Source organism: Anabaena sp. CCY 9910, from assembly GCF_963920875.1.
GTDB lineage: Bacteria > Cyanobacteriota > Cyanobacteriia > Cyanobacteriales > Nostocaceae > Trichormus > Trichormus variabilis.
Genome location: NZ_CAWUDJ010000019.1, coordinates 57,672 through 115,342 on the forward strand (window position 1 = coordinate 57,672; position 57,671 = coordinate 115,342).

Here is a 57,671-nt window from a genome sequence, read left to right on the forward strand (position 1 = left end):
GTAGAGGAAACAACTAATAATTAAGTCAAGATATTATATCAATACTGTTCTTCTCCTAACCCCTACACCCCTATACCCCTATACCCCTACTCTCTTGAAAATGACTGATTTAAAACCAACTTTGTTTATTCACTAAATAAGTATTGACGAATTCCTCAGGGGTTTTGTTTAAGTAGATCATGCCTTCAATTAATCCCACCAATTGCATAATTAATAAAGTAATTCCGTAGGAAAAAGAACCACCAACTAAGGTGATCACTAACATGATGAAACCTTCGGCAGCATAGCCCAAAATAAATTTGTGAATACCAAAGCCACCAAAAATAATGCCACAGTAACCAGCTAGTAATTGTTTGTTGGTTTGAGTAGGATTAAGATTTGCCATAGGTAGGTTACTCCTAAAAAATAGTATAAAATTGCAGTTTTTATTGTATTGATTTTTCAAAAATATATTCACCCAGTAAACATATTTTTACCTAGTTATTAGTTGGATTTTTTACTATGTTGCCAGACAATAGTCATTTGCCATGAACATAGGTGACATCTTGATCACATAAGACATCGCCTGGTTTTATAGTGTTCCTAACATAGCTAGATATAATGCTAATTACATAAACTAAAACATAAGTATTACAGTATTTTGAGAAAAATTAATCTTTCGAGAGAATTAATTCACATTAGTCAGTGAAAATGCTTGTAATATATCACTTTCTACAAGTACATCAGTGTTATCTCCGGATTTTTTGGAGACTGTTACAAGTAAGAGGATAATCTCTCATAGAAATTACCTTTGTTTGGTATAGTAGGAAATCAATGATTCAGCTAAAATTAAGCAATCTATAGAAATCAGATTTGATTATTGAAATGATCTAAGTATCTGTAGGTTGGGCAATGCCCACCCTACTTAAATTTCAAAAATCAAATAGTATTCCTGTAGCTACTGATGGGGAGAGATATAACTTAGGTCTTTATTTAGTTGTCAGCTGCTGTAGGGTCAGGTGAGGATTGAATGGGTAAGTTATTGAATAACTATGTCTATTTATCCAGATGATACTCAAATTTCACCCAGAGTTTTGTAATCTATTTAACAATATTCGTCGCAATAGTTTTGTTGGGTCATGTAGGGTACGTCACTGAGATAGAATCTAACTATACTCAGACATTATTCATCCTGACGCACCCAAGCAAACCATCTTATTGCGGATAACTAATTACTACTACCTAAGAGAAACAGGCTGAGTAGTGTGCCACTATTCCAGAGACTATGGAGAAGTATAGGAGCTAGGAGGTTGCGCGATCGCGTGTATACTACCCCTAAAACGATTCCTAAGGCAGTGAGTGGCAGAATTTCCGAAAAACTAAGGTGGGCGACGGCAAACAATACGGCACTGGCGATGATTGCTCCCCAAACGGGTACGTAACGAGTCAAGGAAGGTAATAAGAACCCGCGAAACAGTACTTCTTCAAATAGAGGGGCGGCGATCGCAGCTGTCACGTAAAATATACCCAATGCTGTAAAGTCTTGGCTTTCCAGTGCCAGTTGTAATAGAGGATTGCTACCACCTTGTCCTTGCCATAGCTGTTGATTAATCAAAGACACAATCACAACTATTGGTAAAGCTGCACAATAACCACCTAGTCCCCAGAGAAACCAATTATCTCGCAGGCGGAAACGAAACCAATATTGGGGTAACGGGAAAAAACGTTTAATCGAGAAATATAAAACTGACAACGCGCCTGATGCTACTAATAGATAACTGATGAGGACGGAAACGGCTTGTAGTCTTACATTAACTATGGGGCGAGGTATGGGGAGTAGCACCAACAAGGAAGGAACAAAAATTTGCCCCATGAAGAAAAAGCCCACAACAAAAACCGAGAGAATTGTTTCTACATCCCAAGGTGTTGACCAAGCTAACTCAGCATTCTGACTCAATAAGGCTTCTTTTCCCTTGATCAAGCGTTGAGCAATTAAGAAAATTAACAGTATCGTTCCTACTAACGCTGCTAGGCTAGGAACAGTGGCGATCGCCGCTAATTTAAATACAGCTTGAGCTGCTGCCTCTTGTTGTGTTGATTGAACTTCTTTTAAAGCATCTTGTCGTTGCTGGAGTTGGTAAAGCTGAATCAAAGCTGTGGAGCGAAACCAGCCTTCTAGATTATGCTGGATTAACTGTTGAGCGTCGGGAAAAAGTCGTGGGGGATCACTCCACAGTCCACTCAACACCGCCGCAGTTTGCTCAATTTCTTTGGTGAGTTCTGGAGTGTCTGAAGGCTTTTGTAATTCGTTCCAAGTTTTGATGGCTGTTGGTATCTGTCCTTGCTTTGCTTGCAAAATTCCCAGTTTTAAGTCTAATTCAGCCGCAAATTTTTGCAGTTCCTGGAGAGACTTCTGTAATTGCTTTTCTTTGTCATTACGAGAAGTATTTGTGGTGGGAGGAACATCTGGTAAGGGTTTAGGCGGTGCAGGATTTTGGGATGAAGAGCGCAGTTGTGCAAGTTGGTTTTGAGTTTTCGTCAAATTAGTTTGCACTGATTGACGGGTTTTTTCATATTCCTTGGTAGCGTTTTCCAGGGGTTTTTCCCCCAAAATTGCTTCTTGAATTACTTGGGGACTATCATCGTTGCTATCCTCTGGTTTCCAAGCTTGTGCTTGCAGGGCAATATTGGTTTGGTATAGTTCCAAACGACTTTGAAACTGTGGTTCTTGCAAACTACCAAATAAAGACGAAGCCGCTAAAAAAGCTGCTATCGGCGTGAGTACAAAAAATAAAACCAACCGCTTGATAGTCATCTATCCCCCTTTGACAAACCAGTAGGGAGCTTACTCCCCTTAGGAATTATCTTAACCCGCTATAAGACCCCAAGTGTAGCAATAGCGGAACCTGGGGATGGATAGCGATTAAAAACGAAACACCCCTGGAACAAAATCGAGCGTAGCGAGATAAGTGCCAGGGGTAGTTGAGTTTTTAATAGTAAATATGGTAGTCTACTTGATAGTAATTCTGTCAACGCATGATAGTCTACGAAGCAAAAGCAGAAGCAACAAAAGAGCATTTTCTCAAAATAAATGAAGCTTTGAGAACTGCTCTTTTTGTGCGTAATTCTTGCTTGCGCTATTGGATAGATGGTCATGCAAAGACTGGTTATGATTTAAATAAATATACCAAAGTTCTGTCAGATAATCCTAAATTTCCTTGGGTATCAAAGCTAAACTCAACAGCAAGACAGGCAATGGCAGAACGCACCTGGGTAGCAATTACACGATTTTTTGATAACTGTAAGAATAAGTTTCCTCTTAAGAAGGGATTTCCTCGTTTTCGCAAACTCCAAACCAGAGCATCTGTTGAATACAAGCAAAGTGGTTGGTCACTTTCAGAGTGTCGCAACTACATCACATTTACAGATAAGTTCGGTATTGGAACGATGAAATTAAGGGGAACTCGTGATTTGAATTACTATCAGGTGAAACAGATCAAACGAGTTAGAATAGTGCGTCGTTCAGATGGAATATACATCCAATTCTGTATCGACCATGAACGCAAAGAGCAACTGCAACCAACAGGTAAATCTCTTGCTCTAGACTTGGGACTTAACCATTTCTATACCGATAGTGATGGTAACAAAGTTGAGAATCCCCGTTTCTTACGCAAATCCGAGAAGGTACTAAAAAAGGCACAACGCAGATTATCTCGTTGTGCCAAAGGTTCTCAGAATCGTGCTAAAGCAAGAAATAGATTGGGTAGGAAACACCTGAAATTACAACGCCAGCGTAAAGATTGGTGCGTCAGGAAAGCACTGAGCGTAATTAAGTCGGCAGACTTTGTCGCGTATGAAAATTTGCAGGTGCGGAATATGTTGAAGAATCACAAACTAGCGAAAAGCATTTCTGATGCCAGTTGGAGTATCTTCACTCAATGGTTGGAGTATTTCGGTAAGGTATATGGACGAGTAGTGGTTGCCGTGTCACCTGCGTACACGAGTATTGATTGCTCAAATTGTGGCCATCAAGTTCACAAAACTCTTAGTACCAGAACTCACGGTTGTCCTAATTGCTCATACACCGCTTGTCGTGACTTCAATGCCAGTATCAATATCCTCAATCAAGGATTAGAACTGTTTAAAAATACCGATGGACAGTCGGGAATTCAGTACGCCTCTGGAGAGATTGACCTCTGCTTGGAGAAGGTAACTTCTAAGAGTAAGTCAACTCCGCGAAAGAGGAAAATCCAATAGTGATATTGGAATCCCCGCACAAAACGTAGTGGCTTGCGGGCAGGATGTCAACGCAAGAAAAAGTAATAGGTGGATAGATTCGATCAAGAAGATTGGTATTGATTGACAAAAACCATCTCAAAATTTGCCTAAAACTTTGGGATCTAAAACGATTTGGGAACCAGACTGATTGACATGATAAACCCAAGATTGATTCCTCACTCGCACTACCACTTCCCAGCCTTGGACTGGTCGATATTCTTTGGTGCAGATTTCCCCAAAGTTGAACTCACAGGGGTTCCCAAAGGTTCTGCGTGTGACTTTGGTAATTTCTATGTTCCGTCTGGGTACACGAGAACGTTTAGCAGCATCAGTGAGAATATTATTAGCGATCGCTCGCGGTAGTTGGCTATTTTCGCCTACATTGGCTTTAGGATCAAGGACTATTTGGGAACCAGATTGATTGACGTGATAAATCCAAGATTGATTCCCCACTCGCACCAATACTTCCCAGCCTTGGACTGGTCGATATTCTTTGGTGCAGATTTCCCCAAAGTTAAACTCACAGGGATTCCCAAAGGTTCTGCGTGTGGATTGAGTGATTCTTAAATTAGTGATTCTGATTCCAGAACGTCGGGAAGCATCATTGAGTACTGCTTTAGCGATGTGACGAGGTAGACGATTCTGAGGATTTTGAGATAGTTCTATCGATTCTGTTGCTGGTGTAGCTGTAGCCCTATAGTCACTGGCTAAACCGAGTCCAGAAGATAGCAGGCTGGTTAACGCCAGAGTCAAAACTAACTTTTTAGCGAACTGATGATGTCTATTCATTAAAACCTCCGGAGATGATTCTTGCTTTGACTAGTTTCTAACTATTAGTCTGTTCATCATGTTCAACTACTTCCGATTTATCTGTTAAGGGTTTGACAACCCGTGCGATCGCTTCCTGCACAAATGCTTTAATAAACTCATCCCGCCGATTCATTTGGAACTGCTTCTGTACTACCTCGGTCATCCCACCATCGCCCCAATCTTGGTCATGACGAAAATATTCAATGAAACTTTTACCTGCAATGCGGGTTAAATAAGCGGCTGTTACCCCTTGAATGGCTTTGCCAATGACGAAGGTGGCTACATTTAGTTGTAGAGCTGTGGTGAGTAGTTGAATTGCTCCTTTGACGATACCTAAACTAGCAATCGTCTTGGCTAAAGAAAGGGCTAATTCTCGTCCCCGTTCCATGTTCAATTCACAACCATAGACTCTACCAATTTCCACCACCATTTGGGCATTTACAGCCGCAGTTGCCAGTAAATCTACTACAGGTAGAGGCGTAACTGATACTACACCCGCCCCAATCCACTGAAAACGCTCAACAATTTTATCAGCTTGGCGGCGACGTTGTGCGTCGATGAGTTTGCGGGCTTCTTCTCCTAAACGCAGAGATTGTAAAAGAATATTATCCGCTACCAAATCCTCACCCTCAGCCCGTAAAATCGCCGCCATCCGCCGCAGTAAGGGGACTATATCTGGTTCTGGTTGGAATGGTTCCCCTGTTTCTAATTGTGCCGCTTCGGGGTTAGCGGCGATCGCTACGACATCATTTGTAGCAATAAATCCCAGCACCCGTTGGCGTAACCGTGCCAAAATTGCCTCTTTATCTTCATCTGTATACAAGTCGGTTTTGTTGAGAACTAGGAGCGATCGCTTGCCAATTTCTGCTAAACTTTTCAAAGGCTCATATTCTGAGCGTCGTAAGTCATTATCCACTACAAATAATAGTAAGTCTGCCTCTGTCGCCAATGCCCTGGCTAGTTGTTCCCGTTCTGTTCCCGCCACCCCAGCTTCTAAAATCCCTGGCGTATCTGTAATTAAAATCTTCCTTTCCAACCCTTTCAACCGCAAACAGTAAGTCTCCCCTACTTGGGTTGTCCCCATTGGTGCATCTACCTTGCCTACCATTCGTCCCATAATTGCATTGACTAAGGAAGTTTTGCCAGCACTCCCTGTCCCAAACACCACTACTTGGATTTCACCCCGCGCTAAGTTGGCTTCAATCTCTTTGGAACGACTTAATAACGCTTGGCGCGCTACTTCATCTTGAATTTGCGACACCTGTTGCCGCACCGCCTGTAATGTAGTAGAAGCCGCATCAGATTTAGCAGCTGGGATTTGCGCTGCTGTTACGCGCCTACGGTTGCGGCGAGAACGCTGTTCACCAGCCTGCAACACCATCACATAATAAACAAAAGCCGCAACTAAGCAGCCAATGAGGATAATTAGCAGTAATAACAGCAAATTCCCCAGTAATGGCGAATATGATAATTGCCAGTAAAGGCGTGAAAGGGAATCAATCAGCCACAGGGCGAGTCCCAATATGACGATTAAACCAACAATCAGCGTGACTATGCGCGACAGAGGCATGGGTGAGGGCGGTAAAGATTAAATAGGCAGATGCTTCTGATCTTATAAGATTAGTTAAGACTGATAGATCCTTCTCGCTAGAGATCCAGTTCAGTTAAGAGAATAGTAGGTTGGGTGGAGCGATAGCGAAACCCAACAAAGTCTTGAGAATGTTGGGTTCCGTTCCTCCACCCAACCTACACCAGTCTAAGTTGTTGCCTTAACTGAACTATACTTAATTTTTGAAATATACGTAGGCTCATGGTTTTGGTGGGCAATGCCCACTACAAATACTAGAGATCCAGTCCAATTACCCATTACCCATCTTCTTTATAGGTGAGGACTTCAAAGCAGCTTCAGATTACCATTACAAATTATTCTTCAACCAGTTTCTAAAATTACGCATCGACATCTTTCAGCAACATTTGTTGTCCTGGCTTGACTATGATTTGTTGTAGCTTTATAGAGAATTGGTATGAAACAGAAAAATCAGTTTTTGGTCGTTAGTTTTTCTCCTCTACACCCCTAAATCTCTACTATAGGATTCATAATTTATTTCCGAAATGTTCTTCTGGTGGGCAATGCCCACCCTACAGATACTTAAATTTTTTATATCTACCAATTTTTACTTAATAGAGATTCAAATTCAGCTTGCAAAGCCGTAATATCTGCCAATCTAGCTACGAGTATGTTCTCATTACCACCATCAGTTAATCTGGTTTTCCAGTAACGAATACTTTCGGAATTGTTCATCCAAAACTGCACTACAGTCTCTAACACTTGCTCGGTGTTCCAACCCCATTTTAATGGCACTGGCTCTACTGTTTCTATCAATGCGTCAAGTGTACATTTATGGCTACCTAAATATTCTATGCCTTGGTGATTTGATTGTTCTTGAATTTGCTGTTGGTGACTAAAAAATTGCCAAACAGGAGATACACCAACAATATCAAAAGTATATTTCATGCTAGTATTCCCAATGGTTAGTTAGTTTTACGTAACGTACACATTTTGAAAATTAATTATGTGGGCAAAATCACCTATATTTCGTCTATAAATACAGTAATTTTTGCCTATATATCCAGATTAAAATTGTCTTTTATGATTAGCACTCTCTAGGTTTGAGTGCTAAAAAATATGCTATTATTTGGGGTGTTATTAAATAGTTTCAGGCATAAATTTAGAGGAGCATTTTATTTTTAATAATTATTTAACTTTGCCATTCACAGATGGTAAAGGTGAATTAGCCGCCTTGGTTGCTGCTGGTTTGTGGGCGATCGCTTCTGTACTGTATGGGATTGTGGGGCAAAGGATTGCGCCGCTACAGCTAAACTTGATTAAAGGCATTGTGGCGATCGCCTTTCTTTCCCTGACTATTTGGTTAACTGGCGAATCCTTGCCTATCTCTGACCACACCCAGATTTTGCTCCTATGCTTGAGTGGTGTTGTTGGTATTGCTTTGGGGGATACGGCTTTTCTAGCTGCAATCAATCATTTAGGGGCGCGTCGTGTGTTACTTATCGGCACTTTAGCCCCTCCCATGACAGCGATCGCCGCAAATCTTGTCCTCCAAGAACAGTTAAATTTCCGCGCTTGGTGTGGAATTTTACTGACTATTATGGGGGTGGCTTGGGTAGTTACAGAACGGGTTCCCGATACAGGAGGTAGGAGAATAGAGGATAGTCTTTTGATGCGGGGTCTTGGCTTTGCTTTACTCGCTGCAATGACTAATGCCGCCGGTACAGTCATCTCTCGTGCCGCATTTGCTACTGGTAACATTACACCTCTGTGGGCGGCTTTACTGCGATTATCTGCGGCTGAGTTAATTTTGGTGGTAGGGATATGGTTGAGCCACAAGCGACAAATGTCATTCTATGCTTACAGAGAATCGTGGCGAGTTATATTGATTAGTTGCTTCGCTTCCTTTTGCGGCACATATTTAGGAATTTGGCTACAACAAACAGCTATTAAACTCACAGCTGCGGGAGTTGCTTCCACTCTGATGCAAACTAGTCCACTATTTGTTATCCCCCTATCCTTATGTCTCGGTGAAAAAGTGAGTTGGCGATCGCTCGCCGGGGTAATCATTGCGATCGCAGGTATTGGATTATTGTTTTATCTCAAGTAACTTCACCTACCAATAATTTGCGGCTGCCAAACTCTGATAGTTTTATCTTTAGCGCTACTTACTAAGATTTGCTTTGCAGGGTTGGTGGTGATCGCTAAAATCCAGTCAGAATGTCCAGATAGGGTTTCAAGTAATTTCCCCGTTTGCATATTCCAGATTTTGAGCTTGTTGTCGAGGCTGCCACTGACAAGGGTTTGTTCTGCAATTCCCAAATTCAGAGTTACTACTCGTGAAGTATGCCCCAGCAGAGTATGGAGCAATTTACCTGTGGGCATCTGCCAAATCTTAATGGTTTGATCCCAACTGCTACTAACGAGCATCTTACCATCGCGGCTGAAAACTAACGCTCTTACTGCGTCTTGATGTTCGGCGATCGTGCGGAGGCATTCCCCTGTATATAAGTTCCAAATTTTGATGTTTTTATCAATGCCACCAGTAGCGAAAGTCTCCCCGTCAGGACTCATCGCCACAGAGAAAACCCGACCTTGATGTCCCTTAATTGTGCGGAGGAGTTGTCCTGTGGGAAAGTTCCAAATTTGGATACTACCATTTTCGTGAACGGTGACCAGTGTTTGTCCGTCGCGGCTGATAGCCAGTGACCAAATACCACCAGCACGAGAACTCATTGTTCTTTTTAACTTGAATGTCTGGAGATTCCAGATTTTAATTGTCTTGTCTGCACTCCCACTGATTAAAGTCTGGTCATCTGGGGTGAGAGCGATCGCCCGTACTGTATCGGTATGTCCTTGTAGTGTGGTTGTAACCTTTGCTGTCTCTATATTCCAAACTTTAATAGTTTGATCTTCACTAGCACTCATCAAAGTTTGTCCATCCTTGGTGAGTGCAACAGACCAAACCGAATCCGTATGACCAAATAATGTTTTAGTCAGGGTAGTACTTTGCTGGTCTACAGGGGGACTTGGCGTGGGGATAGGTTCGGTAACTTTTTGGACAGTCCCAGCAAAAGGGGCAACTTTGAGAAAATAATTCAAGGTGAGTAGAGAAACAACAGTTGCTATTGTCCCCAGCATTAAAGTCAACTTTCCAGGGAAGGGGAAAACAGCTTTTTGGTTATCTGTGAGATGAGTTTTAGCTGCCAGCATCTGGTGATCATCTTCCGCTATCCTGACCGCCAGAGGTAGTTCCTGCTGGATGATGGCTTGATTAGGGGTTGTAGGGGTGTCTAGTAGACGTATTTTCTGTTTACTAACGATCAGTAAATTTCGATCAGCTATGGAAGTATCTTTTATTTCATCCTGGGACGCACAGACAAATAAATTGAGCAATTCTTCCTGCTTGAGGGTAATTTGGCTTTCCTCAATCACCTGTCTGGGAATTTTTACCCCAGCACGAGTAGGCTGGTAACTCCATAAGTTTTGAGTTACCAAGCTTTCTAAAGAAACTGGGAGATTTTGCCTGTCTATGATGGTTAATGGCCCAGTACATAGACAAATAAAAATGTTTTCGAGTTGGCTGGGGTGTAGTTTGCCAGGTAAATAGTAACAAAGAAAATATGGAACATCACTGCGACCAAAATCATCCAGCCCATCGTTGTATAACCAACCAAACAAGTTATCCTCTGAAGTTACCTGAAGTAAGTATGCAGCTCTATATCCTGCACTGGGTGGATTATAAGCATCCCAATACTGGTAAACCACCTTTTCTAAGAAGGCTTGCTGAATTTCCGGAGGAACTTCTTTACTCGCCACGGTTCTCAATCCCGCGATAGCAAAGCTGGTGTATACAAGTTGACCTAAATTTAAAGGGGTCATACTACGAGGGCGGGGGAAAGAGAATCTGATCTTGTATTAAATGTGGGAACTGGGGGATTGTATCAAATTAATATTGTTTAATTGGGTTTTTTGGTTGTTCGATGGTTGGTGCTTGTTGGGGAATAGATGTTAATGACTTGAAGGATAGAAAAAGTGATGCGATCGCCCCTAGTAAAATAGCACTTACCAAAGATACAAGTAAAACGTCCTTGGAACTTTTTGGTCGTGGTATCCGTGCAGTAAATGACTGCTGGCTCGGTTCATCTGTCAAATCTTCTTGTGGTGGATAAATTTCCACATCGTTGAGATTTGATAATAACCACAGTAAGGGACTAGCTGCACCTTGAGCTTTGAGACTGGAAACACCATCTAGAGAAACAATAGGAATAGCGGAATAAAATTTTTGATAGGTGGCCTTGAGCGAATCAAGATAGCTAATTAGAGGTTGTAGATGCTGATCAATTTGTAGCAGGGTAGATGGGTTGAGTTCGAGCAGATCACACTTAGTCAAAATCAAAGCGAAGGCGTACTTAATATTATACTTGTAAACTACAGAGGCGATCGCTGCTACTTGGTTGTAAATATCCTCCAGTAAGCGGGGGTAATTTTGATCATTAATCAGAGCATGGGCATTAATGAATACACAGCAGCCACTAGAAGTGAGGATCATTTCCTGAAAGTCAGGATTATGAATATTACAGGACTCACCAGGAATATCCCACCAACGAAAGTTGCACACTGTTTCCACATTTGAACGAATTTGACGCTTCAAACTAAAGTTAAAATTAGTAATCTTAATTGTGGCAGGTGGGTAGAGATTGGTACGAGCAACATGATTTTTAATATTTTCCAGATTTGCTTGTACTTCGCTATCTTGGCAATCGAACCACAACTTCTGAGGAGTATTTGTTTGACTATCAGGACTTAATTCTGTATAGCTGCCAGCCAGGAAAACTGTTTTGCCGACTCCTCGTTGACCAATACTTAAAAGACTAAATGTTTTGGGGGTAGTTGCAGTCGCTAAGTTCATAATAATCACCATCACTGTAATAATTATTCAATATTTTGTTGTGATCTAGAAATTCTAGATAATTTGCAACATTAAAAAACTGCTACATACATAATTTTCGGAAAAACAGTCATAAAATAGGAAATATAAACAAATACAAAAATATATCACTCTCTAGATTTGGTAATTAATTAATAACTACAACTCACGTTAATATCCGACAATTATTCAGCAGAAAATCAAGTTCTTTTGCAACTGTTAAGGGATTTTTACCTTGGAATACAGCAGCGATTACAGCTTCATGAGGATTTCTTCCTGTACATTTGACGGCGGCTATAGCATCTTGATTTGCAAATCCTCTACCACAAACCAACCACGCAGCTAACACATGGCCAGTACGTCCAATGCCTCCAGAACAGTGAACAACAACTCTTTCTTTGAGTTTGTCTGCTTCTATTAAAAATGGCAGTATTTTCTCTGTAAGAGTTGCTAAATCAGCTAAGTGAAAATCGGCAATTGCTGCCCAACAAACTTGTTGATTGCCAAATTCTTGTTGATATGTGCTTAAAAGATGGGAGTAACCAGCTAGTTGTTCATTAGATAGAAGACAACATACTCGTTTTATATTTTGCTGCCGCATAAACTCTATCCAATTGTATACTTCTTGGTCTGAGTAACCAGGACGAGCAGCACCAAATACAATTGTCTCTTGTTCGCAAGCAGGAGCAAATTTGTACATTCAAGCTATTTACCAACTGTCTGAAAGTAGATAGATGCTAGAGTAGTGTACTATTTTTAAATAAAAGTTTTCATATAGTTTGTAATTATTTTGCAATTCGTAGTCAGCATTATTAACTACACACTACGAATTACCCATTACGAATCACACACACCATGTTCTTTAAATTATGCCTGGAAACGTTGACAACCGTCCTTAGCTGCTGTTTCTCTGTAGGAAGGACGGTAATCGGCAAAGAAGGGATGGAGCGCATGAGTAACTGGACATCTGGTACTTTAGCTGCGTAATTTTTTAGCCCAAGTTTGTATTATTATCTAGATTTTTATTTTGTAAACTGCTGAGATTGCGACTAGCGACATCAGCGCTAATTCCCCAGAGAATTAATCCTAAATAGTCGGAGAAAGGTCTAGCACCAAAAGTGAGTCCGTTGTCTACATAAAGCGAACCTATACCCACCAAAGACAAACCAACTAGTAGCGTTAGGGATAAAAAAGGCTGCACAAGCCAAAATGTAGCTCCGATGCGTATGTCATCAGACACCCCAGAAAGTAATATTAGGAAATCTTGACAGCGAATTTTCCATTCCGGTTGGTTACTCGGTATTGGGGAAACTGCATCAGCTTGAATTAAAAACCTTTGTACTGAATCGGCTAGTTCTAGCAGTGAGAAAGCTTCATTGTGCAGGAAATATTTATCTAATTGCCGTTTTTGATTGAGGTTGGCTAAACCCTTCATTACTTCCTGCATACACTTTTGAGCAACAGCATCATTCCTTTGTGCTAAAAGTGAACGAGTTTTAATAATATTTTTATGCACCTCATGAGCCATTTTATTGAGGCTGTCTTCTTCCCGCATCTCTAGTATTTGGTTTTCTATTTGTCTCAGCTTGTTTAAGGCTTCCAATCTGGCTTCAATGGCATCTATTTCTGCTAAGGCCTTATCTATCTTCTCCCATCGAATTAATTGTCCCACCCATTCAACCATGTTGTTGAGTATGTCTTGGTCTTCGCTATGTTCTGCTTCTTGTCTAATTCTGGCTTTGAGGCGGTAAACTGCCTTAATAGCTCTGGTAATGTCGCTACCAGATTCCTGCATATATTTGAATAATCGACCCAAAATTACGCCAAATATTAACACCATTAGGGGTAAAATTGGCCCAGAACGCATCCTCAAATCTACTGGTATGGCTAACCTTTGTGTTTGTCCTGAGAGGGTGAAGTAAATAGTCCCTGTGTAACGATCTGGGGGGATGATGGAACGATTTAAATTTAATGGTAAAGTAACTATGCGATCGCCTGGTAAATTCACAGATCCTTGAGGTAAACTCAAAGCTGTCTCAGTTAATTGATATCCTGTCTGTTCACCTCTGAGAATGACTCTAGCATCAATAATAGTTACAGGCCCTTGACTAGGATTATCAAATTGGAGTTGCCACTGGTTTAAAAATGCACTGGCTGGTAGTAATCCTTTAGCAAGCAAGCAGTCAAAAAAACCGAGAAGACCATCACAGTTGACTAGGTGTAGTTGAATTTGTTCTGTACCACCCAAGGGAATGAGAGTCGGTCTAGCTTTAGCAATTACTTGAAGAGAAATATTTTGTATTTGCGGCTGAGTTTGATTTGGTAGCAATACTTGGAGAGTTCCTTCATAAGTTCCGGGTAAACGAACATCGGTGACTTTCAGTTGGAAATCTTGAGGAATACCGACAGAAAGTTTTGTTTCACCTACTACGGTTACTTGGTGGCGGTTAATAATTTCGTTGCCTTCTTTTCGCCGCAAATCTGAGGCTAAAAAGACGAATTTCTCAATATTTTCTCCCTGAGCCGTTAATCTTAAGTTACCAACTAAAGCACTTTCTTCACCTAACCAACCAGTAATATGTATAGATTTATCACTAGAATCTACCAATATATTAGGTGCAGCTTTTGCTGGAACAGTATGAGTAATGACCATAACACACAGCAACAGAGATATTATTCGGTATTTCATGAGCAATTCTCAAGATTCAGAAGCAGATGAAGCGGATTGATATCAATAGGAATTACGCATGAAAAACGATTATGTAAATTAGGGAAAATTAATTCACAATCCCCTGTGAGTAAGCTTGCGCCTGCATAGTCAAGGCAAGCGCGACAAAATCCGAAATTGTTACCGCAGCGTACCGGATGCAGGAAAAAGAGTAAGGTATGTGGGGCTTTAACTCCTCTTGTAGAGAGGCTACCACCAAACCACAGGGTGGGAGATAAAGGACGTAATTATCAAATCCCTCTTCCTGCCCTATGATGCCCCTGGCCTTCTATCTTTAATCATACAACCAAGTATTTGAAGAAAAATCATCATTGGTTTCTACCTGTTGTGTTGGGTAATTTTCAGGTAGCCGATGTGATTTTCGATAATGTACTGGTTTATAGCTTTCTTTCTCTTGTCTTTGTTTTTCTAGCAGTTCTTTTTCTAGCAGTTCTTTCTCTTGTCTTTGTTTTTCTAACTGTTGTCTCTCCAACTGCTCTTTTTCTTGTGCAGAAGCCAAAGATTTCTGTTCTTCTATAAGCTGGGAGTTAGCTTCTGCCAGTTGTAGGGCAGTTTTTTTGGTTTCGTCTAGTTCCTTAGTGAGTTTTTTAACTGAAGATTTTTGTTCAGATAAAGCTGATTGCAAATCATCTATTTTTTGCTGTAGCGATTTTTCCTGTTGTTCAGATTTTTTTAAACTGGCTTGTAATTCTTTGATAGTAGCTTCTAAATCTGCTTTAGTAGGAGTGCTACGTTTAGCAGCAGTTGCTTCTAGAGGCTGTTCTGATTCTTCTGGGGTAGTAGAAGTTTCTTCCACCACTTCTTGCGCTGTCACTTCTATGGCAGTTTCGCCAGCAGATGGTGTAAATTTTTGGGCTTCCTCTTGGATTAAGTCGGAGAGATTCTGTTTTCTAGGCATTATTTCCTCCAGTCACGCTGTAATTCTTCCGCCACTCGATGGTAGTCTGATTCCGCTTCTCTAGCATTTTTGCCTCGCCATTGGTCAATAGCTACACCGTCCAAGGCTGCTCTTTCATGGGCTTTATATATCCGAATAAAAGCCTTACAAACGGGAATTCCTAACCTTTGGAGAGTATTTTGTGCTTCTATTGCTTCATTTATACTCCGAGTGTCAACCTTTGTAAGTAGCACCCGATGGGGAACCCCGGACGGAACTACAGCCGCTTTGACTGTCTCAATTAATACAGCCAAATCCATTGCTGATGGAGGTGTAGGTAAAACTAGATAGTCTGCGATCGCTACTACTGTAGCTAATGCTTCCGAGTGTAGCGCAGGTGGCGTATCTACTACTACTAAATCGTAACCTTTTATTGTTTGCAACTGCCCTAAGAGTTGGGGATTGGTTTCTTGGGATAAATCAAACCCCATGCCATTTTGATTTCGGCCAAACCACCAACTGGCAGAACCTTGTATGTCTGTATCGATGAGAATAACTTTTTTTTTCTTCGCCAACTGAGCAGCTAAGTTGATGGCGGTAGTCGTTTTACCGACTCCCCCTTTACCGTTGAGAATAGTGATGATTTTTGGCACTGCTTACTTCCGACCCTGCCATACTTGAATATACCGCTTTGTGTGACCTGACAAATTCAAAATCCTAAATTAATAAATTCAGATTTTACAACTTTTCCCGACGCTAACCTCCATGCCTCTTGCGCCAACGTCAACTATTAACACCTCCTGTTTATGGTGAAAGGATGCGCGCTTATGGTCAAACTATCCGTGAAATAACTCAACAGTAATTATAGGTAAGGATGTACTCACAACGCGTAGGGAAGGAGTGCATGAGTTGGAAGCATCAAATCCTGAAATTCATACTTCTATTCATCAATACTCTAAGGGAACACAAAAAAATCAATTATTCCCAATTCATTGTCAGTAAGGTGCGTCAGTATGAATAAGTTCTTAGTACAGATAGGTTTTCTCACACTGGCGCACCCTTGTATATTTTTTATCTGGAAGTCCCTAATTTCTTCTTAAAAATCTGTTAGTGCTAACAAATACTACGATTAGCAGCAGTGTTTGTATTTGCCAAGGTGCTAGGACTAGGCTCACAATCAAACTCAGCACCGTAAATGTACTAATAATATAAGCTACTTCATCTTGGCATTTTTGGGATATGTAGCCAGTTGCTAAACCAGCCACCAAGGGAACCAAAAAAAACATGGGCATTTTTACTTACCTTCCCACATAAATGTAAACTTTTACTAAAGCTAAGTGAGAGCTATTCTTATATATCAGGTGATCTCTTATTGTAGCAAGTAGAGTCACAGTATCTTACTTAAAATTACTGTATTTTTCTCAATATTGCGTAACTATTTGGTAAAGTAACTTAAAACATACTACCAATCCTAAAAGAAAGATTTAGCATTGTACCTTTAGGAGTAAATTTTTCACATACAATTACCTGATGCTGAACATTCCTCAACTACTGGCAACTGAACTAGAACTCAAACCCTTTCAGGTGCAAAATGCGCTGGAACTTTTGGCGGAGGGTGCGACTATTCCTTTTATTTCCCGTTATCGCAAAGAGCGCACTGGTGAAATGAATGAGGTGCAGTTGCGTGATTTAGCTGATAGGTATACTTACTTAACGGAATTAGAAGAAAGAAAGTCGGTAATTTTGAAAGCTATTACCGAACAGAATAAACTGACGGATGAACTACAAGAGAAAATCGTCTCTTGTTTACAAAAAACTGAACTTGAGGATTTATACTTACCCTATCGTCCTAAGCGCCGGACTCGCGCCACTATTGCTAGAGAGAAGGGATTACAACCTTTAGCGGATTTCATTAAGTCTTTAAATACTAAAAACCCTGTTTCTGCATCATTATCGGAAGAAGCAGTAAGATATATTTCCGAAACTCAGGGAGTCACCAGCGCCGATGAAGCACTAAAAGGTGCGGCTGATATCTTAGCGGAAGAAGTGGCAGAGAAAGCTGATTTACGTGCCTATATTCGAGATTATCTCTTAGAAGATGGGGTGTTTGTTTCTCGTATTAAAGATGATTACCCGGAAGGTACAACTAAGTTTGAAATGTACCGCAACTATCAAATTAATGTGAAAAATATTGCCCCCCACAATTTGCTGGCGTTGTGTCGGGGTGAAACTGAGGGAATATTAAGCTTTGATGTGGTATTTGCAGAAGATTTGGTTCTTTCTTACTTAGAATCTCAAGAAATTAAAACCAAAGTGCGGGGAATTCGGGATTTCTATCAAGCGATGCTGAAAGATGCGTTCAACCGTCTGATGAAAAATTCCCTTATCAGTGAAGTCATTGCTGATAAGAAAACCTATGCAGATATTGAGTCTATTAGGACATTTGAAATCAATTTGCGGGAATTGTTGCTATCTGCGCCGGCGGGCATGAAGCCAACTATGGCTATTGACCCTGGGTTTAGAACTGGCTGTAAAGTGGCAATTATTGACCAAACTGGAAAATTTTTGGAATATCAAGCGGTATTTCCTCACCAAGCTGCGGAACAACGGACAAAAGCGGCTCAAATTCTCAAAAATCTGATTGAAAAATACAAAATTGAGTTAATAGCCATTGGTAATGGTACAGCATCACGGGAAACAGATGAGTTTGTCATGCAGGTATTACAAACACTAGACCGTAAACCTACCAAGGTGATGGTAAATGAATCCGGTGCATCTATATATTCTGCTAGCAAAGTCGCACTGGAAGAGTTTCCTGATTTAGATGTGACGGTGCGGGGTGCAATTAGTATTGGTCGGCGTTTGCAAGACCCGTTAGCGGAATTGGTGAAAATAGATCCGAAATCGATTGGTGTGGGACAATACCAGCACGATGTTGATCAGAAATTGTTGAAGAAGAAGCTAGATGAGACTGTAGAAAGCTGCGTTAACTACGTGGGTGTAGATTTAAATACGGCTTCTAAGGAACTGTTAACTTTTGTTTCGGGAATTACACCAGCAGTTGCCAATAACATTGTGGCTTACCGTAACCAGTATGGAGCTTTTAAAAATCGTCGCCAACTGTTGAAGGTTCCCAAGTTGGGACCGAAAGCTTTTGAACAGGCGGCGGGGTTCCTAAGGATTCGTGGCGGTGATAACCCTTTGGATAATACAGCAGTGCATCCAGAAAGTTATGCAGTAGTGGAATTGATCGCCTCTGACTTAAGTGTAACTTTAAATCAGGTAACACAAATTGCTGAAAAACTCAAAAAAGCCAACTTGAAGAAATATGTCACTGATACAGTTGGTGAACCGACACTGCGGGACATTCTCAGCGAATTAGAAAAACCTGGGAGAGACCCCCGCGCCGAATTTAAGTACGCCACCTTCAAGGAAGGGATTAAAGAAATCACCGACTTGCAAGAGGGGATGGAATTAGAAGGTATCGTTACCAATGTTGCTAACTTTGGTGCGTTCGTCGATATTGGTGTTCATCAAGATGGTTTGGTGCATATCTCCCAACTGGCTGATAGATTTGTTGATGACCCCAAGAAAGTTGTTAAGGTGGGACAAGTGGTTAAGGTAAAAGTGCTGGAAGTCAACGCCAAATTGAAAAGAATTAGTTTGTCGATGAAAGCAGTGAAGCAATAGATTACTTTTGGCAGATGACAGTTTATCAAGTCCGACTTATAAATAGTGCGATCGCATTAGATTGCATTATCTCAGTACCAGACGATCAATATATTCTGGATATAGCCGCAGAGGCTGGTATTCGCCTACCATCGGGATGCAAACAGGGAGACTGTTCTGCTTGTGTTGCCAAACTTATTAGTGGTGAAGTCGACCAAAGTGAGCAAAAATTTTTGCGTCCTGATGAAATTCAGCAAGGCTACGTTGTCACCTGCGTTACTTATCCCTTATCAGATTGCACTTTAGAAACTCATCAAGAGCAAGTTTTGTATAATTCCTCACTTTACCAACCTTGATGCGTAAAGCCTCCAATTAATTAAATTTGGGGGAGTATGTCAATATCAATCTGATGCAGGGAAATCAGAAGAATCTCATTTTGAATCTGAGCAATTTTACAGTAAGCAAGGATTTCCTGATTTTTGAGTGATTTTATCTGATTTTTCCGAAAATACTCCAGATGGTAGAAAGGCAATCTATCTTGTTAGAGATGCTTTTACCTATTGAAATATTCAAGATAGTAATAGCAAAAACAAATAATCTATTACTGAATTTTAGGTAAAAAAATGTTGGGAATGTTTTTAACCGCTCTAGCTACAGCACTCAGTCTATTAATTGTTGATTTAGTAGTTCCTGGTGTTAATATTGCTAATTTTCCTGCGGCGATAATTGCTGCTGTTGTAATTGGCTTAGTTAATGGCTCAGTTAGACCAGTTCTATCAACTCTATCGTTACCGCTTAACTTCTTAACCTTTGGTGCATTTTCTCTAGTTGTTAACGGTTTGTGTTTTTCATTAGCAGCAGCTTTGGTTCCTGGGTTTAGCGTTCATGGCATTCTTGCTTTTATCTTGGGGCCAGTAGTTCTTTCTTTCGCTAGCACTTTCATCAACAACTATTTTGTTGAGAAGAATCTTTTAGCTGGAAACCAAAAAACTCAACCAGAATTACCTTCTGAAGGTGAATTGTCATCTAGATGATTCCTCAGATGGAGTTAGGAATTCACTTAATTTCAGACAATGTAAGTAAATAAAATTTGAAAGGTAGCAACAATCCCATGAAATTACTTCGTCTTCTTCTCGGTTTACTATTACCTCCTGTAGGTGTGTTCTTGACAGTCGGTGTCGGCCCAACTTTGGTAATTAATATTTTGCTAACTCTTTTAGGTTGGCTACCCGGTAGTATTCATGCTGTTTGGGTAATCGCTAAACATGAAGAACAGTTTAATTATTGATTGAAGTTAGATGTCACCTTTTTGAATTAGATAGGTCGGGGAATTCCCGCCTATTTTTATATATAGCCGTAGCTAAATTAGGGCATCAAGATAAGATACAACCCTGACATTAACAATTCAAAATTCAAAATTCAAAATTAAAGACATTTTCAGACGGGAATTTAAACCCCGCCTGAAAATGATACTATGTATAGACGTAGCGCAAAGTCTGAGCGCCGGCTTCCGGCGATCAGAACTTTGTAAGAGAGGGGTCTTAAACCCTTTTATTTACGATAAAAAGCTCTCAAGTCTGTCAACAGTCAACAACTATAATTATTCTCCTTAAATAGCCCAGACTTATCTAATAAGCCTGGGCTATTTTTCATCTATTCGATTACTTACGCGTAACTTCTTTCTCTTGCTCTGGATGTTCCTTATCTTTAAACAAATCAGCCGTTGCTAATAACAGTTCCCTCAATGTTTGTTTGATTTGACGCTCTTTTCTCGCTAGGGATGTACCAGCTTCTCCTAGTTTACTATCTATTTGCGATCGCTTCTCCTCTACCTGAGTGGCCAGCGCCTCAGCTTGGGGACGAGCCTGTTCATACCAGGTTTTGGCTTCATCCAGATAATTTTTGACTTCTTCTGAGCGTCCACCATAACGAGCCGCTAAATTAGCTCTAACTATTGATAGTTGCGCCTGTAATTGCGCGTAACGCTTTTGTAATAGGGAAACTTCTTCACTATTTTTGATAGTATCGATAGCGGAGTCAATCACAGTTCTTCTGCTAGCAGTTTCTTGCTGACCATTCTCCGCTATTTCTGCCAAGATGCCGTCAACTTCTTGCTGAATTTTTGCTTCTTCACCATCAATTTGTGCTTGCAACCTTTGCAACTCTGACTGACTTCTAACTATTGCCTCATGTCTTTTAGTATTAACACCCTCGATGGCTCCTTCAATTGAAGCTGTAACTTCTTCCTTAATTTCTGTACCTTTGTCTTGCAGATTTTCAATTACGGTAGAAACTGCATCTTTAACTAAAGAACGAATTTCACTAGAACCCTCCTTGAACTCAGAGGCGACTTGAGAAACTGCGGTTTTGACAATTTCTCTGATTCTTTCGCTTTTTAGCTGTCCAGTTGCTTTTGCTTGTTGCAGGTCTGCTTGAATTTGTTGTTTGATATTATTAGCCATTTTCAACTCTTGTGATTTAGATAATTTGGATAAAATTTTTGTAGATAGTCTTCCTTCTACATTGTGGTTTAGTCATCATATTTGCGGTACTTCCTAGAGACATAAAATTAGAATATCCATACTAAAGTAGGTCATGTATAACTTGTTATCCATCTATGGGATGATGAGTATGTGATTATAGGAATCTGATTTGATTATTGTTGGCATAGCCTGCGCTTGCCCATAAAAATATAAGTATCTGTAGGGTGGGCAGCCTACCACAACTACATATATTTCAGAAATCAAATACTAGTCCTATAGTTATGTAAACATAGTCTAGAGATTTGGTAGTCGGTAACAGGTAATTGTGAATTGAGAAGAAATCTCTAGCTATTATCAATTCCAGTCTATGAATTAAGAACTTTTCATGGAAGTTAAAAATTAAATTATTACAGGAGAATTGTAGTGCGGCATTTGATTAAATTAGTGTTGATAACCCTTTTATTTTTGATAAGTACATTGACTTCGCCTGCAAGTGCAGCAGACACAGCGAATGGCGAACAAATCTTTAGTGTTCATTGTGCAGGCTGTCATATCAACGGTAGTAATATCATCCGCCGTGGTAAGAACTTGCAAAAGAAGGCGCTGAAAAAATATGGGATGGATTCCCTAGAAGCGGTTGAAGCGATCGTCACTAATGGTAAAAATAATATGTCAGCCTATAAAGACCGTCTCAGCGAACAAGAGATTCAAAACGTGGCGGCTTATGTTCTAGAACAAGCAGAGAAAGGCTGGCGTTAGTAATTCGGAATTCAACATTCACAAAAATGGCACTATCAGCAGACAGTCGGTTGCAATTTACCTCTGATTTAAATATTTGCCGCATATTAAATGGAATGTGGCAAGTATCCGGTGGACATGGGAAAATTAATTCCCAAGCTGCTATTAAAACTATGTTCCAGTACGTGGATGCAGGCTTTACTACTTGGGATTTAGCAGACCATTATGGCCCGGCGGAAGACTTTATTGGTGAATTTCGTCGTCAGTTAGTGGCTAACCGTGGCAAAGAAGCATTAGCTGATATTCAAGCATTTACAAAATGGGTTCCTCGTCCTGGGAGAATGACCAAAAAACTGGTTGAGGAAAATATAGATATCTCCCGCCGCAGAATGGATGTAGAGTCATTAGATTTGATGCAGTTCCACTGGTGGGACTATCAAGATAAAAATTATTTAGATGCCCTCAAATATATGGCAGAACTACAAACTGAGGGCAAAATTAAGCATTTAGCTTTGACTAATTTTGACACAGAACATTTGCAAATTATTACCGAAGCTGGAATTAAAATTGTTTCTAATCAAGTCCAGTTTTCTTTAGTTGACCGCCGTCCTGAAGTGAATATGGTGCAATTTTGTCAACAGCATGACATCAAACTTTTCACCTATGGTACATTGTGTGGCGGCTTATTATCGGAAAAATATATTGGCAAACCAGAACCACGCGGTTTTGACTTGGGTACAACCAGCTTACGTAAGTACAAAAATATGGTTGATGCTTGGGGTGGTTGGCGCTTATTTCAAGACTTACTGTCTACCCTCAAGCAAATCGCAGATAAGCATGGAGTCAGCATTGCGAATGTGGCAACACGCTACATATTAGATAAACCAGCCGTTGGTGGTGTGATAGTTGGTGCCAGACTAGGCATATCTGAACACATCATAGATAATGCCAAAGTATTTAATTTCAACTTAGACGCAGAAGATAGCAACATCATCAACACAATCTCCAGCCAATCACGAGATTTGTACCAATTAATCGGTGATTGCGGTGATGAATATCGCCGATAGTAACCATGACACGCCTTTTATTAATTACAGAAAGATTTGCCCCAGACTTAGGCGGTTTGGCGACTAGTGCCACACGGCTAGTAACAACACTGTCCCAATTAGGCGTAGAAGTTGATGTTGTCAGTTGGAGTCGTTACTTGCAACCAGGGGAAGTCTCACCACCTACATCAGATGCACAACCCCGCGTCTATCGTATCGGCTTATATCGCCATTGGGATATGACAATGCCCCACACCCTCAATTTTTTAGAGTGGCTGCATCAAACTCGCGCCTATGATGCAGTTTGGGGGCATTACTTGTTTCCTAGCGGCTTTCTAGCCACATGGTTTGCTGCTTTGCAAGGAATAGCCAGTACAGTTAGCGCCCGTGGTAACGATATTGACCGGGAAATGTTTCCCCCTGGAGATTTTGCCCGGCTGCAATGGACACTCCAACACGCCAAAGTTATCACCGCAGTGAGTGCGGATATGGCGCGGAAAATTCAGCTATTGAGTGGAAGAGATGATGTTTTGGTGTTGAAAAATGCCGTGGACACAGATATTTTTGCCCCAATGGGGGAAAGTAATCTGCGGGCTACTTTAGGAATTGCCCCCGATGAAGTGGTTTTAGGATTTTGTGGAGAATTGCGGGAAAAAAAAGGACAACAGTTTCTCCTCAATGCCTTAACAACAGTCCGCCAACAGCGTCCAGCTTGTCTGTTAATTATTGGTGAAGTGAGGACTTCTCAAGAATCGGTGTTGCAATTATATGCCAGTCAGCAGCCAGAAGATGCCCAAAGGGTGATTGTGACCGGACATTTGGCTGATGCACAAGCAGTTGCAGCCTATCTACAGTTATGCGATGTTTACCTCCAGCCTTCCTTGTGGGAAGGTATGCCCAATGCACTGTTAGAAGCGATGGCTTGCAGTTGCTGTTGTATCGCCAGTGATGCAGGTGGTATTCCAGAGGTGATTTTACATGGTGAAAATGGCTTTTTACTGCCTCGTTCTCATCTCCACAAATTGGGTGAGGCGGTGTTGGAGTGTTTGGAAATGCCGGCAGGAGAGAAAAATTCCATTCAACAAGCAGCACGCGATCGCATCCTCACCAGTTATTCTATCTCTCAAGAACAACAGCAACTACAAATTGTCATTAATTGTTTAGTCAATAGTCAGTAATTCTTGATAAGCCGTAATTAATTCATTACCCGCAGCTTGCCAAGTATAATACTCTTCAATGCGTTGACGGGCATTAGCAGCTAATTGACTCCCTAACTCTCCATCGTTTCTTAACTGTAATACAGCATCCTTAATTGCCTTGGCCGAACCCGGCTTGACTGATAAGAAATGAACTCCGTTTTCTCCCAACTCCTGCACGACTGGTATATCACTAGTAATTACAGGTGTTCCCGTCGCCATACCTTCCAAAATCTTTAGGGGACAACAACCTTGGATGAGATTGCGATCGTTTGCCGTTAAAGGCGCTAAAATAACATCCGAACTATGAATATGTGCAACCAAATCTTTTTGGGACATGGGTTCTAAAATATTCAGTTTATCTGCCACACCCAGTTTGTAAGCTAGTTGTTTTAAAGTTTTTATCTGATGATTTCTCCCTTGTCCTATCACTGTCAAACAAGCAGGAAAATCTCGATTCACTAACCCCAAGGCTTCAACTGCTAAATTTACCCCTTGCCAAGGTGAAAGCGTCCCAAAATATAGCATCTGGTAAGGTAAATGACCTACATTGATGTTTAACTGCCGAGTATTTTTACAAGTAAATATGTCTAAATTTACGCCATTAGGAATAACTTTAATTTTATTCTCTGATATTCCCCTTCCTTGTAAATATTTAGCAGTCACATTACTAGGAGTTACAATCAAATCTGCTGCATCTAAACAAATTTGCTCTTGGGAATATAGCTTATAGAGTAGGTCATCATCATCAGCTACAGATGGATAGCGATATTTTAACTCAATCGAAGATAAACCATTCACTTCAAAGATAAGCTGGTCACAATATTGCTTTTTATTACAAGCAATTATCAAACCTTCATAAATTGAGCGAATATGTATCACATCAAATCGTCGGTTATTTAACCAACCTTGTAATTCTCGACGGAAGTATAGAACTCGCTGAATGAAATCATTACCCAAAGCAGGTAACATTACTTGTTTAATATTTAAACGGATTTGGTCTGATTTTATTAATTCTGCCGTTGGTGAAACTGTTAATAAATGTATTTCCCCATAAGTATCTGCTAAAGCCGAAGAAAAAGCCTCAATATGAATTGATGCCCCTTTTGGTGCTGGTACAATATCGAAAGTAATATAAGCGATACTCAATTTATTCATACAAGTTTATAAATTCGTTGACAGGTTATTTTCCGTTTGATATACTTGCGGCGAAGCTGGAATAATGAAAGTTTGTTATTAACTTAAATTAATAAATTTTAAATAATTATCACGATTTTTAAATAATATGGCTATTGAATTAAGCAACTTGCGAAAAGATTTGCTCTACACAGCACAATCTCCTTTAGCAAACATATTAGATGATTTACAACAAATTGCAGAAATTGATCGGCTTTCAGAAATGAAGCAAAAAGAGTATGGTAAAAAAGCTTTATTTTATTTTCTGGGAATATTAACTTCTTGTACCTTACTTTTTATTTTATTAGTCGCAAGTAATAATCATCCTATATTTAGCTTATCCATGATAGGGCTATTCCTAGTCACACCTGCGCTGATAATTGCTTGTATTAGTGCTTTAGTGAAACGGAGTCGATATAAAAAAACAAATATTAGTAACCATAGATATGATTTAACAAAACAGATTTTACAGATGCTTGCCAGAGATATGGATAAGGCATCGACCTTTGATTTAAAACTGTCTTTTCAACCTATAGAAATTGATAACAACAAAATAGGTACTAATCCTCACCCATATAAGTCAGGATGGAAAGTAGACAATTATCGCCATGAATGGTTACACTTGCAAGGTCAATTTTTAGACAAGACTCGTTTCAATCTGAGTTTAACTCAACTATCTAAAAAAGAACATGGCTGGAAGCGCGGCAGTAGTGGAAAGCAAAAATATAAGACAAAAACTAAACCTATAGGCTTAGATGCAGACTTAAAGCTATCCTATCCTCAAAGGCGTTATGGTGCAATTAAAATCTTGCAAACTGAAATCAATAGCGCAGTTAAACTACCCCAATCATCTACATTACGATTACTAAAAGTTACGGATAAAGCTATTAATATTAGTGCCAGAATCGCGCCTCAATTTCTGGAATCTCAAAACGCTTTATATGAAACAATCGCAGCCATGTTTCTCAGTTGTTATCAAATACTGAATTTAGCCAAGTTACTTTCTAAATAATCATGAAAAAACAGGTTATAAATTGTTTATTATCAGGCTTATTACTGACATTAATTGTTAGTTGTAATAGTAATCAATCATCTAACTCTGTAGTAACTCCCAACAACCCAGCCGTAACGCCTATAGCCGCCAATGTTGAAAGTACTGAGAAAATTAAATTTAAAACAGAAGGTGGTTCAGACTTATTTGCACTCAAGCAGCAAGCAGATGGAGCAAAGTTAGTTGATGGTAAAAATCAAGAAATAGCCAGAATTAAAGTAGATAAAGACAATAAATTAAAACTGAAAAATCCTCAAGATCAAGTTTTAGGCTATGTAGCGACATCCAAAGGTAATTGGCAGTTAGAAAATTCAGATAGCAAACAAGTTTTATATATTCTCAGTCTACAAGGTAATGGCAATTATCAGTTAACAGATGGTACAAGAAAAGAAATTTACCAGATTAAGACAAGTGGCAAAGGTTTAGAAATTGCTAGTGCAGATACGAAATTAGTGTATCAAGTGAGAATTAAAGAAGGAAAAATATCCTTAAGAAATCCCCCAGGTAAAACTGTTTTCTCCACAAAATCAAATATCTCTCCCATTGCCTTTGCTTGCTTTGGATTTGACGTACTTACCCGTGAACAACAAGCGGCTTTAGCTTATGCAGTTAATTCCACAGGAGGACAGTAAACCTTGCAAATTCAACTAAGTTGGATAGTTCCTAACACAGGGGAACAAAGAGAACCAACATTAGAAACCCCAGTGGCAATTGGACGACAATTTACAGCGATGCCATCAGAAAATAATGGTCAAAGAGTTTCTAGAATCACTATTGAAGATGACCTCACAGCAGATTACCATGCCTTAATTGATTGGCAAAATCAAGAGTTGATAATTATTGACCAAAATACAGATAATGGCATCCAAATCAACGGCATACAACTAACTAATAGTAGTCTAAATAATGGCGATCGCATCAAAATCGGCACTTGTGAAATCACCGTAAAATTTACCCCAGTCACAACTCCAGGGGAATGCGATCGCATGATAGGATTTCTCTTTAAGCGTCGTTGTGGACGCACAGACACCACAGGCTGTCCCCACTGTCACCCAACCTACGAAGAAGACTACGCCTACTACTCCGGCTATGGTAACTACCATTCTGATTCTTGGGGTAGTAGCTATTACTATAACCGCGATCGCTACGAATACGACTCAGAAACAGGCAACATCGACTTTACCGAAGCCGACGCAATAAGTTTAGAAAACCAATATGACACCGATTATGAAACCAATATGGGCGCAAGTTAAGAATTTTTAAAACCCTTACACCCCAATACTTTTACCCTCTCAGGACTTACGCACAGAGGTTATTTGTTCAGAAGGGGTGTAAGGGTATGAGGGTGTAGGGGTGTAAGGGTTTTGAACAACCTACACCCCTACACCCCTACACCCCTATACCCTCGCCCAAACCCTTGATTCTTCGTATCATTGCGTAAGTCCTAACATTGACAACAAACCAACAATTGACTAAAACTTGGCTAATTTACGCCTTGGGTGGCGGTTGGGGACATTTGACTCGTGCTTTGTCTTTGGGAAGAATTGCTGCAAAGCAACGAAACGTCAAAATTATTACCAATAGTCCCTATGCACAACAAATCAATCATGAAGGCTGCACACTACATTGGATTCCTGATAGTGTAAGTTTTGCTGCAACTTGTCAACAAATAAGGGAAATTATCCTCAATACTCACCTTGACTGCTTAATTATCGATACATTTCCCAGAGGCTTGGGGGGAGAACTAGCCGACATCCTACCTCAGTTGCACACCACACCCAGGATTCTCATTCATCGAGATATCAATCCTCATTATGTAGCTACCAAAAATTTGCGATCGTTTGTCTTAGAGAATTTTCATGGGCTAATCATACCAGGGGATGGTACAGATTTAGCCTTTTCTGACTTACCAGGAGTAATGCACACAGCACCTTGGTTAATTCGTAACCCAGAAGAATTGCCAGATAAGATGATAGTGCGATCGCATATCCTCAAAGCCAACCCATCCCATAAAACTATCCTAGTTTGTGCCGCCGGACAAGCATCAGAACTATCTTTATTTGGTGAAATTACACTGCATCTACATCACAATTTTCCCAAATGTGCTGTCAGAATTTTAGCTCCTCATTGCCCCCATAACTGCCCAGAAAGCTTGTGGATATCCCATCATCCTGGCATTGAGTGTCTAGGGGCCGCTGATATAGTCATCGGCAGTGCGGGATATAACACGGTTTACGAATGTGCTGCCGTAGGTGTACCGTTGGTAGCGTTAGCCTTACCGCGATTGTATGATCGCCAACAAAAAAGAGCTAGCAAAGGTTACTGGGTGCATAATATCGAAGATGCCATTGTGACAGTGACATTGATCCTACAGCAATTAAAACTAAGAAAGCCATCACCTATACCAACATATACCAATGGTGCAATTGCCGCCATGCGCCACATCATGAAATATGAGTTATAAGTTATAAGTGTTATTCCTAACTTCTAACATTTAATATCATGTCCGTTTAAACACTAATAATATCTGTGAAAGTTGGTAATTAATTAAAGGTAGAAACCAATTACCCATTAGCAATTACCTGTTACCAACAAAACCAACCATATTATTAAGTAACTATCCGCACTTGATATAATCCCTCACCTTTTACCTGTAATGAATCGTGAAGCTACGCAGCCTAATTCCATTTTTTGATGATTCCGTCTCCACCTGGGCATTAGAAGCGCGGTTGCTGCGCTGGTTAACATTTCTCTGGTTATTTTTTGGCTTAACCATACTCTTTTCAGCATCATACGTAGTGGCTGATGTCCGTCAAGGTGATGGATTGTATTACTTTAAGCGGCAAATCCTTTGGGTTTTAGCCTCGCTTATTGGATTTAACATCATTGTCAATCGACCGTTACAGAAAATTCTGGGTATCTCCCATTGGCTACTAGGATTATTCTTACTATTAATTTTCGTTACCCTTGTCCCCGGATTGGGTAAAAAAGCTTTTGATGCAGCCCGTTGGATAGCTATCGGCCCCATTCCCATCCAACCCTCAGAACTCATTAAACCCTTTTTAGTACTGCAAAGCGCCAGATTATTTGGACAGTGGGAAAGGTTGAGTTGGCGAGTAAGACTCACCTGGCTAGGTATTTTTGGGTTAGTCATTTTAGGCATCCTCGCCCAGCCTAACTTAAGTACAGCCGCACTCTGCGGTATGACTATCTGGCTAATTGCCCTAGCTGCCGGCTTACCCTATAAATATTTAGCAGGAACAGCAATTGGTGGATTCTTATTAGCCTTACTCAGTATTAGCATCAAAGAGTATCAACGCAGACGGGTAATGTCATTTCTCAACCCTTGGGCAGACGCGACAGGCGACGGCTATCAGTTAGTACAAAGTCTCTTAGCCGTAGGTTCTGGTAAAACCTGGGGTGCTGGATTTGGGATGTCACAACAAAAGCTATTCTATTTACCCATTCAGGATACCGATTTTATTTTTGCCGTATTCGCAGAAGAATTTGGCTTTGTTGGTAGCATAGTTCTGCTAATATTATTGGCTCTATTTGCTACTCTAGGTTTAGTAGTTGCACTGAAAGCAAAAAATCCCGTTCATCGCTTGGTAGCAATGGGTATAACCATTATTATGGTCGGACAATCATTGTTACATATTGGCGTAGCTACAGGAGCCTTGCCCACAACAGGCTTACCCTTACCTATGTTCAGTTATGGTGGCAACTCCATGATTGCCAGCTTAATCGGTGCAGGTTTGCTAATTCGCGTCGCCAGAGAAAGTAGCGAAGCCGATGTAGTACCACTACGAAGACCGCAAATGGAGAAGAAGCGTCAACGTCGGCGGATGTTTTAACAGTAGTTCGTTGCTAGAAGCATTGATAGGGTTTGCATCGCCAGTTTGGTAAAAAAGATTGAAAAAACCCCCTGTTGTTGGACGCGTCTTTTTATTTCACAAATTGAATGTTTCTGACACTTCCATATCCTGCGCTCATATTGAATCCAACAGCTTGATGAAAGTCATCACGGACAAACTGTAAAGTGATGTCCGTACCTTCCAGTAAATCTTTGTTAATTGGCTTGAGGGTTTCTCGAAGAGAATTTCTTCGATTTAGCAGCAACTCTCCGTCTTCTATAGTGATTCTGTAGGTGACATCTAACTCTTGGCAATAATACTCTCCTGTAAAATCCATCAACTGTTCAGCATCAGGAGGAGCAAAGTCCAGCCGTTGGAAAACGTCCCGTGGTTTGCCATCCACACAAACGTAAAGATGAGAGGGTTCATCTAAACCTGACTCTTCAAATTCAACATAGGGATTAGAAGGGATATCCATGATGACAAAATGATTTGAACTCACAGGAGCAAGTGTAAAGCTCATTCCAGCAAATTCCACGCTTAATTTACCATCTTTGACCAATAACTCCCAAACGGTTCCTGTTTTTAGGTTTTGATAAAAGCCAGTCTTGCTGTCTAAATCAACCGATGGAATTTCTATTATTTGGGTTTGGTGGCTGACAGATTCTATGCTTTGCTCAGTAAAGTCATCAACTAAGTAGATATCTGCGACTTTTCTGGCAAGTTCTGGCGGTTCAGCACTGCCCAAATTTGACAAGCAAATTACAGAGAATCTCTGTTTGGGGAATCGAAGCATCTGTGATCTGTAACCCATCCATCCACCACTGTGGCTGATGGTTTCTAATCCTCGGTAATGCCCTATAACTAAACCAAAGGCATAATCTATCACTTCGCCGCTATTCAATATTCCAGGTGTAATGATTTCTTCGATCAGGTCTTGCCCATATCCTCCTAATTTGTTTTGGTAAAAATTCTGATCCCAGATACATAGATCCTCAACGGTGGTATATATACCACCGTCACCCACGACATCAAAAATAGACATATCAATCCGAAAGCTACCTTCGTCCTTCAGAGAGTAGCCAATCGCTCTATTGCTGACAATCCTTGTGAAATCATCGTGAAAGTGAGTTGTCTTCATCCCAAGGGGACTGAAAATATGCTTATCAGCAAAAACCGCAAGAGATTCTCCGGAGACACGTTTGACAATTTCTGCCAAAAGAAAATATCCTGAGTTGCTGTACAAATGCTCCTCTCCTGGCTTGAAGTTCAATTCTTTTTGACGAGCTATTAAACCAATGATTTCGTTATCAGGATAGTCATTCTCACATTGCATTCCTGCCAACCCCATCAGGGTTAAGTAATCACGAATGCCGCTTGTGTGGTGAATCAGATGCCGCACAGTAATGGGATACTCATATCTGGGTATCTCTGAAATGTAAATTTGGATCTCGTCATCTAAAGAAAGTTTCCCCTTTCTTGCAAGTAAAGCAATGCACATCGCTGTAAACTGCTTGGACGTTGAGGCAATATCAAAGACCGAATTTGGAAAAATCTTTATGTTGTGTTCTAAATCAGCGATACCATAGCCGCGCTTATAGACAGTCTCACCATCTTTGGTGATGGCTAAAGCAAAACCAGGAGAGCCTGGTTTATCCCATTCGGAAAATAATTCATCGACTTTATTTGGTGATGGGAGTGTCATTATTGAAAGCTTAAAAGATGACTTATTTACTTATTATTGTACGAAGCGCCCAACGACCCGCTTCACCCGATGCTAGTGCGATCGCCTGATCTTGTAGTGGTGTATCTAGATTAAAATGTTGCATAAAGATTCTCTTGTGGTGCGGGACAGACAGCACCGGAAGGGCTAGAAGCCCATCCATCCCAAAAGAGAAAGGGGGCGAATTGCCTTGGCGTTAGCCTACCGCTTGCAGTATTGCGAATTGATTTAATCTCCCCCGAACCCCCAACTGTGGCACAATAAAGAACTGTAATAAGAAAAATATTGTTAAGGTAATTTAGTGACTCCAACTGCTCAAACCACGGCAAGCGCGCGTCGCGTGGTATTCCCATTTACGGCAATTGTGGGCCAGGAAGAGATGAAACTGGCGCTGCTGTTGAACGTGATTGATCCCAAAATCGGTGGTGTAATGATTATGGGCGATCGCGGCACAGGTAAATCCACAACTATCCGGGCCCTGGCCGACCTATTGCCAGAAATCCCTGTAGTTGCCAATGACCCCTTCAACAGTGACCCCAGCGACCCCGACTTGATGAGCGATGAAGTCCGGCAAAAATCAGGCGCAGGGGCAGAAATTCCCATAGAATTTAAGAAAGTCCAAATGGTAGACTTGCCCTTAGGCGCTACAGAAGACCGAGTGTGCGGTACTATCGACATCGAAAAAGCTTTATCTGAAGGTGTCAAAGCTTTTGAACCAGGACTCCTCGCTAAAGCAAACAGAGGTATTCTCTACGTCGATGAAGTCAACCTCCTAGATGACCACCTAGTAGACGTACTTCTCGACTCAGCCGCAAGTGGCTGGAACACCGTAGAACGTGAAGGTATTTCCATCCGCCACCCAGCCCGTTTTGTACTCGTCGGTTCAGGAAACCCAGAAGAAGGCGAACTCCGACCCCAATTGCTTGACCGCTTCGGAATGCACGCCGAAATCCACACCGTTAAAGAACCGGCTTTACGTGTGCAAATCGTGGAACAAAGGTCAGAATTTGACCAAAATCCCCCAACATTCCTAGAAAAGTACAACTCTGAGCAAACAGCACTACAAGAGAAAATTGTCAATGCCCAAAAGCTCTTGCCAGAAGTAAAACTAGATTACGACCTGCGGGTAAAAATTTCGGAAGTTTGTTCAGAACTAGATGTAGACGGCTTACGCGGTGACATCGTCACCAACCGCGCCGCCAAAGCCCTCACAGCTTATGAGGGACGCACAGAAGTTACAGTTGACGATATCCGTCGTGTAATTACATTATGTCTGCGTCACCGCCTACGGAAAGACCCCCTAGAATCCATTGATTCTGGCTACAAAGTAGAGAAAGTGTTTGCCCGCATCTTTGGTGTAGAAATACTAGAAGATGAATCTTCACAAAAAAACGGTACAGGTCAAATTAAGACAGGTGTCCGGTAATCACCATCAGTGAACAGTAATAATTAACAACTGTTCACTGAATAAATTCAAATTCAGTACTCAGCATTCACTTGGTACTTGGCAACTCAGCACTGATGAGACATTGGAACTTTTGGTTAAACAGCTTTATTTTAGCTAGCCAATATAACCCACCCCGATTTGTAGAGTTAGTCATGCTGATGCTAGCGATCGCCATGTTAGCCATTGCCGTGATTTTACCAGACAAACCTTATTTAATACTGGGCTTAAGCTTCGTAGTGGGTGCATCCATTTCCATCTTAGTACGAGAAGCGATCGCCCCCTCACCCGAAAACAAAGTCACCCAACTCACAGCCTTACTCCTACTCTTCATCAGCCTTTATGGTTTCGCTGACTTACTCAAAACTCTTTAATTTAGTCAATAGTTATGAGTCATGAGTAATGACATCTCACAATTGTACAGACGCGATTAATCGCGTCTCTGATTAATCGCGTCTCTAATTACTCTCCCCACCCTTGCATTTCCACTAACTCCATACACAAATTATTAATTGCTTCTAAATCAGGTTTATGGGGTATAGTTGACTGTTCATAAGCCGCATCCATTTGAGCAACTAAATCATTAGCCATTTCCATCACCTGCTGATAAGAATACTCACCCTTGAGGATAGCTTTTAAATCCTCAACATCACCCGCAACTCTCCTATCTACAGTTATTTCTCCAGTCTTTAATATTTCCAAACCACTGCGTAACAAGCGAATGCAGTGCATCCCATGCTTGAGATCAAAGCCAGACTTCCTCTCCATCTCCGCCCTAGCCGGGTTACGATTTTCTTGCCAACTTAAATAAGCTTTCCATTCCCTCAAAGCTATTTGGTAATTTTGGCTTTTTTGTAACAACCGAATAAAATCTTTACGGCTATTAGTTAAATTTTGCGTATACTCTAAACTTTCATCAGGTAAAGTATACTGTTTTAGCACTCCTTTAAAATCAATATCAGCAGTTAATAACTTATATAATTGTTCTGCCTCTTCTAGAAATTCAATTCGACCTCTAATCAAAGTATAAAGATACTCTAAAAAAGCATTCAAATCATCCTTAATTAGTGGCGCTTCATCTTCTATGCCAAAATCAGATGGTAGTGGTTTCTTCTCTGGTGGATTTAACAACCACTTACGGTGAGTCTCCATCTTTTTAATTTGAGCAAAAGCATAGCCTGAATAAGTATGTTTAACCTTTTTACTTAAAAATAATTTCCGATGATTGATTAAATGTTGTCCGACACCCGTTAACACAGGATACTCATTTAACCATAACAACTCCAAAACATTAGGATTAGCTCCCGATAACAACTGAAGTATTTTCCTTAATTCGTATATAACCGTGTCTTTATTCCCATCCAGCAAAGGAAATATTCCCGGCTCATCCCAGCCTGCATCCTTTTGTTCTATGTGGTCAAATCCCAAATAATATCTTTTAGGTGCAATAAACACCCCCCGAAAATCTAAATCAGAATCAGGGCGATTTAGTCCATACCCGTGGCTACCAGCCAAACCAACTAAAATAGTTCTTTTTTCAACTTCAATTCTTTTCATATTTATAAATTAAAATATAGGCTCTTTATACCCGATTATTTGGTAATCTCATACTTCACCTTCACCCAACCAAAATTCATCCGGTAAAGGATCATTAAAATCATCACTCATCCAAACTTCTCCTAATTGAGTGTCTTACTTTAATGTTACTGTTACAGGCTGTACTATGGGCTTATGCCAATTCGTCATTCAGAAAATTACTGGCATCGATTATTTACACAACTCCCCACTCCCTCATAAAAAAAGGGAAAATCTGAGCCAGGAGATCCTTTGCTCAGACTTGTTGGTGCTGTTCTGTGTCATTGTTTACTACATCAAGCACTTTTGAGATTTCGCAAATTTCGCCAAAATTAATTGATAAGTTCTTTATTTGAAAATTTTCCAGCTATATCCTCAAAAACTATAGATAAAAGATTGACCTAATGCTGGCTAATAACATACAATTTTGGATTGTCTGTCTAATTACCTGCTCGGATCAGGTAGACATACTACAAAAGCTGGTAAATCAAAACTAGCTACCTGTACGGCAACCTCAAGGACAATTTCATGGCTTACGCGATTATTGAGACTGGTGGCAAGCAAGTGCGAGTTGAGCCAGGTCGTTTTTACGATATTGAACTCCTCTCTGCCGAACCAGATGAAAAAGTTACAATAGAGTCTGTATTACTAGTGCAGAATGACGGTGAAGTCACCATTGGACAACCGTTAGTAGCTGGGGCAACAGTGCAAGGAACGGTGTTGCGGCATCTTAGAGGTCGCAAAGTCCTGGTTTATAAAATGAAGCCGAAAAAGAAAACCCGCAAAAAACGGGGGCATCGCCAGGAAATCACCAGACTTTTAATAGATTCCATCACTTTTAACGGCACAGTCTTAACAGCACCTACTGCAAGTGCGGAAACTGCTGATGCTACCCCAGATACAGAAACTGCTGCTGAATAATAGTAAAGAAGCAATAAAAAGGAAATTATGGCTCACAAGAAAGGAACAGGTAGTACACGCAACGGTCGTGATTCTAACGCCCAGCGTCTGGGTGTAAAGCGCTTTGGCGGACAAGCCGTTATTGCAGGTAACATTCTCGTGCGTCAACGTGGAACCAAGTTTCATGCTGGTAACAATGTTGGCATCGGTAAAGATGATACTTTGTTTGCCTTGGTTGATGGTGTAGTTACCTTTGAACGCAAAGGCAAATCCCGCAAGAAAGTTAGCGTTTACCCAGCAGCTGCCGCAGCAGAAGCAGTAGCAGGCTAAATTATCAAGGTGGGCATTATCCGCTCACCTTGTTTGTAGTTAATACTTTAGTTCTTAAATTGGGTCTGGAGTGCCTACTAAAAACCTAACATTATCTTTTGGGTTAACAGCATATTTGTAAATGCTCCTAACCCTACCCCAGCAATTGAAACAATCAATGTAGCTATAAAAGCTTGCCATTCTGTAAACCCATCTGCTTGAAAGTCGATTCTTGCTAAGAGAGCGGCAGAAATGACAAGCAGTGTATCAAGAAACACGCGAAACCAAGCTATCATTATAAAAAATAAGAAGGCTCCGGCTACAGCAACGAAAAAACTCCTAATACTGGAAGCAAGTAAAACACTAGAGTAATCAGCTATCTTTGGATAAGGGGCAGTGATGCTTCCTATCAAGAAAAATATTGCTAACACAAGAATACCCCAGACAGCCCAAGGTGCTTTCATGTCGGACAATACCCAACCCAAAGTGCTGTAGCTCAAAAGTAGTAGCGTTAGGGCTGTCCAAGGGAGTTTATTCAAAATTGACATGGGTGGGTATCGCTATTAGCAGAGCAATCTACATTTGTAATACTTAATTAGAATTATACCTATGGTAGGCATTGCCCACCATACAGATACTTAAGTTTGTTTAATAATCGAATCGGATTCCTATACATTTGTAGGTGATATTCATCCGAGACTCAAAAATCTGTTTCCTGATTAAGGCAAGTTTTGTTACGGTTGTCTGATTTCAAAATACGACAAGAAGCACACTGTACTTAGAAACCAGCAAAAAACCTAATTTGCTTGGATGGATTTTGACTGCGATCGCTTAGACTATTAGTTTATCATCCTATTTTTTCTATATGCAATCAATAGGTTGTCAGTCTCTGACAAAAGTTTAAACAACTTTTGCAGAGATTACGGTAAAAACTAGTTAAATATTTTAGTAAACATTTGTAAACTATTAGCAGCCGAGTAGCGAAGTATCACATCGTGTTCAAGGAATGACCATGAAACAAATTGTTATTGCAGAGCGGATATGCCTTATTGGTCATATCGTCTCGATGTTTTTTGGACTAGTAGGGATACTACTAGTTGTACCTAATGCCGAGGTGCTGTTCCATCTATCTGAGTTTGGACAGACAGCCATGCAGTGGAGTATGGCTGGTGGTGGTGTAGTTTACATGATTTTGGGGGCAGCGGCCGTATTTTTATATGCCCTGCGAACATTAGGGTTAGGTCGTACCTTGGGTTTTATGCTACCTGCTGTACTCATCTCCTTAACTAGTGAACTGCTAGGAACCAGCACAGGCTTTCCTTTCGGTCACTACAGTTATTTAAGTGGCTTGGGCTATAAAATCGCTGGTTTAGTACCGTTCACAATTCCCTTGTCATGGTTTTACGTAGGATGTTCCTCATACCTGTTGGGGCGTGCTGGTTTAGAAGTAGATAAAAAACCCACTTTGTTACGCCATATCGGTGCTATTGGTTTGGGTTCATTACTACTCACCTCATGGGATTTTGTACTTGACCCTGCCATGAGCCAAACTTCACTACCTTTCTGGTATTGGCAACAACCAGGCCCTTTCTTTGGAATGCCCTATCAAAACTTTGCTGGTTGGTTAGGTACAGGTGCAGTATTCATGACAGTGGCTGCTGTATTGTGGAGAAATAGTCCGATCAAATTTGAGCGATCGCAGCTTAATGTACCTTTAATAGTTTATTTAGGTAACTTTGGTTTTGCTACCGTCATGAGCTTGGCAGCAGGCTTCTCTATCCCTGTATTGTTAGGCGTAGTGTTAGGTGTAGCCCCAGCGCTAGCTTTATGGTGGAAAGGCTCATCTGCATCAAACCAGATCAGCGTAGAAACATCTACGACAGAAGTCTCCATAGCCAGCAGCATTAAGGCTGTGAATTAGGGACTGGGGACTGGTGAGTCAGCGCGGTCTTGGGGGTTTCCCTCATAAGCGACTGACGAACCCCGAAGGGGGGACTGGGGATTGGGGACTGGGAAAAAGCAGGGAGAAGGTAATATAAATTATCGTTCTGCACTCAGTACTAGCAGATTGCCTCGCTACCGCTCTCAGGACTCATTACTCAGCACTCAGCACTCCTGAATACCTAACTCAAAATTAACAACATTTTTGTTTATAGTAGCGATTCCAGTTGCAAAGTATTTTTATCGTGGATAACGCTTTGACAGCAGCAAGCGCCTTGGCGCTTCTGTTACTAATCATCCAAGTGCCAGCAACAGCAATTCTGCTGTCTCGTCTATTTAAGGGGCCAAGAAGGTTATCCCCAATTCAACCCCAACAACCCACACCAGAACTGTTGGGCAATGTGAGCGTTGTTGTTCCCACACTGAATGAAGCCCTGCGTATCAGTCCTTTGTTAGCTGGTTTGAGTCGCCAGAGTTACGAAGTTCGGGAAGTAATTGTTGTAGACAGTAAATCCCAAGATGGCACTCCCGACTTAGTAAAAGCTGCACAGCAGCAAGACCCGCGCTTTCGCCTCATCAATGATGATCCTTTGCCCTCTAATTGGGTAGGAAGACCTTGGGCATTGCATAACGGCTTTTTGTATAGCTCAGAAGATAGTCAGTGGTTCTTGGGCATGGATGCTGACACTCAACCCCATCCTGGTTTAGTTGCTAGTTTAGTGAAAATAGCCCAGTCCCAGGAATACGACTTAGTATCCCTATCACCCCAGTTCATTCTTCAGTATCCGGGTGAGTGCTTGTTGCAACCCGCCTTGTTGATGACTCTTCTTTACCGATTTGATCCCGCAGGCATTACCACAGACCAACCAGAAAGGGTAATGGCTAACGGACAATGTTTTTTATGCCGTCGCTCTGTATTAGCTGCTGTGGGTGGCTACAGTAGCGCTAGTAGCTCTTTTTGTGACGATGTTACCCTGGCACGTCATATTGCAGCCCAAGGCTTTAAGGTGGGCTTTTTAGATGGGGCTAAGGTATTGAAAGTGAGAATGTATGAAGGGGCGTTAGAAACTTGGAAGGAATGGGGACGCAGCCTTGATTTGAAAGATGCCTCTCCCCGCGCTCAAATTTGGGGAGATTTATGGTTACTATCGGCAGTACAAGGCTTACCTTTATTGATTGTAACTGGTTACTTGCTGATTGGTTCTTGGCAATTACTGTTGCCTGTGAAGTTGTTGTTGGGACTGAATGTATGTTTACTGGTGATTCGCTTTGCTATGCTGTTGGCGATCGCTCCTTCCTACGACCGTCAAAACGCTAAAGCTGGCTGGCTGTTTTGGTTATCACCCTTGGCCGATGCTTTAGCCGTTCTGCGAATCTTCTTATCTGCTTTTCGCACTCCCAGGGAATGGAGAGGTAGAACTTATAGCAAGGAGTAGTGAATGCTGAGTAGAGAGCAATAATTTCTGCCTCTAGTTTCCCAAGACCCTATCCCCAATTACTCATTCATCTTCACCCCCCAAGCGATCGCCTCGCTCTAATTCCCAGAGAATTTGATTACCCTCACGGCGTACCCGTGAAACAATCCAGTTGCGCCAACGCCACTGATCTCCCCTACTGGTAACAGCACTGGCGTGGACATCCATTAAGTCTGCCAACTCAGAACTGGTGATTAAATAACCTTTCGCCGCAATTTCGTCTGCAATATGCAGGGTTTCTACTAAGTTGCGGAGTTGTTCCACCCGCTTTTCCGGCGGGTTTTCCTCGATTGTAGCCGCAACGTGTGCGGTAGATGGTTCCATAGTGTTGATATTTGACGCAGAAGTACTGATTTCTTGTGTCGTTTTGTGAACTATTGTAGAGGTTGTAACATGATCAGGTACTTTAACTACATTTATTTTACTGATGTCAGGTAAAGATTTATGAGCATGACGGGTGGATAACTGTTGTAGAGAGGGCATTCTACCAGTTGCAAAACAGCGAGCAATCACATCACAACGTTCGTTACCGATGTTGCCAGAATGACCGCGAACATGATGCCAATTTACCTTACGGCTATTTAATTCATCTAAAGTTTCTAGAAGGTCTTGATTCTGAACTGGGTTACCATCAGATTTTTTCCAGCCCTTTTTTTTCCAACCTTTTACCCATTTGGTAACGCAGTTAATTAGATACTCACTATCGGTATAGAGGGTAATGGGTTCAGTTTGTCCAGAGTCGTGGAGAAATTTGAGAGCTGCGATCGCTGCCTGCATCTCCATCTTATTATTGGTGGTATGCTTGGCAGCATCGCCCATTTCGTGAACTGAGCCATCACTAAAATAGACAACTACACCCCAGCCCCCAGGGCCAGGATTGCCAGTGCAAGCGCCATCAGTGTATATACTTTCAATTATCGGTTGGGTAGACATAGTAAAAATATCAAAGCACAGAGCGAATAGGTATTAGCCATGAAATGCTAATTTCCTTAATAACGAATGCGTGGGTCAACGTAAGCATTGAGAATATCGATTAAAATACTTGCTGACACTACGATCGCCCCAAAAAATACCAGCACACCTTGGACTGTGGGATAATCGCGATCGGAGATTGCCTGATATAACCGATTTGCCAACCCAGGCCAGGAAAATGTCACTTCAGTCAAAATCGCCCCACCCAGCAGGGAAGCAAAGGTTAATCCCAGAACAGTAATTACCGGAATCAGCGCATTTTTTAAGGCGTGCGACACCAAAATTTTATTTTCTGCAATTCCTCTAGCTCTAGCTGCTTCTACATAATCCGCTTTTAGGGTTTGCTTTAAATTGACTCTGACAATACGCTCAAAAATTCCACTCAACAAAATTCCTAAAGTTAGACAAGGGAGGGCTAAATGATGCAACGATGTGAAAAACTGCGTCAAGTTACCACTGAGCAAACTATCAACTGTATATAAACCAGTGAATGTAGGCGGGGGTGGAAGATTGGGCGGAAAACGATTGGAATTGGGAAACCAACCCAACTGCACGGAAAAAATTAACTGTAGCAGCATTCCCGCCCAAAACATAGGGAGCGCATAAGTAATAATCCCAAATAATCTTCCGCCAATATCAAATGAAGTTCCCGGACGAGAAGCAGAAAGCGTCCCTACCAAAATTCCCACAATCAGAGCCACCGCCATACTAAACACAGCTAACTCAACTGTCGCTGGAAAATATTGTCCAATGATATTCCAGACGTGCTGTCCTCGACTTGTCAAAGATGTCCCTAAATCAAAATGCAGTAAACTACCCAAATAATTTAGGTATTGTATAAATAAAGGTCGGTTTAAACCCAGTTGTTCTCGATATTGCTCTTTCACGCTTTCTGAAGCACGCCCACCAAGAATTGCATCTACTGGGTCACCTGGTGTAGCTCTGAGTAATAAAAATACAATCGTAATAATAGTTAGCAGTTGCAGGGGTGCAAACAGTAACCGAGAGACAATGTAGTATTGTAAGGCTTTGGAGCGAGACATAAATGTTTAGTCATTGGTCATTGGTCATCGGTCGTTGGTCATCTGTCATCGGTCATTGGTCATCGGTCAAAAATCAATAGTCGTTAGTGATTAGTCAGTTATTTAGATTACGGACTAATTACTAATGACTATGGACTGTTGACTATGGACTGTTGACTATGAACTATTGACCTTTGACTATCGACTTATAAACGAGAATTTGCGATGGGTCAAGTTGTACACTGCTGACACCTTTTTGAGCAAACACATAGTCTTTGCTTTGCCATAAAGGAATGTAAGGAATATCAGTTGATAATTGAGTTTGAATTTCTGTAAATAGTTTCTGACGGGTTGCGGGATTTTGCTCTTGACGTTGCTGGTCGATTAATTTGTTGACAGCTTGGTTATAGTAAAAAGAACCTTGAGTTTGGCTACCGCCCTCTTCACATCCTTTAGCAACTGACCCTTTCTGACAAGCTAAGAATGGCTGTACATAATTATCTGGGTCTAAAAAGTCGGGATACCAATCAACTAAAGCTGCTGGATATACACCCTTTGAGATGTCCTTATAAAAGGTAGCACCTTCAACGGTACTAACTTCAAACTGAAGTATACCACCAAGGTTTTGCTCGGCGATCGCTTTTAAGGTCTGGGCTGCCAAACTGCGAGTGGCGGAACTAGCGGGATACCAAATCTGTACTTTTGCTGGATTTTCAGGAGAAAACCCCGCCGCAGTTAGCAACTGTTTAGCTTTATCAAAGTTTGCATCACCATACTTTTCTTTAAAGATTGGTTGGGACACATCAAAAGTGGTAGGAATTAAGCTATAAAGTGGTTCAGCTTGACCAAATAAAGCTCTTTGATTTAAAAGTTGACGGTCAATAATTGTCGCTACTGCTTGTCTGACTTCTAGTTTATCTAAAGGCTCTTGATTGCGATTCAAAGCCATAAAAGTAACAACACTGCCTTGAGATGTTATCCCTTGCCAATCTCCTTTTTTAGCACCTGCTTCTAAGCTTTTAATTTGGTCTGGTTGTAGAGACTGATAAGCTACATCTACCGCACCAGTACGGAAAGCATTAAATAGATTTACCGGACTAGTTTGAATCTGTACATTAATGCCTTGATTTTTGGGTTTTTCTCCCCAATATTTATCAAATACATCAAAGCGTAGTGAATCTGTACCATATTGCGCCAATTTGTAAGGGCCAGTCCCTACAAAAGTATCTGGTTTAAACTTTCCTGCACCTAGTTCATAAGCTGTGGGTGAAACTGCACAAACTCCAGAAAATGCTAACAGTGAGGGAAAAGCTGCAAAGGGTTTTTTTAGTTGAATTGTTAGCTCATAATCGCCTGTAGCTTTCACTGAAGCTATGGTATCAGCTAGTAAGAACGAGGGTTTGCCTTTATTTTCAATAAAGCGCTGGATACTAAATTCCATTGCTTTAGCATTGAAAGCAGTACCATCGTGAAAAAGCACTCCCTGACGTAAGGGTATGGTATAAGTCAAACCATCCTGGCTAACTTTTGGTAGTGCTGTAGCCAATTGTGGCTGAATTACTGTACTACCTGGTTCATAAGTATAGAGGCGATCGCTCATATTAAACACTAAACCCAAAGAGGCTAATTCATACGCATCAGCCGGATCTAAGGTTCGTGGTTTGAGTGTCGTCCCCACTGTAATTCGACCATCCCCTGAGGGACTATTAGTAGCACTTGATGTTGGTGTAGTTGTTTGTTGGCGAGGAGTGCAACTGATAACCAAAACTAAACAGAGACAGAATAAAGAGAAGAATTTTGTCATCCGTCCCCACTGTCTCCCAGACAAAGCAAACCAGTTCATAGTGTCCCAAATTTTTGCAATTAGCGGTCAGCAATTATACTATATAAATTATCTTTTATACCTTATTTCTCAAAAATCAACTACGCGATCGCTTTGGAGAAATTTAAAACCCCTACACCCTCACACCCAGTCTCAACGGACAATCATAGATGTGTAAGTCCTAATATATATTATTTAATTTTATTTAAATTTAATTGAGCTAATTCATATTCAGTAACTACGAAACAATTTTTATCTATTCAAGTTTTTTATTATTGAGTAAAATTGTTATAGCTTCATAGCCTGTCAGGGAAGGTATTTTGTGAAACAATTTGAGTGATTACGGTATATTGAATCAACGATTTGCCTATTGTCACTTAATTGCCAAACACGCCAATAACTACTACCGAATCCTAACTCAAAGAGAAATTACCGGTTGGGCATTGTGTGATATTACAGTTTCTCTTCCAGAGTCAGGTTTATCTAAATACAAGTGTTATCAGCAATTAGTCGAATCGTTTTGACTAATTGAATTCTATGTTTATACGTCATCCACTTGTGATGATTGCAAAATTATCAACAGCAGATTAAAAGTTGCAAAAGTGAGAATAAAACAGTGAAATATTTCTTTCTTTCCGAAGGATGGACTATTGGCAGAGTTTGGGGATCTGATGGATTGTGGCAGATCACTGCATGGCGCAGATCACCAGAAATTCAGCGATTAAATATTTGTTTGGTAGAAAACAACGAATTAATGTGGCTTTATCGCATTGAAGAAGCCGTAATCACCGTAGAAGTCAAGCCAACCACATCTGTCTTAGTTAACCAAACCATCGGGCAAGTAGTTCTCAAACGGCTAATGACTGCCGAACAAGTAATTGAACGCCTGGGTACAGGTGAGGCAAAGTGCCAGTTGCAAAATATTCAATCAGTCGTCTAGTAGATGCAAAGAGGGATTAGGGACTGAAATTATTACTCAAGGCTTAGGACTATTCTCTCTTTGTAAAGATTTATAAACATACTTAGCATAACTTGTAACGGCGATTTGTGGGAAGATAAAGCCTAGTAGGGAAGCGATACCCACGGTGAACTCTGCTAACGCATCAATGGACACGCTTGCAAACGGTTCCATCAATAGTTACACTTTTTAAAACATTCTCATTTTTACTTGGCGATCGCCACCCTCTAGGGACACAATCCCAAAACGGTTGAAAATCGCCAAATAATCCACTCTCTGAACTTAATAAAATTCAGGTGTGGTAAAGGATCAGACTCTGGCAATAAAAAAAATTTCAGAGAAGTCCGAGGTGAGGCTTCCAACCTTGGAACCTTAACTAAAGAAAATTGTTTTGTAAACATAACTCATCGAGGAGGAGCGTAGTCGATGGGACTACCCTGGTACCGAGTACATACAGTAGTTCTGAATGACCCAGGGCGACTGATTTCTGTACACTTGATGCACACAGCCCTGGTGGCAGGTTGGGCTGGTTCGATGGCACTATACGAACTAGCTATTTATGACCCCAGCGATCCGGTTCTCAACCCGATGTGGCGGCAAGGGATGTTCGTGCTACCCTTCATGGCACGGTTAGGAGTTACCCAATCTTGGGGCGGTTGGAGCGTTACTGGTGGTACAGCAACTGACCCTGGCTTCTGGTCATTTGAAGGGGTTGCCGCAGCCCACATCGTGCTTTCTGGTTTATTATTCCTAGCTGCCGTTTGGCACTGGGTTTACTGGGATTTGGAACTCTTTAGAGATCCTCGTACCGGTGAACCTGCGCTAGATTTGCCAAAAATGTTTGGCATTCACCTGTTCTTATCCGGTTTACTCTGTTTCGGCTTTGGTGCTTTCCACCTCACAGGCTTATTCGGCCCTGGAATGTGGATTTCTGACCCCTATGGAATCACTGGCAGCGTCCAGCCAGTAGCGCCCGAATGGGGTCCAGATGGATTTAACCCATTTAACCCTGGTGGCGTAGTGGCTCACCACATTGCGGCTGGGATTGTCGGTATCATTGCAGGTTTATTCCACCTCACTGTCAGACCCCCTGAAAGGCTTTACAAAGCTTTACGGATGGGTAACATTGAAACCGTACTCTCCAGCAGTATTGCCGCAGTATTCTTCGCAGCTTTCGTAGTTGCAGGAACCATGTGGTACGGCAACGCTACTACACCCATCGAACTGTTTGGACCCACACGCTATCAATGGGATCAAGGCTACTTCCATCAAGAAATTGAGCGCCGTGTGCAATCAAGCGTAGCTCAAGGTGCAAGCCTTTCCGAAGCTTGGTCACAGATTCCCGAAAAACTAGCTTTCTATGATTACGTCGGTAACAGCCCCGCTAAAGGTGGTTTGTTCCGGACAGGGCCAATGGTTAAGGGTGATGGTATTGCCCAATCTTGGCAAGGTCACGGAGTATTCAAAGATGCTGAAGGCCGGGAATTGACAGTACGTCGTCTGCCCAACTTCTTTGAAACCTTCCCAGTAATCTTGACAGATGCTGATGGTGTTGTCCGCGCTGACATCCCCTTCCGTCGAGCAGAATCCAAGTATAGCTTTGAACAATCAGGCGTAACAGTTAGCTTCTACGGTGGCGATTTGGACGGTAAAACCTTTACTGATCCCGCCGATGTGAAGAAATATGCCCGTAAAGCTCAAGGCGGAGAAATATTTGAATTCGACCGCGAAACCTTAAACTCTGACGGTGTATTCCGTACATCCCCCAGAGGTTGGTTTACCTTTGGTCACGCTGTATTTGCTTTGTTATTCTTCTTTGGCCACCTCTGGCACGGCGCTCGGACAATATACCGAGACGTATTCGCCGGTGTGGAAGCCGATCTAGAAGAACAAGTAGAGTGGGGTCTATTCCAGAAAGTGGGTGACAAATCAACCCGCGTCCGGAAGGAAGCTTAATTTTAGGGACTGGGGACTGGGGACTGGGAAATATACCGAGTACCTAGTACCCAGTACCCAATACCCAATACCTAAGCAGGAGTTTTTAATATGGAAAGCGTTGCTTACATTCTAATTTTGACCCTAGCAATAGGCGTTCTCTTTTTTGCGATCGCATTCCGCGAACCACCCCGCATTGAGAAAAAAGAAGAGAAATAAGGCAGCTAATGCCCACTTTCTCAGTCAAATAAAGAAAATATCCGTTGTTTTTCTCAAGAAAAGCAACGGATATTTTCGATAAATACATCCCTATCTCTAAGCCATAGAAAACAAGAAAAATTCATTTATATGGTTAATTACTTAACAACTATTCCATATTTATTTGTGATATAATCTTTTTTCTGGAAGTTAATATGTGTGAACACTAGCTTTTCTGCGCTAGGATTAGACAGAGATATAGGTGTACACTACCAACTCAGGCAGTTGCATACACATGGCTATTATGGCATAACCATTACGGAGACTAGAACCAGGAACACAACAGCATGGTCAATCAGAATTTAACCGCTACAGAAATTGGATTCACTCACGAAGATTTCGCTGCCCTACTTGACAAATACGACTATCACTTTAGCCCAGGAGATGTCGTACCAGGTACAGTTTTTAGTATAGAACCGCGCGGCGCTCTGATTGACATAGGTGCTAAAACAGCAGCTTATATACCTATACAAGAAATGTCTATAAACCGGGTCGATGCCCCGGAAGAAGTTTTACAATCAAACGAAACAAGAGAATTTTTCATCCTCACCGATGAAAACGAAGATGGACAACTAACCCTTTCCATCCGCAGAATTGAATATATGCGTGCTTGGGAGCGAGTGCGCCAGTTACAAGCAGAAGATGCTACAGTGCGCTCTGGTGTATTTGCCACCAATCGTGGGGGGGCGTTGGTCAGAATTGAAGGACTACGGGGCTTTATTCCTGGTTCTCACATCAGCACCCGCAAACCCAAAGAAGAATTAGTAGGTGAAGAACTGCCTTTAAAATTCCTAGAAGTAGACGAAGAACGTAACCGCTTAGTTCTCTCTCACCGTCGCGCGTTAGTTGAGCGCAAGATGAACCGCCTAGAAGTGGGCGAAGTCGTCATCGGTACAGTACGTGGTATCAAACCCTACGGTGCATTCATCGACATCGGTGGTGTTAGCGGCTTGCTGCACATCTCGGAAATTTCTCACGAGCATATCGATACACCTCACAGTGTATTTAACGTCAATGATGAAGTGAAAGTGATGATCATTGACTTGGATGCAGAAAGAGGCAGAATATCTCTCTCTACTAAACAGCTGGAACCAGAACCCGGTGACATGATTAAAAACCGTGATTTGGTTTATGATAAAGCCGAAGAAATGGCAGCTAAGTATAGAGAACAACTGCTGGCTAAACAACAAGGTATCGCCCTACCCGCAGAAGGTGCAGAAGATTTGATTGAGGAAGAAATTCCCTCTGCAACTGAAGATGCTGTAGCTGAAGAAGAAATTTCAGCAGTTGAGGAAATCCCAGCAGCTATTGAAGACTAATACAGTTGTAGTTTCATTAACAACATCAATAAATTTTTAAAAGAGGGATTTTCCCTCTTTTTTATTTTGACTTTTTATGGGGCTTAATTTTGTGACTACTATTAAATGTAGAGATATCGCATTTACTAATATTCAAGCGATTTTATTTGATAAAAACGGTACTTTAGAAAATTCAGAAGTCTATTTGCGATCGCTTGGACAAAAAGCAGCGAGAATTATAGATGCCCAAGTACCAGGAATTGGCGAACCTTTATTAATGGCCTTTGGTATTAACGGCGATACACTCGACCCAGCCGGCTTAATGTCGGTAGCCAGTCGCCGCGAAACAGAAATAGCCACAGCCGCCTATATTGCCGAAACTGGGAAAGGATGGTTTGAGTCATTAAAAATAGCGCGTCAAGCCTTAGATGATGCCGAAAAATATATTGGTGTAACTCCTGCACCTCTTTTCACTGGTGCATTGGAAGTATTGCAATCTCTCTCTCAAGCCGGACTAAAACTTGGCATTGTTTCAGCAGCAACAACATCAGAAGTAAAAAACTTTGTCGCACAACATAACTTAAGTAGTTATATCCAAGCCCAAATAGGCGTAGATGACGGCCCTAGTAAGCCAGACCCCATATTATTTCTACAAGCTTGCCAAGCTTTAGGAGTAGAACCAGAAGCCACATTAATGATAGGTGACGCTGTAGGTGATATGCAAATGGCTCGTAACGCTCAAGCCGCAGGTTGTATTGGTATTACTTGGGTGAATAAACCAGAGAATGTCCAAGGTGCAGATGTAGTGATTAATCAGCTAGAGGAGATTCAAATTTTAGAAAGCTAACGGTTAGCAAATCAAGAGTTTAGCAATCAGGACTTACGCACAGAGATTATTTGCTCAGAAGGGGTGTAAGGGTATGAGGGTATAGGGGTGTAAGGGTTTTGAACACCTACACCCCTATACCCCTATACCCTCGCCCAAACCCTTGATTCTTCGTATCACTGCGTAAGTCCTAGCAATAAGCCATAATGACAAATTACGAATTAAGTTAAACTTGCATTGAGACTCATCATGGAGAAACCCTGATGCTACAAGTAAAACATCGCTTTCAAAGCTTTGACGAGTACCTATCTTATGATGATGGCACGGATAAACTCTATGAGTTGTTTAATGGAGAATTAATCGAAATGCCTCCAGAATCGGGAACTAATGTTCAAATTGCAAATCGCCTTTTCCTCATTTTTGCCTTGCTTGTAGGAATTGATCGAGTTCGCGGACATGGTTTAGAACTGGAAGTAAGAGGAGAACCCAGAAACCGTTATCCTGACCTAACCATTATTCGAGAAGAGCATATTCAGCAGTTAGCCAAGCGCAATACTATTCGTCTATCAATGCTACCTCCGCTATTAGTAATTGAAGTGGTTAGCCCTGGAGAATTGCAACGAGATAGAGATTTCATTGCCAAGCGATCGCAGTATCAAGATTGTGGTATTCCTGAATATTGGATTATTGACCCCGAAACTAAAACTTTATTAGTCTTAGAACTAACTGGTAAGACATACACGGAGATAGGTAACTTTTCTGGTGATGATTTAGTTGTATCTCCACAATTTAACCAACTAAATCTCAAAGTATCGCAAATATTTGAATCAGTAAATCTAGCTTAAACAATCAGCCTTAAGTTTATTTTTTGATATCAAGCTAAATATTTAGTATTTATAGGCAACTAGCCATGCAAAACACAGAAACGACATTACAACTTCGTCTGTGGACAGTTGAAGAATACCACCGGATGGCTGAAGCTGGTATTTTTGGTGCAGATGAACGGGTGGAACTTCTAGAAGGAAAGATTATTTGGATGATTGCTAAAGGAACAGCTCATCGATCGGCAGTAGGAAGAACAGATTACTTACTCAAAAATATTTTAGGAGAACGTGCATGGGTATCTATTCAAGATCCAATCAAGTTAAACGATCGCTCTGAACCAGAACCCGATATTGCTGTTGTCAAAATAGATCCTTTAGACTACGCAGACCACCACCCTACACCATCTGAAGTTTACCTGATTATTGAAGTAGCTGATAGCAGTCTGAAACTAGATTGTGTAACTAAATCTCAGGCTTATTCCCAAGCAGGAATTACTGATTATTGGGTGTTAGATGTAATTAATCGCCAATTGCAAGTTTTTCGGCAACCGACTCCACAAGGCTACGAAAGCAAAGTAGTTTTGGCAGAAGATGCAACGATCGCACCCTTAGAGTTTCCCGATTTGCAGATTGCGGTTTTGGATATGTTACCACCAGTCAAGAAGTCATGATGAAGGCGATCGCCTCATTTTTTATTGCCAGCGATCGCTTTTCTCAACTAGAGATATCAGATCAGTAAATTGTTGCTATGTTTACTAAACTCGTGAATTCCAAGGACCCCAAATTGCGAAGGTAATACCAGGGCCCTGCATATTGACAAACAGAGTCTGACCATCAGGAGAGAAGCAAGCTCCAGCAAACTCACTACTACCACCCTCAAAGTTGTTACGTACCAAATTATATAGTTTTCCTTCAGGAGTTACACCTCTCACGTAATTGGGAGCGGCGCCATCTTCACAGAGAATAAGATCGCCAAAAGGTGCAATACAAATGTTGTCGGGCGCACGAAGATCAGATGCACCTGGAGACTGTACAAACAGTTGAAGCGTATTAGTAGCAGGAACATAACGGAAAACTTGACCAAGACCTCCAGGCCCACCACTGGTACAACAGAAGTACAATTCACCATTACCGTACCAAATACCTTCCCCACGGGCAAATCTAGCTGCTCCTAACTCACGACCTTGTACGCGGACATTATCTGTAGTTGGGTCGGGTTCAGGAATGTCTACCCAGTCTATGTTTGTCCATGTTTGTCCTGTATTGAAACCAGTAGCAGTGTTAACACTATTAATGCTACCAGGAGTGCCGCCTATTCTCAGTGCTTGGAGTTTACCACCTAGTGCTAATTGGCCGGGTACATTGGGGATGAAACGGTAGAATAGACTACTTCCGCTATCTTCGGTCTGGTAAACAATTCCAGTTGCAGGATCTACAGCTATAGCTTCGTGATTAAACCGTCCCATTGCCTTGAGAGGAACTGCCTGTACAGGACCAGTTGCACTAGCTGGAACTTCAAAGTTATAACCGTGGAACTTTGTAGACCCATCAGTGCTAGTAGGTGTGCTGACATTTTCTTCACAAGTAATCCATGAACCCCAAGGAGTTGGACCACCTGCACAGTTACGAATAGTTCCACCAAGAGTAGCAAACTGTTTAATTAGCTGGCGATTAGCACCGATAACCAAGTTGGTAGTACCACCTCTACTAGCAGAATCGTAGCCGTAGCCTTGGGGTACGATTACTTGTGTTCCAGAATTGTTGCTCAATTCGTGGTTACAAACCAATATTGTTGTGCCTCTGGGCCCTGGGAAAGCTGCCATACCATCATGATTGCCAGGTACCGTATTACCATCGATCATGCGATCGCCTCTACGAGATATAACCCGATACTGAAATCCGTTTGGTACTGCTAAAAGCCCGTCGGAACCGGGGAAAAGTGGACCATATCCTGTAGTTGTAGGCGTTGTCTGACCGAAAGCGGCTCTAGCCAAAAGACCTTCTAAAGGAGAAGCAGCTAATGTTCCGGCAGCAGTTGCACCTGCTATTGTGAAAAATTTACGTCTGGAGAATGCCATGAGAAAATTTTTGGTTAATCAAAATGCCTAGTAAAAATTACTTGTGCTTGATTAAGTTCTGGTAATGATTTATTTAAAACAAAACTAGTTAATAGAATTTACACAGTTTATTTTTTCTACAAAATTGAGATAAATAATATATTTTAAGCAAAAAATGACGGATTTATACATAGCAGAACATACATGAATGAGCTTGCAAAGAAACATATACGTTCATTATTTTGCTTAATCACCATTAGTGAAATGGTGCAGTTAAGATAAGAGTAAACTCACCCATTACACCAGCAATCAGAACAATTAAGTGATACGTAAGTAAGATGCAATATTAGGTTAAGACCAGTTAAAGATTAATTTAATCAAAAGAAAATTCAATGATTTTTTGACGAATATATATTTTTTGTATTTTATTGAGAAAATAAAACCTAAACTATTAAAACTAAATTCAATCTAATGATAAAATTCCCCCTAGTGGTTTTAGACATTATGAATGTCTAACAACGCCAATTTTGTTATTAATTCCCAGGGGCTAGTGAATCTAGCTATTATCAACAAAGCCTATTAGTATAGGCGAATTAAAGCTTTTTATGTGCTTATTGAGCGACATAAAAGCATTTGATATGGCTTGAATATCGCTAAAATTATCTCAGCTTTTGTAACGGATAATTGCGAGTTAGCGATCGTTGCAACAACATCAGAACTCATTTCTAATCTTAAAAAATGAAAAGCATACGTAACCAAATCCAAGCTACTTTAGCTGTTGCTGCTGTTACTTCAATGGCTACTTTAGCCAATGTCTCCAGTGCCGATGCTGCTTCCTACAGACTTGATTGGACAGGAAGTCAAGGTTATTCAGCTCAAGGACGTTTCGACTACGACAATATTTTCCAAGGAAGTGTTATTACCCGCGATCAACTAAGTCGTTTCGATATTTCCTTCTTCGACCCCCAAGGAACTTTGTTGCAAAGTTTCAAGTACAGTTTCCCGAATCCTAGCAGTACTTTTAATTTCAACTTTGATACAGTTACAGGGACTATCCTACAAACTGATAGCTTTAATACACCCAACGGCTTTGATTTGGGTATTGACTTTAACACAACGTTAGCAGGATTGTCTTTCTATACTTATCAGGGAGCTGATTTGTCTGCGCTGGGATTACCTACCACTATATTTTTGAAAGATGATCTCTCTCCAGAAGTCTGCGGCACATTTCCCAACTGTCGATTAGATAATGGTGGTCAATTGACAGCAAGTGTTATCCCCGAACCTGGGGTAATTTTCGGTTTGTTAGCAGTTGGTTCCTTGGCTAGAGTCCTCAAAAAAAAGCCAGCATCAGTCTAGACAGTAAACCTGAATAGTTGAAGCCAGCCTGATTATAACTTTAAGTAATCTCTATTCTATCCATAATTAATTCGCCAGTTGAGAAAACAAGAGATGGTTATCAAGGTTTTCTCTAGTGTGTAGTTAATGTCAACTGAATTATTCACAAAGCCTGCTTTTATAGGCTTTGTGAATAAAATGAAATATGTACAGCCGTTTGCAAGGAAGTGAGGTAAAGATGCAAAAGTGAACTGCTGCAATCAAAATTTTCTGATGTATTCCAACCACTGCAAAACGCGATTCCACGCCCACCAAGGATCAGCATCTTGGGCTTGTATCTGACCTTTTTTGCTACTTAGATAGCCCATGTGACCACCATAACGAGTCATCAGTAAATCTATCTTGGGATTGCTGTCACAAGTGGCTTGTAATTCGGGAACAAGTTCTGGATGAAATAGCGGGTCATCCGCAGCGTAAATAATGAGACTAGGTTTTGATATCTCTGGTAACAGTTGTAAAGGACTGCTTGCCGCATAATAAGTTTCTACGGATGGGAAACCAAGGCGCTTAATTACCAGTTCATTGTCAAAATCCCAAATGGTGTTAGCTCGTTTAATGGCTTCTAAGTCTAGGGTACCTGGATGGTGATCATGTATTCGCCATGCTAATTTCTTGAGGTTTTTGGCGATACTCTGTTCTAAATACTTACCTACAGGATGGCGAACTAAGTAACTGAGCGATCGCGTTGCATCTAAATTTGGGCAAATTACTGCACCACCTCCAATGTCACTATATTTTAGCCCAAAATACTCAGTGCCATTAGTTAAGTCTGCCGCAGCTTTCAGTCCCCACAACGCCAGTTGTCCTCCTAAGGAAAACCCTGTAAACCAAAATTTACTAGGACATCCCATAGCAGCCGCACCAGCCGCAATTCTGACAAAATCTTCACCTTCAAATAAACCATCAGAAGTTAGTGTTGGTGATAATTCGGCTGTTTTGCCGTGGGCGCGCCAATCAAATAAAACTACAGCAAATCCTTGAGCATATGCTTTACGTCCCAGCAATCTCAAAAACCATTCATTTTCTAGATCGCCTGTAATGCCATAAGTCCCTACAATCGTACTGTGGGCATTTTCAGGTATGGCAATCAAACAAAAAATAGGTACATTTTGCCCACCCATTAATACTGTTTTATGATACTGAGGTTCTAAATGGGGAGTTGTATTTTGCCAATAACGTTTTCCCCACAAAGTAGTGTAAACAGTTGTAACAACACCATTTCTCAGAAATACAGGCGGATTGTAGGGAGGGAAACATATCATACTGCGAATTTAATGTAATTTTAGTTTTGTTTTCTTAATCCTAGTAGTTTTAAGGTTTATGTTAGATTTAAAATCTTTTTTATAATCAAGACAGAAATCTTTGTATCTACCAAAGGTTCTTATTTATCCTTAATAAGTAGTAATAATTTTTTAAGAATGCCAAGGATTCTTGTAATAGACGATGACCCAGCGATTTCAGAACTTGTTGCTGTCAACCTAGAGATGGCTGGCTACGATGTAAGCCAAGCTGAAGATGGCATAAAAGGTCAAGCACTAGCTCTCCAGCTACAACCAGACTTGATTATGCTTGATCTGATGTTGCCCAGAGTTGATGGTTTTACGGTTTGCCAGCGCTTACGCCGAGACGAACGCACGGCGGAAATTCCTGTTTTGATGTTGACTGCTCTCAGCCAAACTCAAGACAAGGTAGAAGGCTTTAACGCCGGAGCAGATGATTATCTGACCAAACCATTTGAAGTGGAGGAGATGCTGGCACGGGTGCGGGCATTATTACGCCGTACCGATCGCATTCCTCAAGCAGCCAAACATAGCGAAATTCTGAACTATGGGCCTTTGACCTTAGTTCCCGAAAGATTTGAGGCTATATGGTTCGGTCAAACTGTGAAGCTGACTCACTTGGAATTTGAACTCCTCCACTGTTTGCTTCAACGTCACGGACAGACAGTTTCTCCAAGCGAAATTCTCAGAGAAGTTTGGGGTTACGATCCAGATGATGACATTGAAACGATTCGAGTGCATATCCGGCACTTGAGAACCAAGCTAGAACCAGACCCCCGCCACCCCCGCTATATCAAAACAGTATATGGTGCGGGATATTGCCTGGAACTACCCAGCGTCCCACAATCCGGCGAGGGCGCTACCACATCTGTTGTTGAGTGAAATCTTGTTCAAGTCATTGCGCTGAGTCTTTGATTTCATTAATCCGTAACATCTGTGTCACACTGAGGGAAATGCAGTTCGCAAGGTAGGGTAGTATCACGGGATATATGCTCTTCGAGAAGTCGCGTATACGCGTCCAAATCCCCCAAGCTACGTATCCTACAGAATGACACTCACATCGCTACGAATCAACACAAAACTTGACTAGGTAATCAAAATGGCACTCCCTATTGGTATTCAGGGAGTGCCATTTGACAATTATTGCAGGGGACTGGGGACTGGGTGAAAAGACAAGTCTTGTTGTGTCTAGGTTGTATCATCTATTGATGTCCTAACACTACTGGCAACAGCCATAATTCGTAATTTTGAATTTGTCATTAAGTCTTAATTACAACTAAGACTTACCCATGAAAAGGAAAAGTCAAAGGTGTATGGCCGCAGAAGCATAGGAGCGTAAATGTTTAAAACTCTTACACCCCTATACCCCTATCCCCTTACACCCATTCTCAACAGACGATGTGGTTCTTGAGGATCATCTGAAATTTAGGGTGCTAAAGCGTTACCACGGATAAGACTACCAATTGTCTTGGCAGTAATTTTTAACTGGGTGATGGGGTTAGCGGGGACGACTGTCTTATACAGATAGCTGTCGAAAGTCAGCTTTTGTACATCTAAGTCAGCACACATCTCTACAAATGCCTCACGGGTGGCATCGGAGCGGTAAAATACTGTTTGCAAGATGTCTAGCACTTTGTAAGTGAGACCGTATTTTTTATCCCAGCGTTTGAGATAAATCTTGAGTTCGTTTTCTGTGGGAATGCGACTACCATTTTGAGAAACTTCTACAATGGTTTCTGCACACATCCGCCCAGATTTAGCCGCAAAGTAAATCCCTTCACCAGAGGACTTGGTAACGTAGCCAGCAGCGTCTCCAACTAAGGCTATGCGACCAACAACACGCCGAGGACGGGGATGTTCGGGGATTGGGTGGGCTTCTACTTTGATGATTTTACCGCCTGCTAATTTTTCACTAGCGCGGGCGCGGATACCAGCCTGTAACTGTTTGATGCTGGCTTTGTGTACCTGCATTGTGCCAGTACCGACGGCTACGTGGTCATATTTGGGGAATACCCAGGCATAAAAGTCTGTGGAAACGTCATTGCCTACATACATTTCGGCAAGGTCGTTGTAATATGCCATTTTATCTTCGGGTAAGCGGATACGCTCTTGGAAGGCGATCGCATAATTATAATCCCCAGCATCCATTTCTTTGGCAATGCGGGAATTAGCCCCATCTGCACCAATAATCAAATCTACTTTTAAAGTTTTTGTGACACCTTGTGCGCCGCCTTCATTATGGTCAACATAATGAATGGTGTATGGGTCGCTGTTATTTCCAGGTATATCAACTTTATGAACGGTGGCATTAATTAAATTTGCCCCTAATTTTGCCGCGCGATTGCGTAAGAAGCCATCTAGGACTTCACGGCGGCACATTCCTATATATTCGTCTTCTTTTATCAGATTGATATCAACTTCACGATTGGAAGGTGAAATCATTTTCATCTTCCGCACTTGGCGATCAATAATTTCTGGTGGTAAGTCAAACTCACTTACCATACATAAGGGAATCGCCCCCCCACAGGGTTTGGCGTTATCCAATTTGCGCTCAAACAGGTAGGTCTCAATCCCAGCTTTGGCTAGTGTTTCAGCAGCAGAGGAACCAGCTGGGCCTGACCCAACAACAGCAACCCGTAGTGTCAAAGGTCTTCTCCCAATCTTCACATTTACCGAAAGCATCCTACCACGGTCTTTTGGGTGATTTCTCGCTCTACCTCCAGGTTTTGACAGAAATGCAATATTCCTTAATGTTTCGATACAAATTTGATATTAGAGATAGAGCTTAGTGAATGGGTAACATACTGTTAGTCAATGGTCAGTTGTCGGTTGTTCGTTGTCAGTTGCCAGTATTAAGAGAAGTTGTATACAAAGTCTGTACATTAACTATTCCCCCTACTGGACTTATCCCCCTGCTCCTCTCTATCTTCCTACTCCCTAACTATGCAAATTTCTCTATTAGATTCCTTTGGTAGGAGAATTGGTATTGTAGCGATCGCTGGATATCAAAAACACATTTCCCCCCATAAAGGCTTTGCTTGCGCCCATCGATTACTGTATGGGGGTGAATCTTGCTCTGGTTACATCAAGCGCGTGATTGCAGAGGAAGGATTAATCGCGGCTTGGGATAAATCCCAGGCTAGGTTTCAAGCTTGTAAACAAGCCAATTTAGTTTTACAAGCATCGAAGATGCAACGAAAGCTGTCACAAACTGAGGATTCAGCACCGACAGAGGAAGCGGATGGAGAAATTGAAGACGATAAGTCCTTAAA

Annotated in this window: 54 protein-coding genes (1 of these 54 only partly in view); 30 read left to right on the forward strand and 24 right to left on the reverse strand. The window is 41.3% G+C overall.

Features of this window, described 5'->3' with window-relative positions; genetic code table 11:
* Window positions 1-109: 109 nt before the first annotated feature.
* Window positions 110-385: a TM2 domain-containing protein gene (locus tag ACM5QX_RS15660; RefSeq protein WP_011318363.1), complete on the reverse strand. Its 276-nt coding sequence runs from the start codon at window positions 383-385 to the stop codon at window positions 110-112.
* A gap of 822 nt (window positions 386-1,207) precedes the next feature.
* On the reverse strand, window positions 1,208-2,794 hold the full coding sequence (locus ACM5QX_RS15665; RefSeq protein ID WP_414754361.1) for a type II CAAX prenyl endopeptidase Rce1 family protein: 1,587 nt from the start codon (window positions 2,792-2,794) through the stop codon (window positions 1,208-1,210).
* A gap of 221 nt (window positions 2,795-3,015) precedes the next feature.
* Between ACM5QX_RS15665 and ACM5QX_RS15670 the strand changes: the two genes are divergently transcribed.
* Window positions 3,016-4,236, forward strand: a complete 1,221-nt coding sequence (locus ACM5QX_RS15670; protein WP_414754362.1) for an RNA-guided endonuclease InsQ/TnpB family protein — start codon at window positions 3,016-3,018, stop codon at window positions 4,234-4,236.
* A 117-nt stretch (window positions 4,237-4,353) separates the two neighbouring features.
* Here ACM5QX_RS15670 and ACM5QX_RS15675 read toward each other — a convergent pair whose 3' ends face one another.
* From ACM5QX_RS15675 to ACM5QX_RS15685, 3 genes are all read right to left on the reverse strand, one after another.
* Complete coding sequence (locus ACM5QX_RS15675; RefSeq protein WP_414754363.1) at window positions 4,354-5,046, reverse strand: hypothetical protein; 693 nt, start codon at window positions 5,044-5,046, stop codon at window positions 4,354-4,356.
* A gap of 37 nt (window positions 5,047-5,083) precedes the next feature.
* The gene (locus tag ACM5QX_RS15680; RefSeq protein WP_414754364.1) at window positions 5,084-6,637 is read right to left on the reverse strand and encodes a YcjF family protein; all 1,554 of its coding nucleotides are present in this window, start codon (window positions 6,635-6,637) and stop codon (window positions 5,084-5,086) included.
* A gap of 594 nt (window positions 6,638-7,231) precedes the next feature.
* Window positions 7,232-7,582, reverse strand: a complete 351-nt coding sequence (locus ACM5QX_RS15685) for a hypothetical protein (protein WP_414754365.1) — start codon at window positions 7,580-7,582, stop codon at window positions 7,232-7,234.
* 250 nt (window positions 7,583-7,832) lie between these two features.
* Between ACM5QX_RS15685 and ACM5QX_RS15690 the strand changes: the two genes are divergently transcribed.
* Complete coding sequence (locus ACM5QX_RS15690) at window positions 7,833-8,744, forward strand: DMT family transporter (protein WP_414754366.1); 912 nt, start codon at window positions 7,833-7,835, stop codon at window positions 8,742-8,744.
* A 2-nt stretch (window positions 8,745-8,746) separates the two neighbouring features.
* On the opposite strand, the gene ACM5QX_RS15695 is transcribed toward ACM5QX_RS15690, so the two are convergent.
* From ACM5QX_RS15695 to ACM5QX_RS15725, 7 genes are all read right to left on the reverse strand, one after another.
* Entirely contained in the window at window positions 8,747-10,453 is a 1,707-nt protein-coding gene (locus ACM5QX_RS15695) for a WD40 repeat domain-containing protein (RefSeq protein WP_414754367.1), read from the reverse strand.
* Window positions 10,454-10,583: 130 nt separating this feature from the next.
* Window positions 10,584-11,546, reverse strand: coding sequence for a hypothetical protein (locus ACM5QX_RS15700; protein ID WP_414754368.1), 963 nt, complete (start codon window positions 11,544-11,546; stop codon window positions 10,584-10,586).
* A gap of 184 nt (window positions 11,547-11,730) precedes the next feature.
* A complete protein-coding gene (locus ACM5QX_RS15705; protein WP_011318355.1) occupies window positions 11,731-12,264 on the reverse strand; it encodes a dual specificity protein phosphatase family protein in 534 nt (177 codons plus the stop codon).
* A gap of 291 nt (window positions 12,265-12,555) precedes the next feature.
* Window positions 12,556-14,253, reverse strand: a complete 1,698-nt coding sequence (locus ACM5QX_RS15710; RefSeq protein ID WP_414754369.1) for a hypothetical protein — start codon at window positions 14,251-14,253, stop codon at window positions 12,556-12,558.
* A 313-nt stretch (window positions 14,254-14,566) separates the two neighbouring features.
* On the reverse strand, window positions 14,567-15,190 hold the full coding sequence (locus ACM5QX_RS15715) for a hypothetical protein (RefSeq protein ID WP_414754370.1): 624 nt from the start codon (window positions 15,188-15,190) through the stop codon (window positions 14,567-14,569).
* Window positions 15,190-15,822, reverse strand: coding sequence for an AAA family ATPase (locus ACM5QX_RS15720; RefSeq protein WP_190570802.1), 633 nt, complete (start codon window positions 15,820-15,822; stop codon window positions 15,190-15,192). The genes ACM5QX_RS15715 and ACM5QX_RS15720 overlap by 1 nt, the downstream gene beginning before the upstream one ends.
* A gap of 432 nt (window positions 15,823-16,254) precedes the next feature.
* A complete protein-coding gene (locus ACM5QX_RS15725) occupies window positions 16,255-16,461 on the reverse strand; it encodes a hypothetical protein (RefSeq protein WP_414754371.1) in 207 nt (68 codons plus the stop codon).
* Window positions 16,462-16,699: 238 nt separating this feature from the next.
* Between ACM5QX_RS15725 and ACM5QX_RS15730 the strand changes: the two genes are divergently transcribed.
* The 4 genes from ACM5QX_RS15730 (at window position 16,700) to ACM5QX_RS15745 (ending at window position 20,126) form a co-directional block, all read left to right on the forward strand.
* On the forward strand, window positions 16,700-18,859 hold the full coding sequence (locus ACM5QX_RS15730) for a Tex family protein (RefSeq protein ID WP_414754372.1): 2,160 nt from the start codon (window positions 16,700-16,702) through the stop codon (window positions 18,857-18,859).
* 14 nt (window positions 18,860-18,873) lie between these two features.
* A complete protein-coding gene (locus ACM5QX_RS15735; RefSeq protein WP_414754373.1) occupies window positions 18,874-19,194 on the forward strand; it encodes a 2Fe-2S iron-sulfur cluster-binding protein in 321 nt (106 codons plus the stop codon).
* Between the two features lie 267 nt (window positions 19,195-19,461).
* Window positions 19,462-19,872 (forward strand): phage holin family protein, encoded by a 411-nt coding sequence (locus ACM5QX_RS15740; RefSeq protein ID WP_011318348.1) that lies wholly within the window; start codon window positions 19,462-19,464, stop codon window positions 19,870-19,872.
* Window positions 19,873-19,949: 77 nt separating this feature from the next.
* The gene (locus tag ACM5QX_RS15745; protein WP_010994340.1) at window positions 19,950-20,126 is read left to right on the forward strand and encodes a YqaE/Pmp3 family membrane protein; all 177 of its coding nucleotides are present in this window, start codon (window positions 19,950-19,952) and stop codon (window positions 20,124-20,126) included.
* A 373-nt stretch (window positions 20,127-20,499) separates the two neighbouring features.
* Here ACM5QX_RS15745 and ACM5QX_RS15750 read toward each other — a convergent pair whose 3' ends face one another.
* The gene (locus tag ACM5QX_RS15750; protein ID WP_414754374.1) at window positions 20,500-21,300 is read right to left on the reverse strand and encodes a histidine kinase; all 801 of its coding nucleotides are present in this window, start codon (window positions 21,298-21,300) and stop codon (window positions 20,500-20,502) included.
* Between the two features lie 456 nt (window positions 21,301-21,756).
* Here ACM5QX_RS15750 and petJ point away from each other — a divergent pair, with 456 nt between their 5' ends.
* From petJ to ACM5QX_RS15765, 3 genes are read left to right on the forward strand one after another with little or no spacing between them, the layout of a single operon-like run.
* A complete protein-coding gene (gene petJ, locus ACM5QX_RS15755; RefSeq protein ID WP_414754406.1) occupies window positions 21,757-22,080 on the forward strand; it encodes a cytochrome c6 PetJ in 324 nt (107 codons plus the stop codon).
* Window positions 22,081-22,106: 26 nt separating this feature from the next.
* The gene (locus tag ACM5QX_RS15760; protein WP_414754375.1) at window positions 22,107-23,126 is read left to right on the forward strand and encodes an aldo/keto reductase; all 1,020 of its coding nucleotides are present in this window, start codon (window positions 22,107-22,109) and stop codon (window positions 23,124-23,126) included.
* 5 nt (window positions 23,127-23,131) lie between these two features.
* Window positions 23,132-24,283, forward strand: coding sequence for a glycosyltransferase (locus ACM5QX_RS15765; RefSeq protein ID WP_414754376.1), 1,152 nt, complete (start codon window positions 23,132-23,134; stop codon window positions 24,281-24,283).
* Here the strand turns inward: ACM5QX_RS15765 and ACM5QX_RS15770 are convergent.
* The gene (locus ACM5QX_RS15770; RefSeq protein ID WP_414754377.1) at window positions 24,266-25,459 is read right to left on the reverse strand and encodes a glycosyltransferase family 4 protein; all 1,194 of its coding nucleotides are present in this window, start codon (window positions 25,457-25,459) and stop codon (window positions 24,266-24,268) included. The two genes, ACM5QX_RS15765 and ACM5QX_RS15770, sit on opposite strands and share 18 nt — an antisense overlap.
* Before the next feature lie 127 nt (window positions 25,460-25,586).
* Here ACM5QX_RS15770 and ACM5QX_RS15775 point away from each other — a divergent pair, with 127 nt between their 5' ends.
* The 5 genes from ACM5QX_RS15775 (at window position 25,587) to ACM5QX_RS15795 (ending at window position 30,382) form a co-directional block, all read left to right on the forward strand.
* Entirely contained in the window at window positions 25,587-26,489 is a 903-nt protein-coding gene (locus ACM5QX_RS15775) for a hypothetical protein (RefSeq protein ID WP_414754378.1), read from the forward strand.
* Window positions 26,490-26,491: 2 nt separating this feature from the next.
* Window positions 26,492-27,160 (forward strand): hypothetical protein, encoded by a 669-nt coding sequence (locus tag ACM5QX_RS15780; RefSeq protein WP_414754379.1) that lies wholly within the window; start codon window positions 26,492-26,494, stop codon window positions 27,158-27,160.
* A 3-nt stretch (window positions 27,161-27,163) separates the two neighbouring features.
* Window positions 27,164-27,781, forward strand: a complete 618-nt coding sequence (locus ACM5QX_RS15785; protein ID WP_414754380.1) for an FHA domain-containing protein — start codon at window positions 27,164-27,166, stop codon at window positions 27,779-27,781.
* A gap of 215 nt (window positions 27,782-27,996) precedes the next feature.
* The gene (locus ACM5QX_RS15790) at window positions 27,997-28,992 is read left to right on the forward strand and encodes a glycosyltransferase (protein ID WP_414754382.1); all 996 of its coding nucleotides are present in this window, start codon (window positions 27,997-27,999) and stop codon (window positions 28,990-28,992) included.
* 199 nt (window positions 28,993-29,191) lie between these two features.
* The gene (locus ACM5QX_RS15795) at window positions 29,192-30,382 is read left to right on the forward strand and encodes an FtsW/RodA/SpoVE family cell cycle protein (protein WP_414754383.1); all 1,191 of its coding nucleotides are present in this window, start codon (window positions 29,192-29,194) and stop codon (window positions 30,380-30,382) included.
* Window positions 30,383-30,473: 91 nt separating this feature from the next.
* On the opposite strand, the gene ACM5QX_RS15800 is transcribed toward ACM5QX_RS15795, so the two are convergent.
* Complete coding sequence (locus ACM5QX_RS15800; protein WP_414754384.1) at window positions 30,474-32,087, reverse strand: serine hydrolase domain-containing protein; 1,614 nt, start codon at window positions 32,085-32,087, stop codon at window positions 30,474-30,476.
* 319 nt (window positions 32,088-32,406) lie between these two features.
* On the opposite strand from ACM5QX_RS15800, the gene bchI reads away from it, so the two are divergent.
* Both bchI and ACM5QX_RS15810 read left to right on the forward strand, forming a co-directional pair.
* The gene (gene bchI, locus ACM5QX_RS15805) at window positions 32,407-33,531 is read left to right on the forward strand and encodes a magnesium chelatase ATPase subunit I (RefSeq protein WP_414754385.1); all 1,125 of its coding nucleotides are present in this window, start codon (window positions 32,407-32,409) and stop codon (window positions 33,529-33,531) included.
* A gap of 95 nt (window positions 33,532-33,626) precedes the next feature.
* Window positions 33,627-33,923: a hypothetical protein gene (locus ACM5QX_RS15810; protein WP_011318335.1), complete on the forward strand. Its 297-nt coding sequence runs from the start codon at window positions 33,627-33,629 to the stop codon at window positions 33,921-33,923.
* Window positions 33,924-34,011: 88 nt separating this feature from the next.
* Here ACM5QX_RS15810 and ACM5QX_RS15815 read toward each other — a convergent pair whose 3' ends face one another.
* Window positions 34,012-35,106 (reverse strand): DNA polymerase beta superfamily protein, encoded by a 1,095-nt coding sequence (locus ACM5QX_RS15815; protein ID WP_414754386.1) that lies wholly within the window; start codon window positions 35,104-35,106, stop codon window positions 34,012-34,014.
* 546 nt (window positions 35,107-35,652) lie between these two features.
* On the opposite strand from ACM5QX_RS15815, the gene rplU reads away from it, so the two are divergent.
* Together rplU and rpmA are read left to right on the forward strand one after the other, a co-directional pair.
* Window positions 35,653-36,045, forward strand: coding sequence for a 50S ribosomal protein L21 (gene rplU / locus ACM5QX_RS15820; RefSeq protein ID WP_011318333.1), 393 nt, complete (start codon window positions 35,653-35,655; stop codon window positions 36,043-36,045).
* Between the two features lie 27 nt (window positions 36,046-36,072).
* Window positions 36,073-36,354, forward strand: a complete 282-nt coding sequence (rpmA, locus tag ACM5QX_RS15825) for a 50S ribosomal protein L27 (RefSeq protein WP_011318332.1) — start codon at window positions 36,073-36,075, stop codon at window positions 36,352-36,354.
* Window positions 36,355-36,431: 77 nt separating this feature from the next.
* Here the strand turns inward: rpmA and ACM5QX_RS15830 are convergent, their stop codons facing one another.
* The gene (locus ACM5QX_RS15830; protein ID WP_414754388.1) at window positions 36,432-36,881 is read right to left on the reverse strand and encodes a hypothetical protein; all 450 of its coding nucleotides are present in this window, start codon (window positions 36,879-36,881) and stop codon (window positions 36,432-36,434) included.
* Window positions 36,882-37,345: 464 nt separating this feature from the next.
* On the opposite strand from ACM5QX_RS15830, the gene cruF reads away from it, so the two are divergent.
* Both cruF and cruG read left to right on the forward strand, forming a co-directional pair.
* Window positions 37,346-38,254, forward strand: a complete 909-nt coding sequence (gene cruF, locus ACM5QX_RS15835) for a gamma-carotene 1'-hydroxylase CruF (protein WP_414754389.1) — start codon at window positions 37,346-37,348, stop codon at window positions 38,252-38,254.
* A gap of 265 nt (window positions 38,255-38,519) precedes the next feature.
* Complete coding sequence (gene cruG / locus ACM5QX_RS15840; RefSeq protein WP_414754390.1) at window positions 38,520-39,710, forward strand: 2'-O-glycosyltransferase CruG; 1,191 nt, start codon at window positions 38,520-38,522, stop codon at window positions 39,708-39,710.
* Between the two features lie 63 nt (window positions 39,711-39,773).
* On the opposite strand, the gene rnhA is transcribed toward cruG, so the two are convergent.
* The 3 genes from rnhA to ACM5QX_RS15855 form a co-directional block, all read right to left on the reverse strand.
* Entirely contained in the window at window positions 39,774-40,682 is a 909-nt protein-coding gene (gene rnhA, locus ACM5QX_RS15845; RefSeq protein WP_011318328.1) for a ribonuclease HI, read from the reverse strand.
* A 56-nt stretch (window positions 40,683-40,738) separates the two neighbouring features.
* Window positions 40,739-41,764 (reverse strand): ABC transporter permease, encoded by a 1,026-nt coding sequence (locus ACM5QX_RS15850; protein WP_414754391.1) that lies wholly within the window; start codon window positions 41,762-41,764, stop codon window positions 40,739-40,741.
* Window positions 41,765-41,927: 163 nt separating this feature from the next.
* A complete protein-coding gene (locus ACM5QX_RS15855; RefSeq protein ID WP_414754392.1) occupies window positions 41,928-43,586 on the reverse strand; it encodes an ABC transporter substrate-binding protein in 1,659 nt (552 codons plus the stop codon).
* A gap of 595 nt (window positions 43,587-44,181) precedes the next feature.
* Between ACM5QX_RS15855 and ACM5QX_RS15860 the strand changes: the two genes are divergently transcribed.
* Window positions 44,182-44,505, forward strand: coding sequence for a hypothetical protein (locus tag ACM5QX_RS15860; RefSeq protein ID WP_011318325.1), 324 nt, complete (start codon window positions 44,182-44,184; stop codon window positions 44,503-44,505).
* Window positions 44,506-44,541: 36 nt separating this feature from the next.
* Here ACM5QX_RS15860 and ACM5QX_RS15865 read toward each other — a convergent pair whose 3' ends face one another.
* Window positions 44,542-44,697 carry a hypothetical protein gene (locus ACM5QX_RS15865; protein WP_414754393.1) on the reverse strand — a complete coding sequence of 52 codons (156 nt, stop codon included), beginning with the start codon at window positions 44,695-44,697 and terminating at the stop codon, window positions 44,542-44,544.
* A 252-nt stretch (window positions 44,698-44,949) separates the two neighbouring features.
* On the opposite strand from ACM5QX_RS15865, the gene psbB reads away from it, so the two are divergent.
* The 6 genes from psbB to ACM5QX_RS15895 all read left to right on the forward strand — a co-directional run bounded on the left by psbB (window position 44,950) and on the right by ACM5QX_RS15895 (window position 50,335).
* Window positions 44,950-46,479, forward strand: a complete 1,530-nt coding sequence (gene psbB / locus ACM5QX_RS15870; protein WP_414754394.1) for a photosystem II chlorophyll-binding protein CP47 — start codon at window positions 44,950-44,952, stop codon at window positions 46,477-46,479.
* A gap of 90 nt (window positions 46,480-46,569) precedes the next feature.
* Window positions 46,570-46,677, forward strand: a complete 108-nt coding sequence (locus tag ACM5QX_RS15875) for a photosystem II reaction center protein T (protein WP_010994314.1) — start codon at window positions 46,570-46,572, stop codon at window positions 46,675-46,677.
* 326 nt (window positions 46,678-47,003) lie between these two features.
* Window positions 47,004-48,035 carry a 30S ribosomal protein S1 gene (locus ACM5QX_RS15880; protein ID WP_011318324.1) on the forward strand — a complete coding sequence of 344 codons (1,032 nt, stop codon included), beginning with the start codon at window positions 47,004-47,006 and terminating at the stop codon, window positions 48,033-48,035.
* Window positions 48,036-48,126: 91 nt separating this feature from the next.
* Window positions 48,127-48,861: an HAD family hydrolase gene (locus ACM5QX_RS15885; protein WP_414754395.1), complete on the forward strand. Its 735-nt coding sequence runs from the start codon at window positions 48,127-48,129 to the stop codon at window positions 48,859-48,861.
* 242 nt (window positions 48,862-49,103) lie between these two features.
* Window positions 49,104-49,685 (forward strand): Uma2 family endonuclease, encoded by a 582-nt coding sequence (locus ACM5QX_RS15890; protein WP_414754396.1) that lies wholly within the window; start codon window positions 49,104-49,106, stop codon window positions 49,683-49,685.
* Between the two features lie 65 nt (window positions 49,686-49,750).
* Window positions 49,751-50,335, forward strand: a complete 585-nt coding sequence (locus ACM5QX_RS15895) for a Uma2 family endonuclease (RefSeq protein ID WP_414754397.1) — start codon at window positions 49,751-49,753, stop codon at window positions 50,333-50,335.
* 84 nt (window positions 50,336-50,419) lie between these two features.
* Here the strand turns inward: ACM5QX_RS15895 and ACM5QX_RS15900 are convergent, their stop codons facing one another.
* On the reverse strand, window positions 50,420-51,742 hold the full coding sequence (locus ACM5QX_RS15900; RefSeq protein ID WP_414754399.1) for an alkaline phosphatase PhoX: 1,323 nt from the start codon (window positions 51,740-51,742) through the stop codon (window positions 50,420-50,422).
* A gap of 717 nt (window positions 51,743-52,459) precedes the next feature.
* Between ACM5QX_RS15900 and ACM5QX_RS15905 the strand changes: the two genes are divergently transcribed.
* Complete coding sequence (locus ACM5QX_RS15905; RefSeq protein ID WP_414754400.1) at window positions 52,460-53,080, forward strand: PEP-CTERM sorting domain-containing protein; 621 nt, start codon at window positions 52,460-52,462, stop codon at window positions 53,078-53,080.
* A gap of 239 nt (window positions 53,081-53,319) precedes the next feature.
* On the opposite strand, the gene ACM5QX_RS15910 is transcribed toward ACM5QX_RS15905, so the two are convergent.
* Window positions 53,320-54,381: a YheT family hydrolase gene (locus ACM5QX_RS15910; protein ID WP_414754401.1), complete on the reverse strand. Its 1,062-nt coding sequence runs from the start codon at window positions 54,379-54,381 to the stop codon at window positions 53,320-53,322.
* A gap of 156 nt (window positions 54,382-54,537) precedes the next feature.
* Between ACM5QX_RS15910 and ACM5QX_RS15915 the strand changes: the two genes are divergently transcribed.
* Window positions 54,538-55,281, forward strand: a complete 744-nt coding sequence (locus ACM5QX_RS15915; RefSeq protein ID WP_010994306.1) for a response regulator transcription factor — start codon at window positions 54,538-54,540, stop codon at window positions 55,279-55,281.
* A gap of 543 nt (window positions 55,282-55,824) precedes the next feature.
* Here the strand turns inward: ACM5QX_RS15915 and chlP are convergent.
* The gene (gene chlP, locus ACM5QX_RS15920) at window positions 55,825-57,045 is read right to left on the reverse strand and encodes a geranylgeranyl reductase (RefSeq protein ID WP_041456674.1); all 1,221 of its coding nucleotides are present in this window, start codon (window positions 57,043-57,045) and stop codon (window positions 55,825-55,827) included.
* 297 nt (window positions 57,046-57,342) lie between these two features.
* Here chlP and yidD point away from each other — a divergent pair, with 297 nt between their 5' ends.
* On the forward strand, window positions 57,343-57,671 hold the 5' portion of the coding sequence (gene yidD, locus ACM5QX_RS15925) for a membrane protein insertion efficiency factor YidD (RefSeq protein ID WP_414754402.1). Its footprint extends 184 nt past the window's final position; 329 of the gene's 513 nt are visible here — the first part of the coding sequence; its start codon is at window positions 57,343-57,345; its stop codon lies off the right edge, out of view.

Excerpts from the sequence above, each read along its gene's own strand:
- ACM5QX_RS15760 (WP_414754375.1), top strand. The coding sequence starts at position 22,107 with ATGGCACTATCAGCAGACAGTCGGTTGCAATTTACCTCTGATTTAAAT.
- ACM5QX_RS15915 (WP_010994306.1), top strand. The coding sequence starts at position 54,538 with ATGCCAAGGATTCTTGTAATAGACGATGACCCAGCGATTTCAGAACTT.
- rnhA (WP_011318328.1), bottom strand. The coding sequence starts at position 40,682 with ATGTCTACCCAACCGATAATTGAAAGTATATACACTGATGGCGCTTGC.
- rplU (WP_011318333.1), top strand. The coding sequence starts at position 35,653 with ATGGCTTACGCGATTATTGAGACTGGTGGCAAGCAAGTGCGAGTTGAG.
- ACM5QX_RS15830 (WP_414754388.1), bottom strand. The coding sequence starts at position 36,881 with ATGTCAATTTTGAATAAACTCCCTTGGACAGCCCTAACGCTACTACTT.
- cruF (WP_414754389.1), top strand. The coding sequence starts at position 37,346 with ATGAAACAAATTGTTATTGCAGAGCGGATATGCCTTATTGGTCATATC.
- ACM5QX_RS15905 (WP_414754400.1), top strand. The coding sequence starts at position 52,460 with ATGAAAAGCATACGTAACCAAATCCAAGCTACTTTAGCTGTTGCTGCT.
- ACM5QX_RS15810 (WP_011318335.1), top strand. The coding sequence starts at position 33,627 with ATGAGACATTGGAACTTTTGGTTAAACAGCTTTATTTTAGCTAGCCAA.
- rpmA (WP_011318332.1), top strand. The coding sequence starts at position 36,073 with ATGGCTCACAAGAAAGGAACAGGTAGTACACGCAACGGTCGTGATTCT.
- ACM5QX_RS15660 (WP_011318363.1), bottom strand. The coding sequence starts at position 385 with ATGGCAAATCTTAATCCTACTCAAACCAACAAACAATTACTAGCTGGT.
- ACM5QX_RS15880 (WP_011318324.1), top strand. The coding sequence starts at position 47,004 with ATGGTCAATCAGAATTTAACCGCTACAGAAATTGGATTCACTCACGAA.
- ACM5QX_RS15685 (WP_414754365.1), bottom strand. The coding sequence starts at position 7,582 with ATGAAATATACTTTTGATATTGTTGGTGTATCTCCTGTTTGGCAATTT.
- ACM5QX_RS15715 (WP_414754370.1), bottom strand. The coding sequence starts at position 15,190 with ATGCCTAGAAAACAGAATCTCTCCGACTTAATCCAAGAGGAAGCCCAA.
- ACM5QX_RS15680 (WP_414754364.1), bottom strand. The coding sequence starts at position 6,637 with ATGCCTCTGTCGCGCATAGTCACGCTGATTGTTGGTTTAATCGTCATA.
- ACM5QX_RS15705 (WP_011318355.1), bottom strand. The coding sequence starts at position 12,264 with ATGTACAAATTTGCTCCTGCTTGCGAACAAGAGACAATTGTATTTGGT.
- ACM5QX_RS15665 (WP_414754361.1), bottom strand. The coding sequence starts at position 2,794 with ATGACTATCAAGCGGTTGGTTTTATTTTTTGTACTCACGCCGATAGCA.
- ACM5QX_RS15700 (WP_414754368.1), bottom strand. The coding sequence starts at position 11,546 with ATGAACTTAGCGACTGCAACTACCCCCAAAACATTTAGTCTTTTAAGT.
- ACM5QX_RS15675 (WP_414754363.1), bottom strand. The coding sequence starts at position 5,046 with ATGAATAGACATCATCAGTTCGCTAAAAAGTTAGTTTTGACTCTGGCG.
- ACM5QX_RS15775 (WP_414754378.1), top strand. The coding sequence starts at position 25,587 with ATGGCTATTGAATTAAGCAACTTGCGAAAAGATTTGCTCTACACAGCA.
- ACM5QX_RS15900 (WP_414754399.1), bottom strand. The coding sequence starts at position 51,742 with ATGGCATTCTCCAGACGTAAATTTTTCACAATAGCAGGTGCAACTGCT.
- ACM5QX_RS15750 (WP_414754374.1), bottom strand. The coding sequence starts at position 21,300 with ATGGCTAATAATATCAAACAACAAATTCAAGCAGACCTGCAACAAGCA.
- ACM5QX_RS15725 (WP_414754371.1), bottom strand. The coding sequence starts at position 16,461 with ATGCCCATGTTTTTTTTGGTTCCCTTGGTGGCTGGTTTAGCAACTGGC.
- ACM5QX_RS15780 (WP_414754379.1), top strand. The coding sequence starts at position 26,492 with ATGAAAAAACAGGTTATAAATTGTTTATTATCAGGCTTATTACTGACA.
- ACM5QX_RS15910 (WP_414754401.1), bottom strand. The coding sequence starts at position 54,381 with ATGATATGTTTCCCTCCCTACAATCCGCCTGTATTTCTGAGAAATGGT.
- ACM5QX_RS15730 (WP_414754372.1), top strand. The coding sequence starts at position 16,700 with ATGCTGAACATTCCTCAACTACTGGCAACTGAACTAGAACTCAAACCC.
- ACM5QX_RS15890 (WP_414754396.1), top strand. The coding sequence starts at position 49,104 with ATGCTACAAGTAAAACATCGCTTTCAAAGCTTTGACGAGTACCTATCT.
- ACM5QX_RS15735 (WP_414754373.1), top strand. The coding sequence starts at position 18,874 with ATGACAGTTTATCAAGTCCGACTTATAAATAGTGCGATCGCATTAGAT.
- ACM5QX_RS15770 (WP_414754377.1), bottom strand. The coding sequence starts at position 25,459 with ATGAATAAATTGAGTATCGCTTATATTACTTTCGATATTGTACCAGCA.
- ACM5QX_RS15865 (WP_414754393.1), bottom strand. The coding sequence starts at position 44,697 with ATGGAACCGTTTGCAAGCGTGTCCATTGATGCGTTAGCAGAGTTCACC.
- ACM5QX_RS15800 (WP_414754384.1), bottom strand. The coding sequence starts at position 32,087 with ATGACACTCCCATCACCAAATAAAGTCGATGAATTATTTTCCGAATGG.
- ACM5QX_RS15875 (WP_010994314.1), top strand. The coding sequence starts at position 46,570 with ATGGAAAGCGTTGCTTACATTCTAATTTTGACCCTAGCAATAGGCGTT.
- ACM5QX_RS15815 (WP_414754386.1), bottom strand. The coding sequence starts at position 35,106 with ATGAAAAGAATTGAAGTTGAAAAAAGAACTATTTTAGTTGGTTTGGCT.
- ACM5QX_RS15710 (WP_414754369.1), bottom strand. The coding sequence starts at position 14,253 with ATGAAATACCGAATAATATCTCTGTTGCTGTGTGTTATGGTCATTACT.
- ACM5QX_RS15850 (WP_414754391.1), bottom strand. The coding sequence starts at position 41,764 with ATGTCTCGCTCCAAAGCCTTACAATACTACATTGTCTCTCGGTTACTG.
- ACM5QX_RS15745 (WP_010994340.1), top strand. The coding sequence starts at position 19,950 with ATGAAATTACTTCGTCTTCTTCTCGGTTTACTATTACCTCCTGTAGGT.
- psbB (WP_414754394.1), top strand. The coding sequence starts at position 44,950 with ATGGGACTACCCTGGTACCGAGTACATACAGTAGTTCTGAATGACCCA.
- ACM5QX_RS15765 (WP_414754376.1), top strand. The coding sequence starts at position 23,132 with ATGACACGCCTTTTATTAATTACAGAAAGATTTGCCCCAGACTTAGGC.
- ACM5QX_RS15895 (WP_414754397.1), top strand. The coding sequence starts at position 49,751 with ATGCAAAACACAGAAACGACATTACAACTTCGTCTGTGGACAGTTGAA.
- ACM5QX_RS15855 (WP_414754392.1), bottom strand. The coding sequence starts at position 43,586 with ATGAACTGGTTTGCTTTGTCTGGGAGACAGTGGGGACGGATGACAAAA.
- ACM5QX_RS15670 (WP_414754362.1), top strand. The coding sequence starts at position 3,016 with ATGATAGTCTACGAAGCAAAAGCAGAAGCAACAAAAGAGCATTTTCTC.
- ACM5QX_RS15740 (WP_011318348.1), top strand. The coding sequence starts at position 19,462 with ATGTTGGGAATGTTTTTAACCGCTCTAGCTACAGCACTCAGTCTATTA.